General features: G+C 60.5%; 55 protein-coding genes and 1 pseudogene (1 of these 56 only partly in view). 34 read left to right on the top strand and 22 right to left on the bottom strand.

The annotated features are described in order from the left end of the window. Positions 1 to 582 precede the first annotated feature (582 nt). Complete coding sequence (locus tag ACIPSK_RS14855) at positions 583 to 1,347, top strand: LuxR C-terminal-related transcriptional regulator (protein WP_162117867.1); 765 nt, start codon at positions 583 to 585, stop codon at positions 1,345 to 1,347. 251 nt (positions 1,348 to 1,598) lie between these two features. Next, a complete protein-coding gene (locus ACIPSK_RS14850; RefSeq protein WP_210254199.1) occupies positions 1,599 to 1,856 on the top strand; it encodes a hypothetical protein in 258 nt (85 codons plus the stop codon). Between the two features lie 3 nt (positions 1,857 to 1,859). Here the strand turns inward: ACIPSK_RS14850 and ACIPSK_RS14845 are convergent, their stop codons facing one another. The 6 genes from ACIPSK_RS14845 to ACIPSK_RS14820 all read right to left on the bottom strand — a co-directional run bounded on the left by ACIPSK_RS14845 (position 1,860) and on the right by ACIPSK_RS14820 (position 7,191). Continuing rightward, positions 1,860 to 2,585 carry an SDR family oxidoreductase gene (locus ACIPSK_RS14845; RefSeq protein WP_162117866.1) on the bottom strand — a complete coding sequence of 242 codons (726 nt, stop codon included), beginning with the start codon at positions 2,583 to 2,585 and terminating at the stop codon, positions 1,860 to 1,862. A gap of 11 nt (positions 2,586 to 2,596) precedes the next feature. Beyond that, a complete protein-coding gene (locus ACIPSK_RS14840) occupies positions 2,597 to 3,658 on the bottom strand; it encodes an ABC transporter ATP-binding protein (protein ID WP_017966965.1) in 1,062 nt (353 codons plus the stop codon). A gap of 60 nt (positions 3,659 to 3,718) precedes the next feature. Beyond that, positions 3,719 to 3,925, bottom strand: a complete 207-nt coding sequence (locus ACIPSK_RS14835; protein ID WP_017966966.1) for a DUF2160 family membrane protein — start codon at positions 3,923 to 3,925, stop codon at positions 3,719 to 3,721. A 4-nt stretch (positions 3,926 to 3,929) separates the two neighbouring features. Further along, entirely contained in the window at positions 3,930 to 4,766 is an 837-nt protein-coding gene (locus ACIPSK_RS14830) for a carbohydrate ABC transporter permease (RefSeq protein ID WP_017966967.1), read from the bottom strand. Positions 4,767 to 4,770: 4 nt separating this feature from the next. Further along, positions 4,771 to 5,646 carry a carbohydrate ABC transporter permease gene (locus ACIPSK_RS14825; protein ID WP_017966968.1) on the bottom strand — a complete coding sequence of 292 codons (876 nt, stop codon included), beginning with the start codon at positions 5,644 to 5,646 and terminating at the stop codon, positions 4,771 to 4,773. Positions 5,647 to 5,742: 96 nt separating this feature from the next. After that, the gene (locus ACIPSK_RS14820) at positions 5,743 to 7,191 is read right to left on the bottom strand and encodes an extracellular solute-binding protein (RefSeq protein WP_210254198.1); all 1,449 of its coding nucleotides are present in this window, start codon (positions 7,189 to 7,191) and stop codon (positions 5,743 to 5,745) included. A gap of 282 nt (positions 7,192 to 7,473) precedes the next feature. Here ACIPSK_RS14820 and ACIPSK_RS14815 point away from each other — a divergent pair, with 282 nt between their 5' ends. From ACIPSK_RS14815 to ACIPSK_RS14760, 12 genes are all read left to right on the top strand, one after another. Then, positions 7,474 to 8,358 carry a sugar phosphate isomerase/epimerase family protein gene (locus ACIPSK_RS14815; RefSeq protein WP_162117864.1) on the top strand — a complete coding sequence of 295 codons (885 nt, stop codon included), beginning with the start codon at positions 7,474 to 7,476 and terminating at the stop codon, positions 8,356 to 8,358. Between the two features lie 62 nt (positions 8,359 to 8,420). Further along, the gene (locus ACIPSK_RS14810) at positions 8,421 to 9,647 is read left to right on the top strand and encodes an ROK family transcriptional regulator (RefSeq protein ID WP_162117863.1); all 1,227 of its coding nucleotides are present in this window, start codon (positions 8,421 to 8,423) and stop codon (positions 9,645 to 9,647) included. A gap of 30 nt (positions 9,648 to 9,677) precedes the next feature. After that, positions 9,678 to 10,655, top strand: a complete 978-nt coding sequence (locus ACIPSK_RS14805) for a tagatose kinase (protein ID WP_162117862.1) — start codon at positions 9,678 to 9,680, stop codon at positions 10,653 to 10,655. Next, positions 10,652 to 11,932: a D-tagatose-bisphosphate aldolase, class II, non-catalytic subunit gene (locus ACIPSK_RS14800; protein ID WP_210254197.1), complete on the top strand. Its 1,281-nt coding sequence runs from the start codon at positions 10,652 to 10,654 to the stop codon at positions 11,930 to 11,932. The genes ACIPSK_RS14805 and ACIPSK_RS14800 overlap by 4 nt, the downstream gene beginning before the upstream one ends. A 30-nt stretch (positions 11,933 to 11,962) precedes the next feature. Then, entirely contained in the window at positions 11,963 to 12,688 is a 726-nt protein-coding gene (locus ACIPSK_RS14795) for an SDR family oxidoreductase (RefSeq protein ID WP_162117861.1), read from the top strand. Positions 12,689 to 12,699: 11 nt separating this feature from the next. Next, positions 12,700 to 13,473 (top strand): SDR family NAD(P)-dependent oxidoreductase, encoded by a 774-nt coding sequence (locus tag ACIPSK_RS14790; protein WP_162117860.1) that lies wholly within the window; start codon positions 12,700 to 12,702, stop codon positions 13,471 to 13,473. 139 nt (positions 13,474 to 13,612) lie between these two features. Then, positions 13,613 to 14,437 carry a class I fructose-bisphosphate aldolase gene (locus ACIPSK_RS14785; protein WP_162117859.1) on the top strand — a complete coding sequence of 275 codons (825 nt, stop codon included), beginning with the start codon at positions 13,613 to 13,615 and terminating at the stop codon, positions 14,435 to 14,437. Positions 14,438 to 14,459: 22 nt separating this feature from the next. Then, on the top strand, positions 14,460 to 15,614 hold the full coding sequence (locus tag ACIPSK_RS14780) for a Gfo/Idh/MocA family protein (protein ID WP_162117858.1): 1,155 nt from the start codon (positions 14,460 to 14,462) through the stop codon (positions 15,612 to 15,614). Further along, positions 15,614 to 16,285 (top strand): D-lyxose/D-mannose family sugar isomerase, encoded by a 672-nt coding sequence (locus ACIPSK_RS14775; protein WP_162117857.1) that lies wholly within the window; start codon positions 15,614 to 15,616, stop codon positions 16,283 to 16,285. Before ACIPSK_RS14780 ends, ACIPSK_RS14775 begins: the two co-directional genes overlap by 1 nt. After that, positions 16,285 to 17,343: a carbohydrate kinase family protein gene (locus ACIPSK_RS14770; protein ID WP_162117856.1), complete on the top strand. Its 1,059-nt coding sequence runs from the start codon at positions 16,285 to 16,287 to the stop codon at positions 17,341 to 17,343. Before ACIPSK_RS14775 ends, ACIPSK_RS14770 begins: the two co-directional genes overlap by 1 nt. Before the next feature lie 108 nt (positions 17,344 to 17,451). Then, on the top strand, positions 17,452 to 18,240 hold the full coding sequence (locus ACIPSK_RS14765) for an L-iditol 2-dehydrogenase (RefSeq protein WP_162117855.1): 789 nt from the start codon (positions 17,452 to 17,454) through the stop codon (positions 18,238 to 18,240). Between the two features lie 93 nt (positions 18,241 to 18,333). Beyond that, positions 18,334 to 19,344: a zinc-dependent alcohol dehydrogenase family protein gene (locus ACIPSK_RS14760; protein WP_162117854.1), complete on the top strand. Its 1,011-nt coding sequence runs from the start codon at positions 18,334 to 18,336 to the stop codon at positions 19,342 to 19,344. On the opposite strand, the gene ACIPSK_RS14755 is transcribed toward ACIPSK_RS14760, so the two are convergent. Next, complete coding sequence (locus ACIPSK_RS14755) at positions 19,341 to 20,372, bottom strand: LacI family DNA-binding transcriptional regulator (protein WP_162117853.1); 1,032 nt, start codon at positions 20,370 to 20,372, stop codon at positions 19,341 to 19,343. The two genes, ACIPSK_RS14760 and ACIPSK_RS14755, sit on opposite strands and share 4 nt — an antisense overlap. A 249-nt stretch (positions 20,373 to 20,621) precedes the next feature. Between ACIPSK_RS14755 and ACIPSK_RS14750 the strand changes: the two genes are divergently transcribed. Continuing rightward, the gene (locus ACIPSK_RS14750) at positions 20,622 to 21,272 is read left to right on the top strand and encodes an esterase/lipase family protein (RefSeq protein WP_162117852.1); all 651 of its coding nucleotides are present in this window, start codon (positions 20,622 to 20,624) and stop codon (positions 21,270 to 21,272) included. Between the two features lie 74 nt (positions 21,273 to 21,346). Then, positions 21,347 to 22,492 carry a right-handed parallel beta-helix repeat-containing protein gene (locus ACIPSK_RS14745; RefSeq protein ID WP_162117851.1) on the top strand — a complete coding sequence of 382 codons (1,146 nt, stop codon included), beginning with the start codon at positions 21,347 to 21,349 and terminating at the stop codon, positions 22,490 to 22,492. Positions 22,493 to 22,525: 33 nt separating this feature from the next. Here the strand turns inward: ACIPSK_RS14745 and ACIPSK_RS14740 are convergent, their stop codons facing one another. Genes ACIPSK_RS14740 through ACIPSK_RS14730 form a run of 3 tightly spaced genes read right to left on the bottom strand, consistent with a single transcriptional unit; the run spans position 22,526 to position 25,752 of the window. Then, a complete protein-coding gene (locus tag ACIPSK_RS14740) occupies positions 22,526 to 23,632 on the bottom strand; it encodes an acyltransferase family protein (protein WP_162117850.1) in 1,107 nt (368 codons plus the stop codon). Next, positions 23,619 to 24,974 carry an O-antigen ligase family protein gene (locus ACIPSK_RS14735; protein WP_162117849.1) on the bottom strand — a complete coding sequence of 452 codons (1,356 nt, stop codon included), beginning with the start codon at positions 24,972 to 24,974 and terminating at the stop codon, positions 23,619 to 23,621. Before ACIPSK_RS14735 ends, ACIPSK_RS14740 begins: the two co-directional genes overlap by 14 nt. Positions 24,975 to 25,017: 43 nt before the next feature. Further along, positions 25,018 to 25,752, bottom strand: a complete 735-nt coding sequence (locus ACIPSK_RS14730; RefSeq protein ID WP_162117848.1) for a GDSL-type esterase/lipase family protein — start codon at positions 25,750 to 25,752, stop codon at positions 25,018 to 25,020. Positions 25,753 to 25,988: 236 nt separating this feature from the next. Between ACIPSK_RS14730 and ku (ACIPSK_RS14725) the strand changes: the two genes are divergently transcribed. Next, positions 25,989 to 26,795, top strand: a complete 807-nt coding sequence (gene ku, locus ACIPSK_RS14725) for a non-homologous end joining protein Ku (protein ID WP_162117847.1) — start codon at positions 25,989 to 25,991, stop codon at positions 26,793 to 26,795. A 165-nt stretch (positions 26,796 to 26,960) separates the two neighbouring features. On the opposite strand, the gene ku (ACIPSK_RS14720) is transcribed toward ku (ACIPSK_RS14725), so the two are convergent. The 3 genes from ku (ACIPSK_RS14720) to ACIPSK_RS14710 are packed head-to-tail and all read right to left on the bottom strand — an operon-like array spanning position 26,961 to position 28,370. Further along, on the bottom strand, positions 26,961 to 27,815 hold the full coding sequence (gene ku / locus ACIPSK_RS14720) for a non-homologous end joining protein Ku (RefSeq protein WP_162117846.1): 855 nt from the start codon (positions 27,813 to 27,815) through the stop codon (positions 26,961 to 26,963). An 18-nt stretch (positions 27,816 to 27,833) separates the two neighbouring features. Next, complete coding sequence (locus ACIPSK_RS14715; protein ID WP_162117845.1) at positions 27,834 to 28,064, bottom strand: DUF2188 domain-containing protein; 231 nt, start codon at positions 28,062 to 28,064, stop codon at positions 27,834 to 27,836. Between the two features lie 45 nt (positions 28,065 to 28,109). Continuing rightward, entirely contained in the window at positions 28,110 to 28,370 is a 261-nt protein-coding gene (locus ACIPSK_RS14710) for a hypothetical protein (RefSeq protein WP_162117844.1), read from the bottom strand. 145 nt (positions 28,371 to 28,515) lie between these two features. On the opposite strand from ACIPSK_RS14710, the gene ACIPSK_RS14705 reads away from it, so the two are divergent. The 3 genes from ACIPSK_RS14705 (at position 28,516) to ACIPSK_RS14695 (ending at position 31,493) form a co-directional block, all read left to right on the top strand. Then, entirely contained in the window at positions 28,516 to 28,944 is a 429-nt protein-coding gene (locus tag ACIPSK_RS14705) for an OsmC family protein (RefSeq protein WP_162117843.1), read from the top strand. Positions 28,945 to 29,024: 80 nt separating this feature from the next. Beyond that, on the top strand, positions 29,025 to 30,476 hold the full coding sequence (locus tag ACIPSK_RS14700; protein ID WP_210254196.1) for an FAD/NAD(P)-binding protein: 1,452 nt from the start codon (positions 29,025 to 29,027) through the stop codon (positions 30,474 to 30,476). 111 nt (positions 30,477 to 30,587) lie between these two features. After that, complete coding sequence (locus tag ACIPSK_RS14695) at positions 30,588 to 31,493, top strand: DMT family transporter (RefSeq protein ID WP_017966994.1); 906 nt, start codon at positions 30,588 to 30,590, stop codon at positions 31,491 to 31,493. A gap of 15 nt (positions 31,494 to 31,508) precedes the next feature. Here the strand turns inward: ACIPSK_RS14695 and ACIPSK_RS14690 are convergent, their stop codons facing one another. Genes ACIPSK_RS14690 through ACIPSK_RS14675 form a run of 4 tightly spaced genes read right to left on the bottom strand, consistent with a single transcriptional unit; the run spans position 31,509 to position 37,468 of the window. Further along, positions 31,509 to 33,128 carry a VOC family protein gene (locus ACIPSK_RS14690; protein WP_210254195.1) on the bottom strand — a complete coding sequence of 540 codons (1,620 nt, stop codon included), beginning with the start codon at positions 33,126 to 33,128 and terminating at the stop codon, positions 31,509 to 31,511. Positions 33,129 to 33,149: 21 nt separating this feature from the next. Next, the gene (locus ACIPSK_RS14685; protein WP_162117841.1) at positions 33,150 to 34,745 is read right to left on the bottom strand and encodes a response regulator; all 1,596 of its coding nucleotides are present in this window, start codon (positions 34,743 to 34,745) and stop codon (positions 33,150 to 33,152) included. A gap of 4 nt (positions 34,746 to 34,749) precedes the next feature. Further along, a complete protein-coding gene (locus ACIPSK_RS14680; protein ID WP_017966997.1) occupies positions 34,750 to 35,175 on the bottom strand; it encodes a response regulator in 426 nt (141 codons plus the stop codon). Further along, positions 35,162 to 37,468, bottom strand: a complete 2,307-nt coding sequence (locus tag ACIPSK_RS14675; RefSeq protein WP_210254194.1) for a sensor histidine kinase — start codon at positions 37,466 to 37,468, stop codon at positions 35,162 to 35,164. Before ACIPSK_RS14675 ends, ACIPSK_RS14680 begins: the two co-directional genes overlap by 14 nt. 28 nt (positions 37,469 to 37,496) lie before the next feature. Between ACIPSK_RS14675 and ACIPSK_RS14670 the strand changes: the two genes are divergently transcribed. From ACIPSK_RS14670 to ACIPSK_RS14660, 3 genes are all read left to right on the top strand, one after another. Next, complete coding sequence (locus tag ACIPSK_RS14670) at positions 37,497 to 37,874, top strand: response regulator (protein WP_162117839.1); 378 nt, start codon at positions 37,497 to 37,499, stop codon at positions 37,872 to 37,874. A gap of 481 nt (positions 37,875 to 38,355) precedes the next feature. Next, entirely contained in the window at positions 38,356 to 39,060 is a 705-nt protein-coding gene (locus tag ACIPSK_RS14665) for a helix-turn-helix transcriptional regulator (protein WP_162117838.1), read from the top strand. A 29-nt stretch (positions 39,061 to 39,089) separates the two neighbouring features. Beyond that, positions 39,090 to 39,527 carry a response regulator gene (locus ACIPSK_RS14660; protein WP_162117837.1) on the top strand — a complete coding sequence of 146 codons (438 nt, stop codon included), beginning with the start codon at positions 39,090 to 39,092 and terminating at the stop codon, positions 39,525 to 39,527. 3 nt (positions 39,528 to 39,530) lie between these two features. Here ACIPSK_RS14660 and ACIPSK_RS14655 read toward each other — a convergent pair whose 3' ends face one another. From ACIPSK_RS14655 to ACIPSK_RS14635, 5 genes and pseudogenes are all read right to left on the bottom strand, one after another. Then, complete coding sequence (locus ACIPSK_RS14655; protein ID WP_162117836.1) at positions 39,531 to 40,247, bottom strand: sensor histidine kinase; 717 nt, start codon at positions 40,245 to 40,247, stop codon at positions 39,531 to 39,533. Between the two features lie 262 nt (positions 40,248 to 40,509). Next, positions 40,510 to 43,056, bottom strand: coding sequence for a protein translocase subunit SecD (gene secD, locus ACIPSK_RS14650; RefSeq protein WP_017967003.1), 2,547 nt, complete (start codon positions 43,054 to 43,056; stop codon positions 40,510 to 40,512). 83 nt (positions 43,057 to 43,139) lie between these two features. Continuing rightward, positions 43,140 to 43,520, bottom strand: a complete 381-nt coding sequence (locus ACIPSK_RS14645; protein ID WP_446532942.1) for a hypothetical protein — start codon at positions 43,518 to 43,520, stop codon at positions 43,140 to 43,142. Between the two features lie 54 nt (positions 43,521 to 43,574). Further along, positions 43,575 to 43,787, bottom strand: a pseudogene (locus tag ACIPSK_RS14640) (sodium:proton antiporter); the annotation flags it as partial. Positions 43,788 to 43,906: 119 nt separating this feature from the next. Further along, positions 43,907 to 45,349 (bottom strand): ArnT family glycosyltransferase, encoded by a 1,443-nt coding sequence (locus ACIPSK_RS14635; RefSeq protein WP_162117834.1) that lies wholly within the window; start codon positions 45,347 to 45,349, stop codon positions 43,907 to 43,909. Between the two features lie 727 nt (positions 45,350 to 46,076). Here ACIPSK_RS14635 and ACIPSK_RS14630 point away from each other — a divergent pair. The 11 genes from ACIPSK_RS14630 to fliF all read left to right on the top strand — a co-directional run. Next, positions 46,077 to 47,711: a globin-coupled sensor protein gene (locus ACIPSK_RS14630; protein WP_162117833.1), complete on the top strand. Its 1,635-nt coding sequence runs from the start codon at positions 46,077 to 46,079 to the stop codon at positions 47,709 to 47,711. A gap of 63 nt (positions 47,712 to 47,774) precedes the next feature. Continuing rightward, a complete protein-coding gene (locus ACIPSK_RS14625; protein ID WP_017967009.1) occupies positions 47,775 to 48,071 on the top strand; it encodes an STAS domain-containing protein in 297 nt (98 codons plus the stop codon). Continuing rightward, complete coding sequence (gene cheY1 / locus ACIPSK_RS14620; RefSeq protein WP_017958972.1) at positions 48,068 to 48,433, top strand: chemotaxis response regulator CheY1; 366 nt, start codon at positions 48,068 to 48,070, stop codon at positions 48,431 to 48,433. Before ACIPSK_RS14625 ends, cheY1 begins: the two co-directional genes overlap by 4 nt. A 17-nt stretch (positions 48,434 to 48,450) precedes the next feature. Continuing rightward, positions 48,451 to 50,727, top strand: coding sequence for a chemotaxis protein CheA (locus tag ACIPSK_RS14615; RefSeq protein WP_162117832.1), 2,277 nt, complete (start codon positions 48,451 to 48,453; stop codon positions 50,725 to 50,727). 4 nt (positions 50,728 to 50,731) lie between these two features. Next, a complete protein-coding gene (locus tag ACIPSK_RS14610) occupies positions 50,732 to 51,199 on the top strand; it encodes a chemotaxis protein CheW (protein ID WP_162117831.1) in 468 nt (155 codons plus the stop codon). Then, positions 51,196 to 52,104, top strand: a complete 909-nt coding sequence (gene cheR / locus ACIPSK_RS14605) for a protein-glutamate O-methyltransferase CheR (protein WP_162117830.1) — start codon at positions 51,196 to 51,198, stop codon at positions 52,102 to 52,104. The genes ACIPSK_RS14610 and cheR overlap by 4 nt, the downstream gene beginning before the upstream one ends. Continuing rightward, positions 52,101 to 53,141, top strand: coding sequence for a protein-glutamate O-methylesterase CheB (cheB, locus tag ACIPSK_RS14600; protein WP_017967013.1), 1,041 nt, complete (start codon positions 52,101 to 52,103; stop codon positions 53,139 to 53,141). The genes cheR and cheB overlap by 4 nt, the downstream gene beginning before the upstream one ends. After that, entirely contained in the window at positions 53,142 to 53,531 is a 390-nt protein-coding gene (locus ACIPSK_RS14595) for a response regulator (RefSeq protein ID WP_003556488.1), read from the top strand. After that, positions 53,528 to 54,082: a chemoreceptor glutamine deamidase CheD gene (gene cheD / locus ACIPSK_RS14590; protein ID WP_017967014.1), complete on the top strand. Its 555-nt coding sequence runs from the start codon at positions 53,528 to 53,530 to the stop codon at positions 54,080 to 54,082. Before ACIPSK_RS14595 ends, cheD begins: the two co-directional genes overlap by 4 nt. 16 nt (positions 54,083 to 54,098) lie before the next feature. Next, positions 54,099 to 54,488, top strand: coding sequence for a chemotaxis protein CheT (gene cheT / locus ACIPSK_RS14585; protein WP_017958978.1), 390 nt, complete (start codon positions 54,099 to 54,101; stop codon positions 54,486 to 54,488). 111 nt (positions 54,489 to 54,599) lie between these two features. Further along, positions 54,600 to 55,814, top strand: the 5' portion of a protein-coding gene (gene fliF / locus ACIPSK_RS14580) for a flagellar basal-body MS-ring/collar protein FliF (protein ID WP_162117829.1). The gene runs 477 nt beyond the window's last position; the window shows 1,215 of its 1,692 coding nt (coding positions 1-1,215); its start codon is at positions 54,600 to 54,602; its stop codon lies off the right edge, out of view.

Raw genomic sequence — 55,814 nt, 5'->3', positions numbered from 1 at the left:
AATTCCACAATGACCTCATCCGTATTGTCGCCGATTTCGGCCGCCAGGGGCCGTGACCTCCGGCCGCTATCGGTCGGTGCCGGCGCAGTGCTGCCTGCGGGAGAACAATGCTAACTGGTATTAATGCGTCACTAGAGCACGATTTTACTAATCATAACGGGTAGTCAGCCATCTCAGGCTTTTGCTGCTTTTCGCGTTTGTCGTTTTGCTGACCGGTCTGCGACTGCTTTGGATTGAGACATGGAAACAAAGCCGAGCCGATCGGCAACTCGTTATATCCAATGGCGCTTTCCGAAATGGGTCTGTAGCAGATTAGTTGCCTTTTCAATGCCTTTGAAAGCTTTGTTGACCCGCTTGCCATACGTTAATTCGGCGAAGGCTGGAAAGTCTGCAGCGACAAGTCGAACCAGCAGGACGTCATGAAAAATCTCTTAGCTGTTCTCTGCAAGCCCAGTTATCTATCATTGATATCTTATAGACTATAAGAATTATCATGAGAGATCAGACTATTAATATCTGAAATACACTCACTTTTTATCATGACATGTAATGAGAACAGGAATAATATGAATAGCTGTTGCGTTGCAAATATTCGTGGGGAGCACGCAAGTGTCCGACATTACTGGAACTAGGCGCCGTATGGGGCGCAATGCACCAACTGTGCTCATCGTCGAGCATTCTACATTGGCGCGCACCACCGTGGTGAAGCTTCTTGAGCGTGAACTCGGCGGATGGAACGTTATAGATTTGATCTCGACCGAGAGTCTCGAAAGTGCTCTTGGAACTGAGGTGCGTTTGATTGTATTGGGTCTGGCCGGCAGAAGTGTTGAGAGCACCAGCCTGCGTGATGATCTCGCGGCGATTGCCGCACGTTTTCCTGAGGCTCCTGTCACGTTGCTCTCAGGTACGGATGACGCCATCATAGCCCGTCAAGCACTCAAGATGGGCATCCGCGGCTTTTTCTCGACCTCACTTCCCATTGACATTGCTCTTGCCGGTCTTCGTCTCGTTCTGGCAGGAGGAACATTTTTCCCGCAGCTATTGGGAGCTGTTACAGCAGGCTCAAGCGAGCATATTCCGGCCAGAAATGAGGCCGAAAAAAGCTTGGATGACAGGACGCAGTACTTGGCGATTGCTGGTTTCACTCCCCGGGAAGCGGATGTCCTCGCAGAGCTGCAATGCGGCTGTTCAAATAAGGTCATTGCAGGAAAACTCAATTTGTCGGGGCATACGGTGAAGATGCATTTGCAACACATCATGCGTAAGTTACAGGCGCAGAACCGCACTGAAGTGGTTGCCCGCTTGATTCAAAGAGCCGCCAGTGAGCCTGACGCCTCGCCGAGTTAGGCGGCGTCGCCAGTGCGGGGGAGCCGTCTCAACGTTTTAGTTGGGTTTTCGGAGCACGGTTTGCCCCACCAAAGGCACCGAAGATTGCTCCCTGACTCAGGCCGTTGCCAATTGACGAGGATTGGCACACCCGTGCTGTCATCGCGCGGGCCAGGCATCGGCGGGGCGTTCGTTTCAACGGGTCTCATATCGTGATGCCTTGATCGGAACCGCGAGTCCGGCCGTCCGTTACCGTTTGAGGAACGGAGGACATGGACATGCGCAAGAAAAAAGCCATCGTCGAGGCGGCGCTCGAGTCTGAGTATGAGCGCCAGGCGCTCGGGATCATGAATACGGAGCAAGCTCTGAAGCTTGAGGATGCTGATGGTCTTGTTTTCAGCCATCCGGATAAAGAGGCCGGCGTGACGGATCACTTTGTTGATCAGGATGAACTGCGCCGATTGGTGCGGCGGTCAACGTCGCCGCTTCCGGTGTTGCAATCGCCGGGCCGCACTGCACGTTCGTCCTGAGCTTCAAGCAATCATGTAGCCGCCGTCCACCGGCATCGATATGCCGTTCACCATGGCCGCCTGATCGGAGAGCAGGAAAAGAACAACCTCGGCAATGTCTGCCGGCTCGGCGAAGCGACCGACGGGAATTCGCTTCATCATCCCTGCGGCCTTCTCGGGATCGCTCCATGCCTTCACCGCCATTGGCGTCAATGTCACAGTTGGGTGGACGCCGTTGGCGCGGATGCCGTGAGGCGCAAGCTCCTTGGCCATGACACGCGTCAAGCCATCCAACCCACCCTTCGATGCACAATAGGCAGCGTGGTCGGGGATGCCGACGAAGGATGCGACCGACGAGACGTTGACGATGGCGCCTGGACGGCCCTCCTTGATCAGCGAGCGGGCATATTCCTGGGCGATGATCATCGGAGCACGCGTGTTGACGGCGACAAGACGATCGAATGCTTCGACGGTTGTCTCCAGGAACGGCTGAAGCTCGGTCGTGCCGGCGCAGTTGACAAGGAAATCTGCGGGAAGGGCAGCGATGACAGCCTCTCTGGTCGCATCGGCGTCTGCGAGATCGACCTGGATTGCCCGGCAGCCGAATTGCCCTCGCAGCGCTTCGACGTCAGCGCCGCTGCGGGTCAGAGCGACGACATGCGCACCCCGTTCGGCGAGCATCCTTACAATTTCGCGTCCGATGCCTTTGCCGGCGCCGGTCACGATCACCGTCTTTCCTTTGAACTCCATGGGTCGTCCTCCTACAGTCTCTGGCCTGTTTCCCGATCGAAGATATGCGCACGTCGGGGATCGATGTGGAAGTACATCGTCCGTCCGGGATCGACCTCGATACGCTCGCGGATCAGGGCGTCGATCGGCACGCCTCCCGTGCGGCCGAAGATCAATGTCTCCGAACCCGTCGGCTCGAATACCGATACCTCCACAGGAACGCCTTCTTCGCCGATTGTGATGTGTTCCGGTCGGATGCCGTAGGTAACGGCTCTTCCTTCATCCGCATTTGTGTCTGCCATCGGAAGGGCGATGCCCTGGTCGGTGACGACGATCTTCCTGCCGTCGCGGATGGCTATGCGGCCCTGGAGGAAGTTCATCGATGGGCTGCCGATGAAGCCGGCGACGAAGAGGTTGACCGGGAAGTCGTAAAGATCGAGAGGCTTGCCGATCTGCTCGACCCTGCCGTCGCGCATCACCACGATCTTGTTGGCCATCGTCATCGCTTCGATCTGATCGTGCGTGACGTAAACCGTGGTGGTCTTCAGTCGCTGGTGAAGCTCCTTGATTTCGACGCGCATGGTGACGCGGAGTTTGGCGTCGAGGTTCGACAACGGTTCGTCGAACAGGAAGACTTGCGGATCGCGAACGATGGCACGGCCCATTGCCACGCGTTGACGCTGTCCGCCCGATAGTTGCTTCGGATAGCGGTCAAGATAGGGCGTCAGGTCGAGGATCTCGGCTGCCCTGCCGACCTTCTCGTCGATCTCCGCTTTCGGTCGCTTGGCCATCTTCAGCGGAAAGCCCATATTCTCGGCGACCGTCTTGTGGGGATAGAGCGCGTAGCTCTGAAACACCATCGCGATGTCACGCTCCTTCGGGGGAGCGTTGGTGACGACACGGCTGCCGATTCGGATGTCTCCGCTGCTGACCGTCTCCAGCCCGGCGATCATCCGGAGCAGGGTGGATTTGCCGCAACCGGATGGACCGACCAGCACGACGAATTCGCCGTCCTCGATGTCGACGCTGACGCCGTGCATGACCTGAAGAGAGCCATATTTCTTGGTGACGTCGCTAACCTGTACGTTTGCCAATGTCGTTCCCCCTAGCGCAGCGCGGCTTGTGACTTGATGTCGTTGACAGAATTCATCGGCTCATCCCTTCCAGACGACGTAGGCGCCAAGGACTGCCGAGATCGCCGCAGCGAACCAAACCGAAAGCCCGAACGGTTCGATGAACCGCATCCAGAACAGCGAGAGCGCAACCCAGATCACGATCGAGATGAAGAGCCGGTCGAACCAGTTCGTTTCGATCGGCAGAAACCCCGGCTTGCGTTCGTTATTTCCTGATTGAGACGTCATCGTTTCATCCTTTCACGGCGCCGAAGGTCAGGCCGGCGACGATGTGACGCTGCACCACCGAAAAGACGATGAGCGCCGGAACCAATGTCAGCATGGAGATCGCGGCCATGATGCCCCAGGCCGTGCCCGTGGTCGTCACATATTCCGACAAGCCGGTGGTCAAGGTGCGCGCATGGAAGTTGGTGAGCGTCGCCGCCAGCAGGTATTCGTTCCACGCAAACACCCAGGTCAGGATCAGCGTCACCGCAAGTCCGGGCCGTGCCAAAGGAAAGATGATGTCATAGAGGACGGTCCATGGGCTCGCGCCGTCCATATAGGCCGCCTCGTCCAACTCCTTCGGAATGCCGTCCACGGTCGGGCGCAGCGTCCAGATGGCGAAGGGAAGGTTGAAGGAGCAATAGACCAGGATCATGCCCAGCTTGGAATCGGCGAGCGAGAAGTCGCCGATCCTGTAGACCTGCGTCAAAAGCAGGAAAAGCGGCAGCAGGAAGACCGCCGGCGGCGCCATGCGGTTGGTGATCGTCCAGAAGAAGATGCTTTCCTTGCCGGCGAGGTCGAAGCGCGTCAGGGCGTAGCAGGCAAGGAAGCCGAGCGTGGTGACGAGCAGCGCGTTGCCTGACGAAATGATCAGCGAGTTGAGCATGTAGCCGCGCAAGGTCGGATTGGTCAGCACGTCCTGATAATTCTTCCAGAAGAAGCTCCGGAGAATGACATCGGGCGTCGAGAACAGGTCGAAGGGCTGTTTCACCGATATGACGAAGAGCCAGTAGATCGGGAAAAGGGTGATGAAGCTTATCAAGGTCCACAGGAGGGCTGGAAGCCAGGGATTTTTGGTCTTCATCGCTTCAACCTCTCTTCACGCGGGGTGCAATCAGGCCGACGTAGAGCAGCCAGCAAACGACGATGGTGAGATAGAGGACGATGACGGAGATCGCCGAACCGTAGCCGTAATTCGTCTTGGGAAAGACTTCCCTGAATATATGGACACCGATGTAGCGCGTCGATGAACCCGGACCGCCTCCGGTCAGCATCAGGACTTCGTCGACGGTGCGCAGCGCGTCCATGAGCCTGATGAACACGGTGGCCAGCATGGCCGGCCGGATCAGGGGGAGCGTGATGTGCCAGAAGATCTGGCTCTTGCCGGCGCCGTCGATCTGCGCCTGCTCGAACGGGTCTGATGGAAGCGAGACGAGTGCGGCGATCAGCGAGAGGGTGACGAGCGGCGTCCAGTGCCAGATGTCCATGATGACAGTGACCGTGAAGGCCGCAACGGCGCTCTGGCCAATATTCAGATCGTAGCCGAACCAGCTTCTGAGAAGATAGGGAATGATGCCGATGGACGGGGTAGTCATCAGCTTCCAGACTGAGCCGACGATGATCGGCGCCATGATCAGCGGTAGAGTATGGATCGTGCGAAACACTGCCTTTCCGGGAAAGTCCTTGAGCAGCGCCTGGGCGAGGATGTAGCCGAGGACCAGTTCCGACACGACCGCGAAGAAGACGAATGCCAGGGTGATGCCGAGCGATGCCAGAAACTGCGGGTCGAAGACGAGCCGCCGATAGTTCTCAGCCCAGTTGAAAATCATGCCCGGATTGGCCGCGAACGGGTTCCATGAATGGAAAGACACCCAGAGGACGTAGATGAAAGGAAAGATCCCGAACAATCCGAGGATCACTATGGTCGGTGACAGCAACAGCCACCCGAGCTTCTGCGAATGCATCGCCTGTCCCCCATTGAACACTAAGTGGATGTCCGCTCCATCTGGAACGGAAGATGACGGGTCGCCGGAGCGACCCGTCAAGTTGGGGAGGATGTCTTATTTGCGATAGCCGAGCGAGGTGAGCTCCTCTTCGGCCTTGGCCGCCATCTGATCGAGGCCTGCATCGGGCCCGATCTTGCCGGTCAGGATGTCATAGAAGATAGGCGCGGTCGCTTCACGTACCTGCGCATGGAAGGGGTAGGGAGGAGCGCCGGCGAAGAGCTTGCCCTCGTCCTTCAGCATTGTGTAGAAGCCGCCGAGCTTGACGTCCATCTCCTTCACCTTCGGATCGTCGAACGTCGCCGTATTGGTGATGCGCGGTGCGGCGATCGCCCAATCGGGCTGCACGTCGTTTTGGCCGATGAATTCGAGGAAGAGCAGCGAGGCTTCCTTGTTCTTGGACGTGACCGGCACGCCGAAGGCGCCGCCGTCGTAGTAGCCGATATAGCCCTTTCCGGCTTTCGCGTCGTCCAGCACGCCCGGCTCGAGCGGCGGCAGAGCAAACCCGACCTGGCCGACCACCTTCGACTGCGCTGGATCGCTTGCGATCCAGGCGGCATTCTCACCGTAGATCAGCCCCTGGGCGACACGGCCGGCGGCGAAGGTCGTTGCTGTTTCCGTCCAGGTTGACTGCGTCGATTCCGGAGGAGCAATGTCGCGCAGGTGCAGCCAGTACTTCAACGCGGCCTTCGCCTTGTCGCTGTTCATCGCGCCGCCATGTTCGACCGTCGCCGCATAGTTGTTCTTGGCGTCGATGCCCCAATTGTAGACGCCGAAGGTCGGCACGATGGACTCGAAGAATTCATACCAGGACGCCGGATGGCCTGTATGTGCCTGGGCGGTCGTGCCCCAGAGCTCCATGCCGTTATCCTTGCCGTACTTCGTGAAGAATTCGGCGATCTGGGTGTATTCCGCGTGTGTGGTGGCCGGCTTCAAGTCCTTGCCGGTTTCCTTCTTGAAGGCTTCCTTGATCTTCGGATCTTCGAAGAGGTCCTTGCGATAGAGATAGGTCTTCAGGAAGGCTTCCATCGGAACGCCGAAGAGATCGCCGCTCGCGTCCTTGAAGTAGTTGGCAAAGCTGGTGAAGTTCGCATCGTCGTAGGTCGGCGCCTTCAGATCAGCCTGGTCTTTCAGCGTCTTGGTGATGTCGACGAGGAAATTCCTGGCGAGATAGGAATAGATGATGTCCTGCTCGATATAGACCATGTCATAGATGCCGGTCTTGGCTTCCATGTCCTTGATGGCCTTGTCATACATCTGATCCCATGACGTCGTCTCGATGTCGACCTTGATGCCGGTCTTCTTTTCGAATTCCGGAGCGAGCACGTTCTTGATGTAGTTCGATGGCGGGGTGCTTTCGGTGACGCCGTGCAGCGTCACGCCTTTGAATTTGGCGCCGGCGTCGGACCAGAAGTCAGCCCAGGCAGGCGAAGCAGTGGCGGCGAGGCTGAGCGTCAGCGCAAGCGCGCTAGCCTTCAAAGCATAATTCATTTTCAATCCTCCCATATTGCAGCGAGATCATTTCGCCGGTCCTTTGTGTAGGCCAAAAAAACTGGCAGCGCAATATTTGTTGTCTAAACATGCAAATCGCGGGTCTATCCCATTGATTTTTGCAGAAACTAATTTCGGGCAGAGGATGAAATGCAATGGGCAGAGATATAAAATATTGCGTTGCAAAGAGATTTTGCAAAGCAGCAAAAGATTTTCAGCCGAAATTATTTGTTGTCTCTCCAAACTAAATGGCATAGCACTGTGCGCAGCCAAAGGCATTTTTTGGAGGAAAAGGCTATGCGTCGATTGGGTATCCATTCATTTGTATGGACAGGCGGCCAAACGCAGGAAGGGCTGGAGATGGCCCTCAACAAGACGGCCGAACACGGATATCGCACCATCGAATTTGCCTATCTGCGCCCCGAGAAATTCAATCTGGATCGACTGGCAAAGCTTGCGCAGTCGCTTGATGTCGAGATTGGCGTGACGATGGGTCTGCCGCTCGACAAGGACGTATCGAGCGAGGATACCTCTGCGGTATCCGCTGGCAAGCAGACGCTGGCCGACGCCGTTCGTGCGGTCCGCGATATCGGCGGCAACAAACTCGGCGGGATTCTCTATTCCGCGCACACCAAATACAATCGCCAGCCGACGAAGAAGGGCTGGGATAACAGCGTCGCCGCGATCGCCGCGACCGCCGAAGTCGCGAGACAAGCGAACGTCGACCTGGTCCTGGAGGTTGTCAACCGGTTCGAGACGAACCTGCTGAACACGGCGGCGCAGGGGCTGAAGTTCATCGCCGAGACGGGATCGGAACATGTTCGTCTCCACCTCGACACGTTCCATATGAACATCGAGGAAGCCAATCCGGCGGCCGCGATCCGCCTGGCCGGCGACAAGATCGGCTACTTCCACATCGGCGAGAGCAATCGCGGCTATCTCGGCGACGGCGTCATCAACTTCGAACTGATCTTCGACGCTCTGCTCGACATCGACTACATCGGCGACATCGTATTCGAGAGCTTCTCGACGACGGTCGTCGACGAAGGCCTGTCGCTCGCCTGCGCGATCTGGCGCGACACCTGGGAGGATAATGATCCGCTTGCGGCGCACGCGAAGCGCTACATCGAGCTGAAATATGACGAGGCCAAGCGTCGCCGCGCCACAAACGCGCGGCCCTGATTATCCTTCTGACAGCCTGTTCCAGTCGTGTAAGGGTTGGGCGACTTGAAGGGAATTGAAATATGAACGACACCGTCTCCATCGGAAGTTCGCCGCGCAGGATCCGGCAGAACAATATCGTCGCCGCCTTGCAGACGATCTATGCTCACCGAAGCCTCAGCCGCGCGGATCTCGCCCGGAAGCTCGGGATGAATCGCTCATCCTCGGGAGAGATCGTCGCCGAACTGACGGAAGGCGGGTTCGTTCAGGAGTCGGACGAGAGCGGCAGGCAGCGCCTGGAACATTCCCGTGCCGGGCGCCCGGGCATCATGCTCGAACTGGTCCCCGATGCCGCATTCTTCGTCGGGATAGAGATTGGCGTCGAGCATATCTCGGCGGCAGTTATCGATCTCTCCGCCGACGTCCGGGCATGTCGGAAAATGGCGTTCGACAGCATGTCTTCGACGGTGGAGGAGGCCGTGGCGCAGGGCGTCGAGCTGATTGTCAGTGCGATGGAAAAGAGGATGATCGGGCGGTGCAAAGGTCTCGGCATATCGGCGCCGGCCCACATCCGGCCCGACGGAATTGTCACCCTCGCACCCATCATCGGCTGGCGAGAGGTGTCGTTGAAGGAGATTGGCCGATCCGCCTTCCTGGCCGCCTTCCCGGCCGCCGTTCCGATCGCGGTTGAAAACGATGCCAACGCCTTTGCGATCGGCGACAGCTATCGTCACGGCGCCGCAGGCGTGACCCTGTTCCTGCTCATGGAAACCGGCGTCGGCGGCGGCATCACGATCGATGGCAAGCTGTTCCGGGGCGGCCACGGCCTGGCGGGAGAAATCGGCCACACCCTGGTGCCGGGGAGCGGCGGTCAGAAGTTTGAACAACTGATCGGTCGCGAGGTGCTCATCAGGCAGTATCGTGAGGCTGTCGGCCGAGAGGACGCGGATCTGCAGGATTTCCTCAGCGGTGTTCGCGACCGTGTCCCGGCTGCCGTCAATATCGCCGAAACCTGGTCGCGCCATCTCGCATACGCATTGCTGCAGGCCTGTCGCCTGCTCGACCCCGACAGGATCGTGCTGGGTGGCTCCGTGGCATCCCTCTACCCGATGGTGGCCGCCCGCGTGGCGGTTCACATGTCGGAGGGGCAGAACATCCCTTTTCCCACGCCGGAGGTCGTCGTGGATGGTGATGCGGAGTTCGGTTCCGCCTTCGGGGCGGCATGCATGTTGCACCAGCGCTTTCTGTCATTGGAGAGCGAGGAGTTCGGCAGCGAGGACGGTGCGCCGGTCCAGGCACCGACGAGTTGACGACAAGAACGATCGAAAGCAGGATTGCAAATGGCTACAGTACTGGCTCCGGACGCGCTTGGTCCCACGGTTTGCGTAGGGGAGATCCTCGTCGAGATCGTCGCCACGACGGTCGGAGACGGGTTTCTCGAAGCGCAGCCGCTTGTCGGTCCGTTTGCGAGCGGAGCGCCGGCGATCTTCATCTCGCAGTGCGGCCGCCTCGGCGGCAAGGCCGCCATGGTGGGCGCCGTCGGCGATGACGATTTCGGTCGTGTCAATACGGATCGCCTCAAACGCGACGGCGTCGATATTTCGACGATCTCGATCGATCCGGATTATCCCACAGGAAGCGCCTTTGTCCGCTACCGCAAGGATGGCTCCCGGGATTTCGTCTACAACATCGCCACATCTGCAGCCGCGCGCTTCGGCTGGTCTGAAACGGTCGGAGACCTGATCCGCCGGAGCGGGCATCTTCACGTGATGGGTTCGGCCCTGTCGGTCCCCAGTGCGCGCGAGGTCATCGACAAGGCGGTCGACATCGTCAAGGCGCGCGGGGGAACGCTCTCGGTGGATCCGAATATTCGCAAGGAATTGAAGCTGGATGAGGACACCGAGCGCCGCTTTTCCAAGCTTGTTGCAGCCGCCGATCTGCTTCTGCCGTCCGGAGAGGAGCTTGAGCGTGCCGCCGGCGTCGAAGGCGAGGCAGACGCGATTCGCCGCTTGTTCGAGATGGGCGTCAAGGAGATCGTGCTGAAGCGCGGGGCCGAAGGCGCGACCTATTTCGGCAGGCAAGGAGACCGCATCGACGCGCCGGCATTCGTCGTTCAGGAGGTCGACCCCACGGGCGCCGGCGACTGCTTCGGCGGTGCCTATCTCACCTGCCGGCGGCTCGGAATGTCTCCGCAGCAAGCTCTGACCTATGGCTCGGCTGCCGGCGCCCGCAACGTGACGGTCCTCGGTCCGATGGAGGGCGCCGGCACCCGTCAGGAACTCGATGCATTTATCGCTTCAACGGAAAGGCGCCCATGATGCAGGTGCATCTCAACGACCTGGCCAGGCTGAGGATGGAGGGCCGCCCCAAAGGCGTGACCTCCGTATGCTCCGCCCACCCAATCGTGCTTCGGGCCGCACTCCGACACGGGCGGCAACATGAGAGCACCGTCCTGATCGAAGCGACCTGCAACCAGGTCAACCACCTCGGCGGCTACACCGGGATGACGCCAAGCGACTTCGCGTCCCTCGTCGGCAAAATAGCCGCCGAGGAGGGATGCCCCGAAAATCTGATCGTTCTCGGCGGCGATCATCTCGGCCCCAATCCTTGGTGCGACCGCCCGGCGGAAGAGGCCATGGCCGAGGCGGAGAAGATGGTTGCCGCCTATGTCGAGGCCGGATTCCGCAAGGTTCACCTCGACGCCTCGATGGGCTGCAAGGGCGAGCCGGTGGCGCTCGACGACCAAACCACCGCCCATCGCGCCGCCCGGATTGCGGCGGTCGCCGAGGCCTCGGCGAAGAGGGCTGGCGGCGCAATGCCGGTTTATGTCATCGGCACGGAAGTGCCGCCGCCAGGCGGGGCCGATCATGCCCTGACAACCATCGATCCGACGGCGGCCGCAGCGGCGCTGAAGACGATCGAAGTCCACCGCCGGATCTTTGCGGAGGCCGGACTCGGCCAGGCGTTTGAAAGGGCCATCGGGCTGGTCGTGCAGCCGGGCGTCGAGTTCGGCAATCAGAATGTCGTCCTTTACGACCGGAGCAAGATAGACGCGCTGAAATCGGTGCTCACCGATGAGCCGCAGTTCGTCTTCGAGGCGCATTCGACGGACTATCAGGGAACCCGGCCGTTGACCGCGCTGGTGGAGGACGGATTTCCCATTCTGAAGGTCGGTCCCGAGCTGACCTTCGTCCTGCGCGAAGCGCTCTATGCGCTGGATGCGATCGCTTCGGACCTTTTGCCCGATTACGGCCAGCGTCCGCTCTATCAGGCGATGGAAGCGCTGATGGTCGATCAGCCAGGCAACTGGAGCCGCCACTACCACGGGACAAACGCCGAGATGCGCTGGCTGCGGCACTATTCGCTGTCTGACCGCATCCGCTATTATTGGGCGTCGGCTGAAGCACAAGAAGCCGTCCGGCAGCTGTGTGAGGCCCTTCGAGGGCAATCCGTACCGCTGCCCTTGCTTTGGCAACACATGCCGGCGGCGCAGGATTTCGCAGATGCACCGCTCGATCCGGAACAGGTTTTGATCTGGAGAGTGACGAAGAGTCTCTCGGACTATCACGCCGCCTGCGGCGTCGGGAAGAATTGACAATCAGGATCAAGACAGGAGGAAAAATCGATGAACGAATTGAATGGGAAGATCGCGGCGGTCACGGGTGCGGCGTCCGGCATAGGATTGGCTTCGACGGAGGCAATGCTTGCCGCTGGCGCGACGGTCGTGCTGGTCGACCGCGATGAGAAGGCCCTTGAGACGGTTTGTGCCCGGCTTGGCGAACGCGCTATTCCGTTGGTGGTCAACTTGCTGGATCCGCACCAGTGCGCGGGTCTGCTCGAGGGCATCCTGTCGAAGATCGGCAAGCTCGACATCCTGCATGCCAATGCAGGCACCTATATCGGCGGCGACCTGATGGAAACCGATCTCGATACCATCGATCGAATGCTCAATCTCAACGTCAATGTCGTCATCAAGAACGTTCGAAATGTCATTCCGCACATGATCGAACGCGGCACCGGCGACATTGTCGTCACCAGTTCCGTTGCCGGACATTCGGCGATTCCATGGGAACCGGTCTATTCGTCGTCGAAGTGGGCGATGACTTGTTTTGTCCAGACGATGCGGCGCCAGCTTCTGAAAAACGGCATCCGCGTGGGGTCGGTTTCACCAGGGCCGGTGATCAGCGCTTTGCTTGCGGATTGGCCGGAGGAAAACCTTCGCAAGGCCAAGGAGGCCGGAGCCTTGATCGAGCCCAAGGAAGTCGCCGACGCCATCATCTTCATGCTGACCCGGCCGCGCAACGTTACCATCCGCGATATCGTCGTGCTTCCCAGCGCCTTTGACATTTGAGGAGAGGTGAGATGAGCTACCAGCAGAAATTTCGCGTCGATGGCGAACGGGCAGTGGTCACGGGCGGAGGGCGAGCGATCGGGCTCTGCTGCGCCGAGGCGCTGGCCGAAGCGGGCGCCGCCGTCGTTGTCATCGAACGCAGTGAGAGCGACGCTGAGCAAGCACTTGCTCTCCGGGATAGAGGCTACGACGTCGAAGTCCGGGTCGGCGACGTCACCGACGCGGCCCGAATGGAGGCGATTGCAGCCGAGCTTGCCGATGGCGGGCGGCCGGCGACGATCCTGGTGAACAATGCCGGAATTGGCCAGAACGGCATCTCGGCCGAGGATCTCACCGACGCCGATTGGCTGCGCATGATGGACGTCAATCTCAATGGCGTCTTCTGGTGCTCGCGCGCCTTCGGTCGTCCGATGATTTCGATGAAACGCGGCGCCATCGTCAACCTCGGCTCGATGTCGGGGCACATCTGCAACCGGCCCCAGCCTCAGACCGCCTATAACGTTTCCAAGGCGGCGGTCCATCACCTCACGCGCTCGTTGGCCGCCGAGTGGGCGCATCACGGCATCAGGGTAAACGCCGTCGCACCCACCTACATCGAGACGCCGATGGTGGTGGCCGTCGAAGCCAATCGCGAGCGTATCCCGCTTTGGCTCGCCGACACGCCGATGGGAAGAATGGGAACGCCGGAGGAGGTTGCCAGCGCGGTCCTCTTCCTTGCGTCAGGCGCCGCCAGCCTCATGACCGGGGCGATCGTCAACGTCGATGCAGGATTCACCTGCTGGTAGTCCTTCCGGGACGAGGCGCGAGCGGCGCCTCGTCCCGCGCCGGAAGAGGCGGCATGGAAACGTTTCCACATTATCTTGACTCGCCATCTTGCTCCGTTTATTCGAATGTGGAAACGTTACCATATCTGGGAGGAATTCGATGAAATCCGCGCGATTGAACCGACTTTTCGGCGTGTCTGGAAATTGTTTTGACGTTGCCATCGATCACGGCATGTTCAATGAACGAACCTTCCTCGCCGGCATCGAGAACATGAAGACGGCCATCGAGGTGATCGCGGACGCGGCGCCGGATGCCATTCAGCTGCCGCCGGGTACGGCACCTCTTCTGCAGGCGATCCCCGGCAAGCATCGCCCGGCACTGGTGCTGCGCACCGACATCGCCAACATCTATGGCAATCCCCTGCCGTCTCAGCTGTTTTCCGAAATGATCGACAGGGCGGTGGAGCAGGGCATTGCATTGGATGCTGCTTGTGTCGTCGTCAATCTTTTGATGCTTCCGGACCAGCCGGAAGTCTATCGCGCCTGCGTGCGCAATGTGAACAGCCTGAAACGTGAATGCGAGATCTACGGCATGCCGCTGATGGTCGAGCCGCTCGTCATGCAGGACAATTCCAAGGGCGCCTACATGGTCGATGGCGCGATTGACAAGATCTTGCCGCTGGTGCGCCAGGCGGCTGAACTTGGCGCCGATATCATCAAGGCCGACCCCTGCGACAATGTCGAGGAATATCACCGCGTGGTCGAGATCGCCCAATGCCTGCCGGTGCTCGTGCGCGGCGGCGGCCGCGTTTCGGATCAGGAAATCCTGATCCGCACCAGAGAGTTGATGGAGCAGGGCGCCCGTGGCATCGTCTATGGCCGCAACGTTATCCAGCATCACAATCCCGCCGGCATGACGCGGGCCTTGATGGCCATCGTCCATGACAAGGCTTCCGTCGAGCAAGCTTCGCTACATATTGGCTGATGCGCGTCTGGGAGGAGATGTCATGACGAAAATATTCCGCTTCGGCGTCATCGGCTGCGGTCTGATGGGACGCGAGTTTGCGAGCGCTGCGGCGCGCTGGCTGCATCTGGCCGATGTGAAAGCGCGACCGGAAATCGTCGCCGTCTGTGATACCAACGCGACGCTGCTCGACTGGTTCAGGGATCATGTGCCGACTGTTCGCCAGTTCACCGCTGACTATAAGGAGCTTCTGGCCAATCCCGAGGTCGATGCGGTCTATTGCGCCGTCCCGCATGTGCTGCACCAGCAATTCTACATCGACATCCTGAAGGCCGGAAAACATCTTCTCGGTGAAAAGCCCTTCGGCATGGACGCCGCGCAGAACCGGGAGATGATGGCGGTTCTCGCCGAGCATCCGGAACTTCTGGTCCGCTGCTCGTCGGAAATGCCTTTCTTCCCCGGCGCGCAGAAGGTCATCGCGCTCGCAAAAAGCGGCGAGATGGGGGATATAATCGAAGTCGAGGCGGGTTTCCTGCACTCTTCGGATATCGACCGGCAGAAGCCGATCAACTGGAAGCGCATGGCCGATATCAATGGCGACTATGGCTGCATGGGTGATCTCGGCATGCATGTGCTGCACGTGCCGCTGCGTCTCGGCTGGCGCCCGACGACCCTGCATGCACAATTGGTCAAAAAGGTCACCGAACGTCCTGACGGCAAGGGCGGCATGTTGCCCTGCACCACCTGGGACAATGCCACGATCAGCAGCCGCGTGCGCACCGGGGATCAGGATTTCCCGATGGTGCTGAAAACCTGGCGCATCGCGCCCGGCGAATCCAACACCTGGTACCTAAGAGTTCTCGGCATGAAGAAAAGCGCGTTCTTCAGCACGAAGTCGCCGCGCCAATGGCAGTGGATGGACTATAATGGCGGAGCGCAGGCTTGGAGTACCGAGGATCTGGGTTATGGCTCGCTATTTCCGGCCATAACAGGCAAGATCTTCGAATTCGGTTTTGCCGACGCCATACAGCAGATGTGGGCGGCCTTCGTCGATGAGCTTGCCGGCGGCAATGCCAACGGTTTCGGCTGCGCGACGCCGGCCGAGGCGCAGGCGCATCACGCAGTCCTGACGGCAGCTCTCAAATCCGGTCGCGAGGACGTCGTGGTGCCGGTCGAGTATGACGGGGCGTCAGCCTGATGCAGCGCTCCGAGATCAACGCCGCGTTGCTGCGGGCAACCGAGAGCCTCGAGCGCTGGCACTGGTCCCTGCCGGCATGGGGTTCCTGGACGGCGGCGGATTTTGCCGCTCATCCCGAGGCATCAGCCTATTTGCGCGCCCATCAGCTGGGTTGGGATGTCACCGATTTCGGCTCGAACCGGTTTGCCGAATGCGGTCTCGTGCTGTTTAGCCTGCGCAATGGCATCGTCGATGTCTTGGGTGAACGGACCTATGCCGAAAAGCTGCTCTTCGTTGGCGAAGGGCAGGTCACGCCGACCCACCGTCATGCGGCGAAGATGGAAGACATCATCAATCGCGCCGGCGGCGATCTCGTCATCGAATTCGCCGCAACCGATGCCGATGGCAATGTGCTGGCGGAGGATCTAACGGTGCCGGTAGACGGGCTGGCGCACCGGCTCGCTGCATGGGAACCGCTGGTTCTCCAGCCTGGGCAGAGCGTGACGATCCGCACCGGGCTCTACCACCGCTTCTACGGCAGGAAAGAGGGCGGACCTGTGCTTGTCGGCGAGGTCAGTCAGGTCAACGACGACAACAGCGACAATTTCTTTCTGGAGCCGATCGCACGCTTCGCCGCGATCGAGGAAGACGAGCCGCCGCTGAGACCCTTGTGGAACGAAGGAGTCAACTGATGCGAGCCGGGGAGGAGGTTTGCGATCGCGACGGTCAGAAGCATGGCGGCATCGTCTGCGCGGGAAACTTCATTGTCGATCGCGTCCACACCCTGTCCTATTGGCCCGAACAGGGCAATCTCGCGCATATCCTGCACCAGGATCTGGGCGTGGGGGGCGGGGCGGCCAATGTCGTCACCGATCTGGCCTCGCTTGGGTTTCCCGGAAAGCTGGCGGCGGCGGGATGCATCGGCGCTGATCAGGACGGCGAAATCGTCAAGGCCCGCCTGGCAGTTGCCGGCGTCGATGTCGGTGGGCTGATCGCGCTTGCCGACCGGGTGACGGCGCATACGCATGTCATGAATGTGCCCGGTCAGAACCGGACCTTCTTCTATCATGGCGGCGCCAACGATGCCGTCACGGACGAGCTTGTCTCACCCGCAGCCTTCGCCAAGGCCGGCTATCGGCTGTTCTATCTCGGTTATCTCATGCTGTTGCCGGGTCTCGACGGCATTGGTCCCGACGGTCGTTCGGGAGCGTCGCGCCTGCTGGAAGCGGCGCGCCGCGCCGGGCTTACGACCTGTGTGGATTTCGTATCGAGCGAAGACCCGGAATTTGCGAAGAAGGTCGGTGTCGCTCTGCCCTTCTGCGATTATCTGATCATCAACGAGATGGAGGCGGGGCGGGCAACCGGCGTTATCGTTCGCGATGCGAGGGGAGATTTGATCGAAGCGGGGCTTTTGGAAGCGGGCGAGCGCCTGCTTGCGGCTGGTGTCGCCAAGGGCGCGATCATCCATGCACCGGAAACCTGCTTCTGGTTTGCATCAGGCGCTTCCACGATCATCACGCGTTCACGACCTGTCGATCCCGATGACATCGTCAGTACCGTCGGCGCAGGAGACGCCTTCTGCGCCGCCGTGCTCTACGGCCTGCATGAGAACTGGCCGGTCGAGCATATCTGCGCCGTCGCCCATGCCGCAGCTGCGCGTTGCCTCATGGGGGCGACGGCCACCGATGGCATCCCCGACATGTCCGTCCTTTTTCGCGAGGCGAAGGAGACGAACCCGCAATCCGCTTAGCCCATTGGCGTCGCCTCAGGAGGGCGGCTCCGATTATCGTTCAGTCAAAAAGGGAGGAGCAAACATGAAGCTATTCGTTACGGCAGCCGCGGCCGGGGAGGCAGTGCGATGACCCATACGGAAACGGCGCGGCTCTCCGGCAAGGTGGCATTGGTCACGGGAGGAGCGAGCGGCATCGGCAAGGCGGTCTGCGAACGTTTTGCCGCCGAAGGCGCGAGGGTTGTCGTGGCGGACCTCGACGGTGAACGATGCGCACGGGTGGCGGAAGCGATCGGCCCGCAGGCCTGGGATGTGGCGCTTGACGTGACCAGCCAAGACAGCATCGAAGAAGCTGTACGCTTCACCATATCAACCGCTGGTCAGATCGACATCCTGGTCAATGCTGCAGGCATTTACGACGTCGAGTCCATTCTGGAAATATCCCGAGAGCGCACCGCAAGGGTATTTCAGGTCAATATCGAAGGGCTGATCTTCATGACGCAGGCCGTTGCCCGGCACATGGTGGAGAGAGGGAAAGGTGGACGCATCATCAACTTCTCGTCCCAGGCTGGGCGCCGGGGCGAAGGACCGGCGGTGGCTTACTGCGCTTCCAAGGCGGCCGTCATCAGCATCACCCAAAGCTGCGCTTTGGAGCTGATCCGTTACGGGATCAACGTCAACGCCATCGCTCCCGGCGTCGTCGATACGCCGATGTGGGACGTCGTCGATGCAAAACTCGGCAGCCGGGAAGGTTTGAAACCCGGTGACGTCAAGCGCCGCGTGGCCGCCACCGTCCCCGCCGGACGATTCGGCGCGCCCCACGAACAAGCTGCCATGGCGGCCTTCCTGGCCGGGCCAGATGCAGCATACATCGTGGCGCAGTGCTACAATGTCGACGGCGGAAATGTCATGAGCTGAGCGCTTGAGCCGTGCCCGGGATGGTCGATGCCGCGTCGCGAGAAGCGGCTTCATCAGCACGAAGCAATCGAACTTGATGTCTGGAGGAGTGGAATGAGAGCTGTACGTTTAGAGTCGATCGGGTCTTTGACCATGCGCAACGTCGAGAAGCCAGTTGCCGGGCCGGGCGAGCTGCTTGTCCGGGTTGCGGTGGCCGGCATCTGCGGTTCCGATCGCCACATGTACAAGGGCGAGTATCCGACAGCGATCCCCGTGACGCTGGGGCACGAATTCTGCGGCATCGTCGAAGAGATCGGCGATACCGTTACCCGCTTTACCGGCGGTGAGCTCGTGACGGTCGACCCGAATATTGCCTGCGGCACCTGTCGGGCCTGCAGGCAGGCGCGGCCGAACTTGTGCGAGAGCTTGACCGCCATCGGCGTGACACGGGATGGCGGCTTTGCCGAATATGTGGCGGTGCCGCAGGCCCAGGCCTTCGTCCTGCCGGCCGACCTCGACCCCGTTCACGGCGCCTTCAGTGAGCCGCTGGCCTGCTGCATCCACGCCATCGACAAGGCAAAGATCCGTCCGGGCGACAGCGTTGCTATCCTCGGCGGGGGCGTAATCGGCCTGCTGATGGTGCAACTGGCCCGCCTGGCTGGGGCAGGCGAGATCATTTTGATCACGCGACAGCAATCGAGACGCCAAACCGCTTTGCGCCTGGGAGCCACGCACGCCTTCGATCCGGCCGCTTCGGATACAATCGCTTCTGTTCGGGAGGTCACCAAAGGCGGCGCGGACGTGGTCATCGAGTGCGCCGGCGTCAGCGAGACGCTGCAAAGCGGTCTGAAAATGGCGCGGCGCGGTGGCACCTTCGTGCTTTTCGGGGTGACGCCGGCAGGTGTCGAGGTGCCGGTTCTGCCCTTCGATCTGCTGGTAAACGAAGTCGATATCAGGCCGGCCTACCTCAATCCTTTCACCCATTCGCGTGCTGCGGCAATGGTCGCGAGCGGGGCGTTGGAACTGGATGCATTGGTCACCAAAACCATAAGTCTCGAGGAGGTCGCCGACGTGGTGGGCAACGCGCCATTGCCAGGCGAGATCAAGGTCATCGTCCGGCCCTAGCTTGGCCGCGTCCTGCGAACAGTGCCGGTGGAATCGCGCTCGATCAGCGTGACCGGCACTTTTACGATCGCGCCTTGCCGAGATTCGTACCCTGTTTGGTGCTCTTCGATCAGCGCTTCCAGCAGCTGTGCTGCCTGCCGTCCGACATCGCGGATCGGCTGCGCGACCGTTGTCAGCCGTGGAAAGACGTAGGCAGCCTCCGGCAGATCGTCGAAGCCCACGACCGAATAGTCGCCCGGAACGGAAAACCCGCGATCCTGGATGGCATGGATTGCGGCAATCGCCGAAACGTCGGTCGTGCCGATGATCGCGGTGACCTCAGGTCGAGAGGCCAGCAGCTCCCGCGCCAGCCGGTAGGTCTCTGCAAAGCTGTGCTCTTCCGCCATCGCCACGGTGGCAGGCGCGATCGCATTTTTCGCCATCTCCGCCGTGATGCCCTGAAGGCGAAGCTGGATCGGCTGACTGTGGGCCGGCGCGCCGACGATGGCGATTGCCCGGTGGCCGAGGCCCATCAGATGGCGCGCCATCAGCCGTCCACCTTCCTCGTGATCGGCCATGACAGCGTCGTCAGCGATGCCGTTCAGCTCGCGGTCAATGGCGATGATCGGAATGCCAGCGTCCCGCAGCACCCCGAAATGCTCGATGCTGCCGAAGGCGCTTGCCACGATGACGCCGTCGATGCGCTGGGCGAGCAGCATGGAGATGTAGCGCACCTCATGGTCCATGTTTTCCGCCGTGCTGCAGATCAGCGTCTGATAGCCGTGCTGGAACAGTTCCTGTTCGATCGCATGGGCGAGGATGCCGAAGAAAGGCACCTCGATCGACGGCAGCATCAGTCCGATCATCCGGCTTGGTGCACCGCGCAGCATACGGGCACCCTTGCTGGGCGTGTAGTTCAGCGTTCGGATGGCCGCCTCGACCCGCTCCCTGAGCTCAGGCGAGGCATAACCGCTGTTGTTGAGCACGCGCGAGACCGAAGAGACCGATGTTCCTGCAAGTTTAGCGATATGTCTGATGCTGGTCGTCACGTGCTCGCATTTCTTTCTCTACAGCGCCGGCGTCTTTAAGACGCGCATAGGAGGCTAGCACAGGAGCGGTCGAACATTCATCAGAAGGATTGCTGAAGTTCACCTTCATTTCAGCACCCACTAGATCACTAGCGGGACGCCGCATCAAGCGCGCCGCTATTCGAGAACGCCGGCTGTCGTGACAAGCTTCACCGTGAGAGCTAGAAGGATAGGCCGCCTGATCGATAGCAGCCCGTTGAGCGGATACTGATGAACGATACAGTTCTCCTGTTTCACGGAATTGCCCGGACGAAGAAAAGCATGGCGAAGCTCGCCGGCTTCCTGTCGGCCCACGGGTATCGGGTTGTGAACGTCGGTTACCCCTCCACCAAGTTTTCGATCAGCGACCTCGTCGACATCATCCGACCTGAGATCGACGGCGCTGCGAAGGAGGCAGGCGACGGCCGGGTCCATTTCGTCGGTTATTCGATGGGCGGGCTGATTGTCCGCGCTTTTCTCAGGAACTATCGCCCAGCCAACCTGGGGAGAGTTGTGATGGTCGGAACGCCGAACAGCGGCAGTCAGATTGCCGATTTCCTCAAGAACTGGCCCTTGTTCAGGAAGGTCTATGGACCGGCAGGACAGCAGCTGATCACCGATCAAACCGCGATGACGGAGCTGTTTGGCACTGTGGATTATGAACTTGGCATCATCGCCGGGAATCGGACCATCGACCCGGTCTCCTCCCTTATCATCGGCCTCAGGGTTCCGAATGATGGAAAGGTTTCGGTGGAGAGCACCCGTCTCGACGGCGCGTCGGCGCATATCGTCATTCCGGCAAACCACACTTTCTTACCCGTCAACAAGACGATGTGGAGCCAGACACTGTCGTTTTTGCAAGATGGGCGGTTTACAAGCTGAATATCCACATATTCAAACATCCGCCACATGCCCTCTGCTTAATTCCCCGCGGCACCGGTATCGAAGGAAATGCAATGACCGCCATCCTGCGAAAGAAAGTTCACGGCGCGTCTACACGCGGACAGGTCATCGATGGTGCGCCCGATGTCGGCGTCGCCTATCAGGTGTTTTCCGATACGGTGATCGAAGACGTTATCGTCAAGAATTCTCCTCGAGGCTTCAAATTTCACAATGGCAAGAATCTCACCGTCAGGCGCTGTGAAACGGAGAATGTAAACGGCGACGGCATCTACCTGACAAAGACGACGCACGTGTTGCTGGAGAATAATCGCATCGGCGCGGCGCCGGGCGAGGGAGCAGACTGCTGCCAGTTCGCCTATCAAAACAGCGACGACAATATCAGCTCCGATATCGTGATCCGCGGCAATCTCTTCCTGCAGTCGCCCGCGAGCGCATCGAACAAGGGCGCGCTGGTCTGCGACAGAACTCGCAAATACCTGGTCGAATACAATTTCATCGGCGGCAAGAATTTCTCCTTTTCGTCGATTGGGGATGACGCCGTGGTGCGCAGCAACATCATGCGCGATGGCAGGATGAATGATTATTCCTTCGGCTACGGCATCGCCGACAAGGCCGACCACGCCGCGCATCACGTTTATGACAACTGGATCGAGAACACCAATCGTGGCGTCAGCCTGAGCGGCTTTTCGGATCAGGAACTGGCATTTCGCAAAGACATCGATATCCACGACAACGTCATCAGCCAATGCGACATCGCGTTCTTCGCCAATCGACCGTGGTCCGGGAGCTTTCGGCGCAACATATTCCTGCGGTGCGAACAGGACATGGTTCTCAAGGGAAACGGCAAGGCGACTGCGGGTGATATCGATGGCAACTATCGCAACGATGGCAGCTTTCTGAATATCACCCCGCCGCCGCTTCGCTTGAAGCCTGACGGCAAGGCTTCCGTTGCCTCCGGCGAATGGACATCCGAGCCCGACGAAATCCGCATCCAGTGGCGTGACAAGGGGATCGACATCCCAGGTGCCAATCGGCCTTCCATTACGGTTGAGCCTGGCATGGAATTGTCATGCGTCTTGCTTGCCCGCAAGGCGCAGAACTGGATGCTGGCGATCGCTGAGACTGCCTATGACGACTTCACGCCGCGCGCATGGCAAGAACATAGGCTGCTTTGGCAGAAGCGCTATCTCTCGATTTAAGCGGTGCGACCGAGAACCCGGATCGCGCCAAAATCAGGATCGACGCCAGCGAAGTCTCATGGCCTTTCCGGCGCTGAGCGCTTTGCGCACCGGTTCATCGTAGAGGCGGGTGACGGTGATGGCCAATAGGACGATCAATGGAAGAACGATGGCAAAGATCGCCCAAGCCGGCGGTTGCCCCAGGCCAGCGGCTTTCAATGCTCCCAATAGCAAGCCGAGCAGCGGAACATGAATTGCATAGAGCGCGTAAGACGCCTCTCCCGCAATAAGAAGCGGCTGTCGCAGCACGCCATCGAAGTTGGCTGTGTAAAGGACAAGCACGGCGATCGGAAATAGAGCAGTGATGACAATCAGGTCCTTAATGCCAACCAAGGCGGCGGGCGCCTGGAAAACGAGAAGTGCAGTCGCGACGACGATGACAGCCACTGCTGCTGCTTTTCCGATGCCTGAAGGGGAAAGCCGCTCACGGTAGCGGTACATCAAGATGCCGAGGGTGAAGGAAAAGAGAACGCGGGGAAAACCGGAGAGCAAAGCGCCGTCGAGCGGGATCAGGTCGGCGCTTCCATGGGCCAGCGTTTGCGCCGCCAGCCAAACCCATGACGCCAGCAGGATGAGTGCGAGCACGCCGCTGGACAGCATTCTCGCCGCATAGCCGTAGGCGAGGTTGATCACGATCTCCAGGAACAGGGACCATGACGGACCGTTGAAGGGGAACAAGTTCGGCGCCTTCAGCGATGTTCCACCGATCGCCGGCAGGAAGAACATCGAGGCAAGCAACGAGGTGGCAAACAGCATGGGATCCATTTGCTGATTTCTGCTGAGCGACATACCTGCATATGCGAGTACGCCGAGCAACAAACCGAGCAGATAGAGGGGATACAAGCGGATGAGACGCTTGATGGCGAAATCATTGGCAGAGAGCGTAGACTCCTGAATGAGTTTCCTCTCATAGGCGTGGCCGATCACGAAGCCGCTGAGACAAAAAAACAGGTCGACGGCGAGGTATGCAGCAGGTGCTGCATCAAATCCGACAAACCCTTCGGTATGATGCACTGCCACACAAATAGCCGCCAGGCCGCGAATCCCATCGAGGCCAACCAGTCTACGATTATTTGAACTCATCTTTTTAGCCTGATTCATGTTGCGCGCCTGCCTGGGTCGGTTTGCGGAAGCGGGACAGGAACTCCGGGCCGAGGCTCGTCAGTGCGATCACGGTATGGGGCCATAGGATGAAGGGGGCCAGCATCATTCCGGCTTCGGTGAACGCGCCGATCAGGATCAGGAGGATAATGACAACCTCCTTCCTCTTGGTGATGGCGAGCGCTTGATTGAGGGGTGACGAGGTCATCTTCCCCACGAGCCGCACCACCACGAACGACGTCCAGATGATGGTCGCGGGGATGCCTATGTTCAGCGCAAGTTCGATATAGGTGTTGTGGGTGGATTGAGCGTCCCAGGTAAGACGAACATATTGCTCCATGATTTCGGGCTGTCGGAACAAGGCAAATCCCCAGCCGGTAAGGGGCCGCTCGAAGATCAACGGCAGCAACTGTTCCCAGACATTCGTACGTCCGCTGAGCGTAAGGTCTTTCCCGAATGACTCGGCAATCGCCTGTGCCACACCCATCAACGCGACGGAGACGACAAAGCCCAGCAGGGCGAATGCAAGAAGCACGACGAAGGATCTGAAGATCCGGCCTGGAAAGCGCTGAATCCAGCTCATTCCGTAGTATACGGCTATTCCGATCGAAAGCAGGATGATCGCCGTCGATGATTTCGCCAGCACGATGAGCACGAGGTAGAGCAGCATTGCCGCCCATCGCAGGAGATCATAGTAGCGCAGACGCCACATCGGCAGGGCCGGCAGCAGCAAGATGAAGTTTGTTGCCGAGAACTGGCCGAGCATGTTTTTGTGGTAAAATGCCCCTTTCACCATCCCGGCATAACTGCCTCTCATCACCGCGAACCGCGGAAAGGCTGCTGTGTAAAGAATATTGATGAAAGCCGTTGCAATCGCAAACTTCGCCAGGCTTTCAAATGTGTCAACGGCTCCGTAACGGGCCCGGTAAAGAATGGGTCCAGCTGTCAGCAATGCGACGGCGACGAGGGCTCGGAGCGAGGCTCCGACGCTGACGGAAAAAGCAATCGAGAGAAAGACGCATAAGCAGACTATGCCGACCAGCGGCGAGGCGCTGCGAATCAATTCGAAGATGCGCCTGGGCTCCAGGATGCAGTAGAGGCCAATGAGTGGAACGAGCGACATCAGCAACAGTCGCATCGGCATGGGGTCTTTGCCGACGCCCTCCTGGAAGTCGGCCGGCAGCCCATACCACATGCCGGTCGCTCTCCAGAGGGAAATATAAAATATTGCCGAGAGGACGATCCGCACGAAGGTTTCACGCCGAATGCGATATTGCGCGCGAGCTCTGGGTCTATGTCTTTGCAGGCCAATCGGTTGGTAGCTGTCAAATGAGGTGCTCATGACATTCCGCCTTGCGTTTTGGTAACCACCTGAGCGGCAAAAATCAAAGCTGTAGACCCGCTGCGGCGAGGAAGCTCGTGATCAGCTTGTATGCCCCTTCATTAAAATGAAGATGGTCAGGCTTGTAGTTGGAACATTCTTTATCGCTTGGCTTACCGCACCGCAACATATCATCGTTCATTTGAACAAACGTGACACCCGGCATTGCAGCCAATGACGATGCGACAAGCTGGTTGGCCGGAATTCGCACATCCTCGTAGAAGGCATAGCGCTTGCCCCGAGGCGGTATGGATAACGCATAAATATGGGCGCCTGGCCAAAGAGCGCGAACCTTGCTGACAACAGCCACGACACCAGCTGCCACGGCGCATGGCGCAGTTTTCGCACCCAGGTTGTTCGTGCCGATAAGCACGACGACATCGGCGGGATGGAAATCCGGAAGGTTTAGACCATCGAGGCGGTACAGTGCATTTTGCGTGGTATCCCCAGCGACCCCGAGGTTCATCACCGGGCGCGTGGGAAAGCTGTCCTTGATCCAAGGCTGCCAGAGCTCGATGAGTGAATCGCCGACAAGAGCCAGATTGTATCGGGCCGATTTGTCGCGGTAGCTGGGAAGAGCGCGATCATATCTCTTGTTTGCCGGCTTTTGTTGAGCCAGCGCATTCGACACCTTTGCAGGGTCGGGGCATTCCTGTGCGAAGGATGGGCCAGCATTGCTGACAATGAAAAGGAAATTCAATGCGAGGACGATGACAAGGTTGGCGAAGGGTCGCAACATTCAGATTACCGATATCCTGACGTCTTGGGGCTTTCATTATTGAAGAGGAAAATGGCGGTGGCAAGGAAAGAGTGGCTGTGTCTCTCCGCCCACAGTGCTCGGCCCCGTTGGCAGCCGATCCATGAAATGGAAATCACTGACCGTAGCTGATCAACGAAGTCTTCAATTGCCGGAACCAAAGACCGAACCCGCCCGTTGATTGCCATGCCCAACCGTGTCCGGGAGACAGGACAGACATGGCACGTCAGACATTCTGGAAAGGTTATCTCAAGCTCTCGCTCGTCACTGCCGCCGTCTCGCTGACGCCGGCGACGACCGAATGCAACAAGGTCCGTTTCCATGTCCTCAATCGCCAGACGAAGAACCGCGTCGAAAGCCGATATGTCGACAGCGTCACGCATAAACCGGTGGCCGAGCGGGACCAGGTGAAGGCCTATCCGCGCGGCGAGGATGACTATGTTCTTCTCGAAGACGAGGAGATCGAGGAAGTCGGGCTCGAAAGCACCCGCACCATCGAGATCGACAGTTTCGTGCCGCGCGGATCGATCGATTGGATCTGGTACGACAAACCGCATTTTCTGGTGCCCGAGGACAAGGTCGGGTTGGAAGCCTTCTGCGTCATCCGCGAGGCGATGAAGGCGAATGACGTGGTCGGCATCGCCCGGCTTGTCCTTTACCGTCGTGAGCGTGCCGTGCTGCTGGAGCCGCTGGGCAAAGGCATCATTCTCTGGACCCTGCGCTATGGCGACGAGGTGCGTGAACCCGTCGCCGAACTCGACGAGAAGACCGAGATCGACAGCAAGCTGCTGACGCTGATGACGCAACTTGTGAAGGAAGAGACGAAGGATTGGAGCCCCACCATGGTGCAGGACCCAATCCAGAAACGCCTGAAGTCGATGCTCCGCGGCAAGCAGAAGAGCCTGAAAAAGGCCGCGCCCGCGAAAAAACCTGCACCCGTGAAATCGACGGGCAATGTCATCAATATCATGGATGCGCTGAAAAAGAGCCTGGCCGCGGAAGGCGGCCAGAAGTCGCGCCAATGAAAAAGCGGCCAGCAATATATAAATCAAAGACTTAAAACGCACCGCGGGAATCCACTTTGACGCGCTTCAGGTCCAGCGGCTTCGCCGACACGACAAGCTGATGCATTCGCGACGAGGTCGGGTGCGCCTGAGATTGCCTATCGCCCGCCAAGGGGCGAGGCCATCTCAGCTTGCCTTCTTGCTGCGGCCGTCGCTGCGCGCCGGCGCCTTCTTCTTCGCCAGGGCCTTCTTTGCTGGCGCTTTGCCGCTCATCTTGGCACTCTGGCGCAGCGCTTCCATCAGGTCGACGACCTTGCGTTCCGGCGGCTGTTTCTTCTTCGGTGGTGCCCGGCCCTCGATTTTCGCCTTTACCAGTTCGACGAGGGCAGCCTCGTAGCGATCTTCGTAATCGCTTGGTTCGAAGCTGCCACGCTTGGTCTCCAGGATATGGCCTGCGAGTTCGAGCATCTCCTTATCGAACTTGACGTCTGGAATGTCTTTGAAGACGGTATCGGCCGAGCGCACCTCGTAGTCGAAATTCAGCATCGTCGCGACGATGTAGTCGTCATGCGGACGGATCAGCAGCGTCCGGTTGCGCCGGAAAAGCACGGCTTCGGCCAGCGCCGCGACCTTGCCGTCACGCATGCCCCTAGCGATCAGCGACAGTGCCTCCTCGTCGTGTTCGTCGACGGGCGCGAGATAGTAAGGGCGGTCGAAATAAAGCTTGTCGATATCGTCATAGGCGATGAAAGCCTTGATATTGAGGACCTTGTCGCTTTCCGGCATGATTTCGGCGATCTCGTCGCCCTCGATGACGATGTAATCGCCATTCTCCATCTGATAGCCCTTGACCTGGTCGCCCCGCTCGACCGGTTTGCCGGTCTCGCTGTCGACGAATTGCCGTTCTACCCGGTGGCCGGTCCTGCGGTTGATGATATTGAAAGAGACACGGTCGGAGGAGGAAACAGCGGTATAGAGCCCGACGGCGCAGGCAAGGTCGCCCACCTTGAGATGACCTTTCCAGCTTGCCCGAGCGGCCATTCCATCCTCCGCAGCCAATCAGAGCCGGCTGCCGCTCTTGTCGGTGTCGATTGGCAGGACTTCCCAGCCGCCATCAGGCGCGGGATAGGCGAGCAGCGCATCGCCATCGCCGATCTTCTGCCTCGATGCAGCGTCCTTGGCATGGACAATTGCTTCATCCGCTGTCGCATAGGTTTCCGAAAGTGTGTCGCCGAGCTTATAGGCCCAACCATTGTCATGCGGCACGACCTGATAGGTGATATCGGCCATCTCGGATCTCCTCTTCTCAACTAATCGGGTGCATGATGTCGTCGGCTAGTTCCGATTTGGTTTGCGCCGTTCATCGAGCGCAATGATCTTCTCCAGCGATGCGATATCCTCGCTGGTGACGACGGGAACCGGATCGGCAGCGATGGCTTCCAGCACCTCCCGCGAGATCGCGCCATTTCGGATCGCCCACTCCAGCGTTTCGCGCGTTGCCCGCTCGGCCTTCAGCTGCGCATAGAGCGCAACGATCAGACGATCGCGAGCATCCATCCGCCGGCTCTGGTTATCCACGCTGCGGACATCAGGCATCGCAATCCACCTTTGTCACTGATTTCGTTCAGGTGTATTCAACTGATGAGGGATGGAAAGGTTCCGAACCCGATGGGCGGGCCATTGCCATTGCCGCGCTGGGCGGAAATCACCATCTGCAGGATATTCGCAAGAGGATTTCAACATGGCCGATCTCAAGGCTCGTCCCCGCCCGACCGGCGCTACCGCCGTTCTCGGCCGTACCGGTTTCCCGCACGTCACTTCCGCCACCAAGGGCGAAATCGATATCGTCACCGCTCCGTCGCAGCCGGGTTTCAATCCGCTCGATCTGCTCTATTCCTCGCTCTCGGCCTGCCTGGTGCTCAGCGCCCGCATCGCCGCCAGCCAGATGGGCATTCTCGACAAGATCAGCGAGATCACTGCCGAGGTCACCGGCGAGAAGGCGACGGAAGGCCTTTCGCGCGTTGCCAAGTTCAACATCGCCTTCTCCATCAAGGGCGATATCGATGAGGACACCCGGCAGAAAATCGCCCATGCCGCCGAAGACGAGATCTGCACGGTGAGCAACACCATCCGCGGCGATCCCGAGTTCTCGACGACGATATCGGGCTAAATCTACATAATAATTATAGACAACTGGGGAGGAGGATTGCGTGACCATTGCCCCGCTTCTATGCTCGGGCATCGAAAGCAATGATCCCGGCCACCATGCAGCCCAAGCCTCTCCCGACGTCTGAACAGCCCGTCGTCGCCATCATCGGCGGCGGTGTCTCTGGCGCCGGCGTCGCCTATCATCTCGCGAGAGCCAACTGCGGCGAGCGCCCTGCCATCGTGGTCTTCGAGCCGCGCGCCGAGCTCGGCCACGGCCTTGCCTATGACACCGCCGATCCGGCCCACCGCATCAATGTTCCTGCCGCCAAGATGAGCCTGCAGCCCGACGACCTGGAGGAATTCCAGGCCTGGATCGAAGCCCGCAACGCCGTCGCCGACGACCCTGAGGCCAAGCAGCCCGAGGGCCTGCTCTTCCCCCGGCGCCGGCTGTTCGGCGATTATGTCGCCTCGCTGCTGAAGCCGCTGCTGGAAGACGGTGCCGTGCGTCATTGCCGCGCCGCAGTGACTGGGGTCGAGCGCGGTGCCGGCCGCTGGTCGATCCTCGACGACAGAGGCGGCGTGACGGAGGCCGATATTGTCGCGATCGCCACCAGCCATCCGCCGCCCGTAGCCCCCGGCCGGCTTGCAAGCCGGCTTGCGGCCCATCCCCGTTTCATCGCCGATACCACCAAGCCCGGCGCGCTCGAGGTGATCCGTCCGCATGATCGGGTGCTGGTCATCGGCAACGGCCTGACGGCTGCCGATGTCATTGCCTCGCTTGCTGGGCGCGGGCATGACGGTCCGGTAACCGCGATCTCGCGCCGCGGTCTGCGGTCTCGCGGGCATGCGCCGGTGCCGCAGCAGCTCTTCGGCGATTTCGTCTCCGATGCGACCCATTCCGCCGTGTCGCTGCTGAGAGGGATCCGCGCCGCCATAAAAGCCGCGAAGGAAGAGGGCATAAGCTGGCATGGCGTGATCGACCAGGTGCGGGCGCAGGGATACGATCTCTGGCAGGTGCTGCCGGTTGCCGAACGACGCCGCCTCGTGCGCCATCTGCGTCCCTATTGGGACGTGCACCGTTTCCGTATCGCCCCGCAGGTCGAGGCCGTGCTCGACGCGGCGATTGCCTCGGGCCGCCTCGATATCCTGGCCGGCTCGGTCGCCGATGCCCGCATCGAAGGCGAGTTCATTCTTTGCATCCTGCAGCCGCGTCATCAGCGCCAGCCGTTGGAGCGGCGCTATGACGCCGTCGTCGTCACCACCGGCCCGGCGCATGGCGGCATTCTCGAAACCCAGCCCTGGCTCGCCGCACTCGCGGCAAGCGGTCACCTGTCGCTTGATCCCACCGGCCTCGGGCTTGCCTGCACCGAGCGTTCTGAGGCGATCGGCCCGTCGGGAACGACAGACCCTTCGCTGCTGATCTCCGGCCCGCTGGCGCGCGGCACCTTCGGCGAGCTGATGGGACTGCCGCAGGTGACCGAGCATGCCTTCTTCGTCGCCGGCGAGATCGCCGAAAAGCTACGGACGAGCGCGACGAATAGGCATCCCGCCTGATTCTCCACCAATATGTCGCTCTTCGACTGTCCGCGGTGATCGACTTCTGATAGTCACTCGGCCAACAACTTTCGCCGGCCCGGCATTCGGGCGACCACAAATATCGAGATCATGTCGCAGGCTGCCTCCACCCTTTCCGAAGCCCCGCCTTCCAATCGTTTCGCCCTTGCGTCGCTTCTTCTCGGCGGGGCGGCGATCGGCGGCTCGCCGATCTTCGTCCGGCTGTCCGAGGTCGGCCCGATGGCGACGGCCTTCTGGCGCGTGGCGCTGGCGCTGATCCCGATCGTCATCGTCTCGCTCATGAAGAAGGATGCGGGACCGAAGCCGCATAGCCTTTCCGACCATGGCATGCTGGTTCTGCCAGGTGTGATGTTGGCGCTCGACCTCGGCGCCTGGCACCTTTCGCTCACCATGACGTCGGTCGCCAACGCAACGCTGCTTGCCAACCTCGCACCGGTTTTCGTCACGCTGATCGCTTTCCTCTTTTTCAGCGCGAGGATCAGCCGCATCTTCCTGTTCGGGCTTGTCCTGGCGCTGTCAGGCGTCGTCATTCTGAAGGGTGGACCGGCAGCCGTCGGCAATGGCGACCTTCGCGGCGATGGCATCGCGATGATCGCCGCTTTCTTCTATGCCTGCTACATCCTCGCAATCGGCAGGCTGCGCAGCCGCTTCGATACGATCCGCATCATGTTGTGGAGCACGGCATCGGCTGCCGCCTTCATCTTTCCGGTCGGCTTCTTCTACGAAGGTCACATGCTGCCCGCGACCGTCTATGGCTGGTCAATCGTCTTCGGCCTCGCCTTTATCAGCCATGCCGGCGGGCAGGTGGCGATCACCTATGCGCTCGCCTATCTGCCGCCAGCCTTCTCCTCGCTGACACTGCTGCTGCAGCCGGTGGTCGCGGCCATCCTTGCCTGGGCGCTGCTCAACGAGGCGATCGGGACGATGCAGGCGCTCGGCGGCGCCGTGGTGCTTGCCGGCATCATGGTTGCCCGGACATCCCGCGTTCAGGTGTGAAGCCGAGGTCGATCGTCAGCGATTTTCCTGCAGCAGCCATTTCTGGATGATCGGCACATCGGCATCACCGAGATCGTGGCCGCCGGGGATGACGTCGGAATCGACGGTGGCGCCCGAACTCTTCAGCCTCTCCTCCAACTCGCTCGCATATTTGCCATAGGCATCCGTCTTGCCGCTGATGACGAGCAGGTCCGTGCCCTTCAGATCGGCATGCGGATAATCGCTAAGCACGGGCATGGAGCGCAGCAGCACCGCCTTATGAACCAGGTTCGGATGCAGGTAGAGCAGCGAGTTCAAAAGATTGGCGCCATTGGAGTAGCCGACATAAACGACCTTATCAGGATCGAGCCCGTAGGATTTGACGGCCCCCTCGATGAAGGCCGCAAAGGCCTCGGCCTCGGTCTTGATGTCGTTCTGGTCGAAGGAAAAGGGGGTAATGCGCTTGTACCAGCGCGGAAAACCTTCCTCCGTCGCCCGGCCGCGCACGCCGAGCAGCGTTGCCCGCGGCGCCACCTTGTTCAAGAGCGGCATCAGCGTCGTCTCATTGCCGCCGGATCCGTGCAGGAGCACGAAGACGCTGCCGTCTGGGTCGGGGGGCGTATAGAAGCGATGGACGAATGGCAGCTCGCGATAATTGATGCGCGGCTGGCCGGGCATTGAAAATTGCGGCAGCATCACCTTCAGGTCATGGAGATTGGTGATGGCTTCGGGTGGCGCGAACAGCTTGCCCCCGAGGGCGGCGTGCTCTTCGTCCACGGTCATGCCGGGTTTGTCGGTCGCAAGCTCCACCAGCGTGCCGCCAGGCTCGCGGGCATAAAGCGAGCGGAAATATTTGCGGTCGTGCATGTTGGTCGGTGACGCGTCGGTCGCCTCGAGCGCCTTGCGCACCGAAAGCAGCGTCTCCTCGTCGGCGGCGCGGAAGGCGACGTGATCGACCGTGCCGGTGCCCGGCGCGCCGGACCAGAAGCCGCGAGCATCGCGCACGTCGATGATGTCGCCGGACTGCGACACCAGCCTGTCGATCGTGCCGCGGTTGGCCTGGAAACCGTAACCGAAATGGCTCTCGATGAAGCTGCGGCTTTCGGCGGGCTTCTCCGTCAGCATGGTCGCGCCACGAACGCGCTGGATGGCATGCTCGACCGGGATCGAGGCGCCATCCCAGGCGGCCGGCGATACCAGGTTCTTTGCGCCTGCGAGCTTGAGGATGATGTTGTCGGGGTCCTTCAGCCGCAGCACAGGTTCGCCGAATTCGTCAGCCGGTCCTTCAGAACGCAGGCCGAAGCTCATGGCGCGCGTCAGCCAGTAGCCGATGCTGGCGGGGTTTATCGACAGCGATATTTCACTGATCTGGCCATAGCCGGCCCGGCCGGGCGCGCCATCTTCCCAGGCGAGGAAGGTCAAGAGAGAACCTGGTGTCCCTGCAGCATCGCCATAGAAAAGATGAAGTTGCGTCGCGTCCTCGTAACCGGCCGTCTGCTTGACGAGCCGCATGCCGAGAAATCCAGCGTAGAAGTCCACGTTCGCCTGCACCTTGCGGGTGACGGCCGTGACGTGATGTATGCCTGATACCATCGAGAGCAGTCCTGATTGAAGCGGCGCCGTCAGGAGCGCAAGTATGAGAGCTGCGAAGGTCATACCGTTGCCAATGACGATCGCTTAGTTTTGTTCCGCACAAAGCGCAAGCGAATCGCCGCGCTGCAACAACTCCAAATGTTCGACATCTTCGAGCGCCTCTTCCAGTTGCTGCAGGGTCGGCGGCTTGACCATATAGGCGCGCGCGCCGAGATTTCTGGCCCGCCGCATGTCGCTCTCGTCGCTTGATGTGCTGAGAATGCAGACGGGAATTTGCTTGAGGCGGACATCGGCTGAAAGCGCATGCAGCACCTCGAAGCCGTCCATGATCGGCATGTTGATGTCGAGCAGCATCAGGTCGATCTGCGGCACATCGGCGATGGCGGCGCGTTCTTCGAGCAGCCGCATTGCCTCGCGTCCATTGGTGGCGACATGCAGGTTGAAATTCACCTTCTCCCGCCGCATCAGCTTGATCTTCAGAATCTGGATGTCGGCCGGGCTGTCTTCCACCAGCAGCACTTCGGCCAGCCTGCCCGAACCTTCGCCTGGCTGCTCCGCCGGCCTGGCGCTGTGCGGGATGGCCGATGCGGCAGGCGGCGTGGACCTCGCCTCGGCGAGCGGCACTTCGAGAATGAAGGTGGCACCCGGCCCGTTTTCTGCCTCGCACCAGATAGAGCCGCCATGCATCTGTGCGATGCGGCGGCAGATGGCAAGGCCGAGCCCGGTGCCTTCGATGCCGCGGCCGACGAGGCGCTTGAACGGCTGGAAGATCAGCTCGCGATGCTCAGGATCGATGCCGGGCCCGTTGTCATGCACGGTGAGGCGGCAGATATCGCCCTGCGCTTCGCCTGCGATGCTGATCTCCGGAACTTTCTGCTCGCAATAGCGGATGGCATTCGACACCAGGTTCTGCAGAAGCTGGGTCAGCAGCGTCGCATCGCCCATCACCTCCGGCAGTGCCCCGCGGATGATGATGGCGCCACGGCTTTCGGTCTGCTGACGCAGATTGTCCTCCACTTGGTCGAGCACATCGGATAGCGAGACCGGCCTGAGCTCCAGCCCGCCGTAGGCCTCGAGCTTGGTGAAACCCGAGACCTTGACGATCAGGTCTTCCATATGGTCGGCGGCGCTGAGCACGTAATCGAGCAATTCCCGGTCTTCGGCCGGAAGCGCTGCAGAACCGTGCAGGATGCGGCTGAAGGATTTGATCGTCCGGAGCGGCTCCTTCAGATCGTGGGCCATGGCGCGGGTGAAGATCTCTAGCGATTGCCGCTTCTGCTCCAGCTTTGCTTCCAGCATGCCGTGCATGATGGCGTTCTGGATGCAGCGATGCAGAGTCTCGGGCGACAGCGAATCCTTAGTCAGATAGTCGCGCGCTCCGCTCTTCATCACCTCGACGGCCACGGTTTCGTTGCCCTGGCCGGTCAGCATGATGACGTTGGCGGCAGGATCATCCTCCAGGATATCGGCGAGTACGCCGAGCCCGTCGCGACCCGGCAGCGAATAGTCGAGCAGGATGCAGTCCGGCCGTTTCCGGCCGTTCAGTGAAAGGCCTTCTTCGCCCGTCTCCGCCTCCACGACGGTATAGGCAGTGCTGGAAACGCGGCCCAATATGCGGCGATAGACCTCCCGATCGTCGATGTTGTCGTCGATGATGAGAATGGAGCAGTGTTCCGCCAATCTGTCAGTCCTCGAGCGGCAGGATCGCGATTTCGAACCAGTATTCCTTCAGCCGCTGGATCGCGGCGAAGAGCCCGTCGAGATCGACCGGCTTCTGCACATAGGTATTGGCGCCGAGCGCATAGCAGCCGTCGATGTCGCGCTCGTCGTCGGAGGTCGTGAGGATCACCACCGGGATCTTGCGCCAGCCGGCGTTCGACTTGATCGCCTCCAGCGTCTTGCGGCCGTCAAGACCCGGCATGTTGAGATCGAGCAGGATCAGTCCAGGTTTCGGCACCATCGAGGCGAGCATGTCGAGCGCTTCTTGACCGGAGGCCGCCCAGCGGATCGAGTTGCGCAGGTTGGTGCGTTTGAAGGCGCGCATCGTCGCTTCGAAATCGTCCTCGCTATCCTCGACGATCAGGATCGGTTGCGTGTCACGCTGCTGCATTCTGCCCCTCGCGCTTTTTTCCCAGGGTGAAATAAAATGTCGTGCCGGTGCCGACCTCGGATTCCAGCCAGATATCGCCATTGTGCCGCGCGATGATCTTGCGGACGAAGGTAAGGCCTGCTCCGGTGCCGTCGTCGGAATCCTGCGACTTTTCCAGCCGCTTGAAAATGCGGAAAATATCCTCGTGGAATTCCTGCGGAATGCCCTTGCCGTTATCCTTAACGAAAAACACGTTGCGGGCAACCGTGCCGTCCTTGCCGACGAACCGATCGAGGTAACCGATCGAGACGAGCGGCGCCGGCTTGTCATTGTATTTGATCGCATTGGTGATGAGATTGCGGAAGACTTCAGTCAGCCGCGGCGCGTCGCAGACCACCTCCGGCAGCCGGCCGTCGATGATGACCTTGGCATGCCGCTCCTCCAGCAACAGCTCCATCGTCGCGACGACATCCTTGACGATCAGGCCGATATCGGTGCGTTTGACCGCCAGTTGCTGCCGCCCGAGCCGGGAGAAATAAAGAAGGTCGTTGACGAGTTTCTCCATGCGCTGGCTGAGGCGCACGAGCCGGTTCAGCCGGCGCACGCCGTCTTGGTCGAGCTTGTCTTCATAGTCCTCCAGGAGGAAGCGGGAATGGTTGTGCAGGCCGCGTAGCGGTTCCTTGAGATCATGCGAGGCGATATAGGCGAATTCATCGAGGTCGTGGTTGCTGCGCTCGAGCTCGGCCGTATAGGCCTCGAGCTGGGAAAGCGTCGTTTTCATCCGTTCTTCCTGGCGGACGCGTTCGCTGATGTCGCGCACGATACCGACAAAGGTCTTCGTTTGGCCGGTGACGACTGCGCTGATGGAAACGTCGATCGGAAAGACGATGCCGTTCTTGCGTCGTCCGGAAACCGTGCGGGTCGTGCCGATGATGCGCTCCTCGCCGGTCTGCCGGTAATGGGCGAGGTAGCCGTCGTGCTCGGAATGGTAGGGTTCGGGCATCAGCATCTTGATGTTTTTGCCGATCGTCTCCTGCGGGGAGTAACCGAACATGCTTTCAGCCGCCGGATTGAAATTCTTGACCGTTCCACGCTCGTCGATGACGACGACGGCATCAGGAGTACCGCGCACCAGCGCGCCGAAGCGGACGCGCTCGCTTTCCAGGTTATAGTTGTTGCGCATGAAATAGAAGACGAGGATCGCGATCAGCCAAAGCGTGGCAGCCGTGATGGCACGGTTGGCGATTTCCTGCCAGAACGCCGTCTCGTTGTGCTTGACGGCGAAGAAGCCGAGCATCAGGAGCACGGTGCAGGCAAAGGCGAAGAAAAGCGGCGCATTTCTGTTTCCGAACCAGAGGGCCGTCAACACCAGTGGCACGTAGAGAATGCCGTTGGCAACACCCAGCGGCGTATAAAGATCGACAAGAATGCCAGTGAAGCAGACCGCAGCCGGGATCCACAGCGGGATCTGCGCCCGGTTTGTCGGCTGCATCCACCAGGAGCGGGCGAGAAGCCCCGAGCCGAAGATCACTATGCCGATCGCCGTATGCAGCGCCATCGCCGCATAGGGTCCCCAGCGGTAACCCTGTTCGGCATCGGTGACATAGCCGGCCAGCGCGATCATGCCGAGCGTGATGACGACATAGCTCGTCAGTTCCTGCATCACTTGGCTTATCGACTTCTCCATGTGGAGCGAGAGCAGCAGCGAAAGATTGGCGATCAGGAAGACCAAAGCGGTGTTCGGCCCCATGCCGCCGCCGATCTTGGCGATGAAATCGGGCGGAACCAGGAAGCGCGTGATCGACATGTCGACATTGTGAAAGGCCCGCCCGATGGTGACGATTTCCACGAGCCGGGCCGCAGCGATCGCTGCCGCAAGCCCCGCCAGGATCGTTGCCGTTACGCGAAAACGGCTGGCCGCCAGTGTCGAGGCGGCAAGCCCCACGCCGGAAAGCACGAAGCAGAGAGCGGTGTTGAAGGCCATCGACGGAAAGCCGGGAACCAGCGAAATGACAATCTCGACCCGCAGCAGCCAGCCGGCAAGGGCAATCACGCCGAGAAGGAACATCAGGCAGCCGACCGCAATCGCAAAGGCACGGTAGTGCCGCCTTGGCTGGTCCTGCAGGTCCACGTTGCCCTGATCCTGCACCCGTGTCTCCTCCTTCGGTTCGCGCGGCCATTTTTTCCGAAATCGAGGAATACTCAATAGCCAAGGCAGGGCGGTGCCACGCTTTTTGCGAAATGATCTGCGATAAGGTATATCGAATTTCAGTGGAACCGCGATATGGTGATGTCGAAGGACAGCGAGGTTCATTCGAACAATATCCAAATTACGGTGCTAGATGACCACCCTATTTTATGTCGACGACAGCAAGGATGATCTCTTCTATGTCGACTATATCTGCAGAAGGCAGCAGATAGACGTCGATCTATTCTGTTTTCCCACGGCCGAAATGGCGCTGGAAGCGCTGGAGATGCGCGCGGTGGAAGGCAAGGCCTCGCCTGACCTGCTCGTCGCCGATCTCTACATGCCACTTGATAGCGGCATCGGCCTGATCACTCGGTTGCGCCTGGATGATCGTTTCAAGGCGATGCGGCTTGCTATCTGCAGCGGATCGGATGCTGCCGAGGATCGCGCGCGTTCGCTCGAGGCCGGCGCCGATGCCTATATGGAAAAGCCACTTGACCTTGCCGCGATCATTCACAATCTTGAGATGTAGAAAACGGCGAAAGCCGGATGACCTGTTCCCTCTCATTCGTCCAAGCCATATGACAAACCGCAATTGACAAGGTCGAGGACGCATCACAAGATGCAACCGGAGCGAAGAATATGGAACGCAAAAAAAGCGCTGAGAGAACCAATCAACCCGCGTTCGCCGCCACGAACATCAGCCAACCCCTTAGCTGAATGGGTCTATCGGCTCTCTCGCGCTTACGTCTGGCACTGCCTTCTCGCATTCATGGATGTTGAATGCAGGAAGAATACGATACCCAGGTAAGAACTACTGCCCCTCAGTAAAATCTGCCCGTGCATCACCTCAAGTTGAGATAATTGATGATTTCCGCCTTGCATACCGAAAGTCCCCGTTTTCGATATCTCTCATCAACCTGTCTCGCAATTTTTGTAGCTCTTCGCCTTTAAGACGTATATCCCAAGATTTAGGGATCGGATGCATTGGCGGGAGGAGAGGAAGAGTGGGAATGAACAATGCCCCGGCAATTCCCTTTCATGCCGGACCGGAGTTGAGCCGGGCGATCAACCGCACCGATTTTTTCCGCCTGCTGAAGTCGGCGGCGCAGCATTACAACTTCGACAATTTCGCGCTTGCCCGCATTTCCGAGGCTTCGGCCCCTTTCGGTGAACGCGATATCGTCATCACCAATGTCGCTGAGCGGCGTGTCGGCCTTTTCATCACGACGTTGAAGGAAGCGCTGGGAACGGTCCGGGCAAAGACCGCCCATTTCCTGGCAACGCCGGTCCATGGCAGGAGCGCACAGCCGGAAGTTTATCCGTCCGATCTTGTTTTCAACGAATTCCTCGCTGGCGTCTTTCTCTTCATCCCGCTGTTTACGCCGGAAGGGCGGCGATACTGCCTCGTGTTCAGCGGCGAGCGTCAGGAGCCGGATCAGAGTGAGATCGCCGACATGCTTCTCGACGCCATGCGCATTTTCGACAAGCTGTACGAGGAAATCCTGGCGCCGGAAATGTCCGGACGGCTGACGCAGCGCGAATCGGAAATCGTCAAATGGACGAGCGAAGGCAAGACGTCGGCGGAAATCGCCATCATTCTCGGTCTCTCCGAACATACGGTCAATTCGCACATCACCGCGGCCGCGCGCAAACTTGACGCTGTCAACCGCGTCCATATGGTGGCGATCGCCTTGAGGAATGGTTTGGTTTCGTGAAATTGGTTTCGGATTGGGGAAATGAGACGATGATCACCGAAACGGGCCGGAGGAACACTGTCAAAGTTCTCTTTGTCGATGACGAATTCATCGAATTCCGCGCGCTCAAGAAGAAGATAGCCGATCTCTCCGAGCCGGCCGTCGAGGTTGAATATTCGCAATCGATCGGTGACGCGCTGGAAAAGATCCGCCTGGCGCGCTTCGATCTCATCCTGCTCGACAACCGCCTGCTGCCCAATGCCGATTTCCGCGAAACGGTGCCGGAACTGCGCGGCATCGGTTACACCGGCCCGATCGGCGTCGTCTCCACCGATATATCGGGTGGCTATTTCCAGGAATTCCCGGATTACGGCGTCGACTTCCGCATCGGCAAGGACGAAATCGACGCCCAGGCGCTGCAGCACATCATCCGCGAATATGTCACCTATGACGTCCCGGATTTCTGGAAGGACGATTACAGCATCTAACCATCAGGCAATCGGAAGGCGGATGATGAAACAGCTGCCGCTCGCATCCGAATGTTCGAGGCTGATATCGCCGCCAAGCGCCGTTAGAAACTCCCGCGCCGTCGTCAATCCGAGACCGGCGCCCTGAACCGCTCCCGCCTTCGGCAATTTCCAGAACGGCTCGAATATTCGCTGCCGATAAGCCGGATCGATGCCCGTCCCATTGTCGGAAATCCGGATGAACCAGTCCGTCCCCGCTCGCTCCGCGGCAATGGCGACATGCGGCGGCGCTTCCCCGCGATAGGTGAGGGCATTGGTCAAAAGATGCCGCAGCACCAGACCGAAGAGGGCAGGGTCGGTACGGATGGAGGGCAGGCCGTTGCTTTCAAGCGTCGCCTCGCGGTCCGCCGTCTCGTCGGCCAGTTCGCCCCAGACATTTTCGGCCAGCGCTTGCAGATCGACCTCTTCGAGCGTCACCTGAGGTGTGCCGCCAGCAAGGCTCATCAACGCTTTGGTGAGCCGCTGCGCCGTCTGCGCCTTTTCCAGGATCATCCGGAGGCTCTGAAGCTGTTCGCCATCGAGCGTCTCCTCGAGATCGTCGAGCAGCAGCTCGGCATACATGGCGATATGGCGGAGCGGCGATTGCAGGTCGTGCGAAGCGGTCGCGAGAAAACGCTTGATGCGCTCCTCGCTGTCACCGGCACTGTTGGTTTCCGGCGGTCTTGTCGGGTTGGATGACATCTGGCGGTTTCCCCGATCTCAATTGCAGCGCCGCGCGTCCTTTCAGACGCGCAAAGGGCGCTGTAACACTTTGAATTGGCACATAATGCAGCAGCCGACAATAGAAAGAGGGCGCCGGCTCTGCAACCGGCGCCCTCTTCAAGGATGCGTTAAAGACGAAATAGAGCGCCGCGCGTCTTTTCAGACGCGCAAAGGACGCTCTATCACTTTGAATTGCGCATGATCCTTTCTGAAAATCGATTCCGATTTTCGGGGTTATGCGCTAGCTCGCGGACTTGCGCGGGCGACCCTGTTCAGGGGGGATGATCTCCACTGCCGTATCGGTTGCCGCTGCCTTGGCATGGCGGCGGCGCCAGTCGCCGAGGAAGAGCAGGATGGGTGCCGCGATGAAGATCGACGAGGCGCCGGCCACGAGAATGCCGAAGACCATCGGGATTGCGAAGCTCGAGACGGCACTACCGCCCCAGATCGCCATCGGCACCAGTGCGAGGAAGGCCGTCGCATTGGTGTAAAGGCTTCGCGCCAGCGTCTCGTTGATCGACTTGTCGATGATCTCGCGCAACGGCATCGACTTGTAGAGCCGCATGTTTTCGCGCATGCGGTCATAGACGACGACCTTGTCGTTCACCGAATAACCGACAAGCGTCAGGATGGCGGCGATCGCCGTCAGGTTGAAGTCGAGGCCGGTGATCGCGAAGAAGCCAATCGCCTTGGTGACATCGAGCACCAGCGTGACGATGGCACCCACGGCAAATGGCCATTCGAACCGCACCCAGATGTAGATGAGCATCGCCAAGCTTGCGATCACCACCGACAGGATACCGGCCCAGGCAAGCTCGCCGCTGACCTTCGGACCGATGACGTCGGTACCTTCGACGGTGGCGGTCGGATCGATCTTGGCGACCTCGGCCTTCAGCTTGGTCACCGCTGCCGTCTGCGCCTCTTCGCCGCCTTCCTGCCGCTGGGCACGAACGAGAATGCTGTTCTTGTCGCCGAAGGACTGCAGCGAGATTTCGCCGAGACCAAGCGTGTTCAAGCCTTCACGGAACGTCCCGAGATCGGCCGGGCCGGTGGTCTTGACGGCCATCTGGATGCCGCCGCGGAAATCGACGCCGTAGTTGAGGCCCGGATGAATGAAAAGCACGACGGAGGCGATCGAAAGCAGCGCTGAAACGGTGAGGCCGAAGAAGCGCGCCTTCATGAACTGGATGTGCTTGTCATAGGGGCTGAACGGGATCAACGGCCGGATGTTCAGCACCTTGATCTTGCTGCGGCGGGTGATCTCGATCATCGCGACACGCACGAAGGCGACCGATGTGAACATCGAGATGATCAGGCCGAGCGCCATGGTCACGGCAAAGCCGCGAACCGGTCCGGAGCCGAAAAAGAACAGGATGGCCGCAGCGATCAGGGCCGTCATGTTGCCGTCGATAATGGTCGAATAGGCGCGGCGGAAGCCGGTGTCTATCGCGGCGAAGGCGCTCTTGCCCTTGCGCGTTTCTTCGCGGATGCGCTCGTTGATGAGAACGTTGGCGTCGACCGCAAGGCCGATGCCGAGAACGACACCGGCAATGCCCGGCAGCGTCAGCGTCGCACCGACCAGCGTCAGCGCCGAAAAGGTCAGGATCGTGTGGATCAACAGCGCGATATTCGCCAGGAAGCCCCAGGTGCCATAGAGAACGAAGATGAAGGCTGCGACGAGCACAAAGCCGACGATGCCGGAATAAATGCCCATCTTGATGGCATCGGCTCCGAGGTCGGCGCCGACGGTGCGCTCTTCGATGACCGTCAGCTTGGCGGGCAGGGCGCCGGCGCGCAACATGGCGGCCAGCGTCGTGGCGCTATCGGCCGAGAAACTGCCGGAGATCTGGCCGGAACCGCCGGTGATCGGCTCGCGGATAACAGGCGCGCTCAGCACCTTGTCGTCGAGGACGATGGCGAAGGGATTGCCGACGTTCTGGCGGGTGATCTCGGCAAAGCGGCTGGCGCCGGCGCTGTCGAAGCGGAAGCTGACGATCGGCTCATGCGTGTTCGGGTCGAAGCTGACGCGGGCATCCGAAAGGCGGTCGCCGGAGATTTCGACGCGGTCGAGGACCGGATAGGACCTGCCTTCATCGTCCTTCAGCATGGTCACGCCGGGTCCGGGCGCATTGTTCGGCGACAGCATGTGGAACGACATCTTGGCGGTGGAGCCGAGCAGTTCGCGCAGGCGTGACGGATCCTGCGCGCCCGGAAGCTGGACGAGCACGCGATTGGCGCCGATGCGCTGGATGGTGGGCTCGGAGACGCCGACCTGGTCGACGCGCTGGCGGATGACTTCAAGGCTTTGCTGGACGGCGTTGTCGACATTGGCGGAGATGCCGGCCGGCGAGAAGCCGACCGTGATGGTGGCGCCGTTCGCAGTGACGGCCAGATCCGACTGGCCGGCGCTGAGGCCGGTGCTGATCGGGTTGGCAAGCGTCTTGAGCTCGGTGACGGCAGCATCGCTCTGCGCGGCATCGGCGAGCGTCACGACGATCTGGTTCTGGCTGCGGACCACGGCTTTCGGCTGGATGCCCTTTTCGCGCAGCACGCGCCGGGCGTCCTGAAGCAGCGACTGCAGCCGCTCCTTGGTCAAGTCGGCTTCGTCGACTTCCAGAACGAGGTGCGAACCACCGCGAAGGTCGAGGCCGAGCGACACCTGCTGATGCGGCAGCCAGGCCGGCACGCGCTGGAGGACGGATTGCGGCAGGGCGTTCGGCAGGGCGATCAATAGGCCGAGTAGGATGATCACCGTATAGGTGACCACCAGCCATCGTGAAGTACGCATGTTGTATTCCTTGATATCGAGGGCCGGCGCTCGGGCGCTGGCGGCATGTCGTCAATGGTCGGAAGCGCCGATCGGCGCGAGCGTCAGGTAGCGACCGGCGGTGCGCGCGGCTGATGGGTCCTGGAGACTGCGGCATGAAGCGAAGCTTCAAATGCCGGAAAAGGCGCGGCCGTGGTCCAGCCGGAAAAATCGACAACCGGGGCGGCGGCAAGGGCAAGCGGTCCGGCGTCATGCGCCGCCTGCTTCGGTGCAAGCTTGCGTTCAGTGGCAAGCAGCCCGCGCACGGTATCGCGCGCAGTCAGTTGCGGCGGCTGCAAATCCCGATCGGAAGAGGAAAGCGTAATGGCGGCGGCGGCCGGCGAGATCACCAGATTGCCGCCGAAAAGCAGGCCGAGATAGGCAAGGACAGCGACGAGAAGGGAAGCGGCGATACGGCTCGTCAGACGGCGCTGGTCCAGCTCCATCCTCTCCGTCCCGGCGATGTCACTCCCGTATCGGCTCAAAAGCGCGCCAATCTCTCATTCTCTTCCCGGCGGAGGGTCATCCGTCGGCATAATTGTATCAGGCCCATGCCCGTCTTCATAGGGCACACTCTCATGATGCACTTGGGCGAGCCGGTCAACCATGCCCAGCGCGATTTCACGCTCGCCCATGATGACGGTATCGGCGCCATAGTGCGTCATCTCGTCGACGTCGGCGGCGGAATGGGCGCGGGCGACGAGGAGGCTTGAAATCATGGGTCAAGGCGCAAGGGAAACAATTCTCACTCCTGCTCTCTGCCGCGCGGCGCGTGCATAATTCAAAGGGCTACAGTGCCCGCTGCGCCTCTCGAAAAGACGTGGCAGCTCTGTCATCGGGCAGGCTGAACCGGCTCGGACGCCAGGCAGGCGGCAGAGACCTTGTAGGCGGAAAGCGCCTTGCCCTTATAGTTGCCTTCCGTCGGCTGCCAGTTCTTCAGCACCTCGGGCGTCTCGGTGGCGCAGGAGAAGGGTCCGTCCGTCAGGAAAAGCACCTTGCCGGTGGTGTCGGCCGGCAGAGCGAATTCCTGCTCGTAATAGCTCTCCGGAAGGCCTGCGGGCGCCCGCGCATAGATCCGGTAGGATTGATCTCGGAGCGTATAAAAGAGGTCGGCGACCATGTCGCGATTGTCGGTGACGATGATGTCGGTGCCGGCCTGAGCTGCGAGAGCGGCCGCCTCGCGGCTGACTTCGGCACGGCCGAGATAGCGCTTCATCAGCGCGTCGCCGTTCGGTAGCAGCAACTGATGCGGAAAGATCGTCGCCAGCGGAAAGAGCAGGCTGGCGATGCCGTTGATGGCCAGCGACAGCCTGAGCCCCTTCGGCCACATCCGGTAAAGCAGCCAGACGGCAAGGATGGTCCCTGCGACATAGGCAGTCACGGCCCAGTTGGCATAGGCCTTGGCGACCGTTGCCTGCAGCGTGATCAGCACCACCACCGGTATCGACAGCCAGACCAGTATCTTCTCGCGATCGTCGCTCCTACCCTTGATCATGCGATAGACCGCCCAGAGCGTCGCAAAGAAGATGATCGGCCCAACGACGCCGAATTGGGCGGAGAAAAATTCAAGCCCGCGACGCAAGTTGATGCCGAGTTCGCTCCAATGGGCGATGTCCTGCGTATGCCGCACCGTAGTATTGTCGTGCTGCAGGTTCCACCAGAGGTTCGGCAAGGCGACGACCGCCGCGACCGCGACCGCGATGATGAAATCCCGGATGGCGATGCGCGCCGCCGGAATGAGGAGGAGGGCAAGCGCGCCGCCCGGAACGACGAACAGCACGGCATATTTGGTCAGGAAGGCGAGGCCGACGCTAAGGCCCATGACGAGCGCCAGCCCGACTGAGCGTCGCTGCGTTAAGCCGAAATAGGCAAGCAAAGCGATCGCGATAAAAAACAGCAGGATCACGTCGGTCGAGAAGAACACCGAAGAAAGCGCCACGCCCGGAAGCGTGATGTAGGTGGCGCCCGTCCAGCCTTCGATCTCCGGCCCGACGAAACGTTTTGCCGTCTTCATCAGCACCAGTGCGGCCGCCATGTGGATCAGCGGTCCGAGCAGCCTGATCCAATAGATGGCGTTGGAGCCGGAAAGCTCGGTCATCGCCCGGATCACCCAGGCAATCATCGGCGGCTTGGAATAGTAGCCGAGATCGAGATTCTGCGACCAGAACCAGTACTGCGCCTCGTCGACGAAAAGGTCCGTCGCATCGAAATTGAGCGTGACCACGCGCCAGAGCGTGAAGCCAAGAACGATGAGGAGACCAGATCTGGGGGACATGAACCGATAGTTCCGCTGACATGAAAGGCGCGAGTGCGATACACCAAAGGTGCCGGACTGCCAACGGGGAAGGGCGGAGATCAGTTTAAAGCATGGCGCGCAAAACTGTGCAGCTGCGGTAGCGACATGCGTAAAAGTAAAAATCCAACGCGCGAAGAGCGTATCTGAAAGATCGCGACGCGCTTCAGAACACCCGAAGTGCGCGGAGATCGCGATTTGCAGCGAGAAAATCGAGACGGGCGACGGCGGCAAGCAGCGTCATTGCAATCAAGCAGGAACCCAATCCGAGAACAATCATTGCTCAGTCCTTGTCGACGTCATGTCTTGGTTATCGACCGGCATATAACACGGAGCTTGCGTGTGCCTTGTAGCAGCCGTGCAACTCCGCAGCAGTATTTGCTGTGAACGGCGTTGAATTGCTTCAAAAGCCCGCACCGCGAAAGGCTTATTAACCTTCAGGCAAGGAATTAACCATAAACATTGGTTTACACGTCGGAATGGGAAGATGCACTCGTTCCCACCAGGCATGACGCCGTCCCGCCGTACCGGTTGATCCGGTATCCATCTCTTCAGACAGCTCCGAAACATAGCTGATCAGGGGGTTCGATCCGCCGGTTGTAACCGGTGGTGAGGACCGTCTCCACGCTTCGCGTTCAACGGATGCTGCGCAAGTTTTTGGCCGGGCCTTCGCCCGGAAAGTGGTTGGGGACAGGCGTTGAGGCAGGACATGCCATCAGATCAGGCTCGTGGCGCGCAGGCAGGCAGCTTGCGCGACCGCCTGCGCTTTGCCGGTCTCGATGCCGAACAGTGCGAGTTGGTGCGCCGCAACCGGCCAGCCCTCGAAGCGCATCTGAAGGCAGGCCTCAGGGATCTCTTCCACAGGTTCCAGTCATTCCCCGACGCCTCGCGCAATTTCGAGAGCGATCGCCAGGTCGAGCGGCTGCACGATCTGCAGTCATCGCATTGGGACGTGCTGACGGATGCACGGTTCGACAGCCTCTATGCCGAGCGCGTCAAGGTTCTCTCCGATACCGAAAGCAAGATGAGTCTTGACCCGCGCTGGCACGTGGCCGGCCATGGCGTCATGCTGGAGCATGTCGTTTCCGGCCTCGCCGAGCAGATTGCCGGCCGTCCACTGCTGCCGTCGGCCAAACGCCGCACCCGTGAGATCTCCGATCTGATGACAGCGATCATCCGTATCGTCATGGTCGATGTGGAAATTGCCGTCTCGCTTCGCTTCAATGCGCTGCGTGCCGGGGAGCAGCGCGCGCTCGCCGATCAGCGCGCCGACAACGAAGCCGAGATCGCCCGGATATTCGGCGACGTCATCGAAGGCCTGTCCGCACGCGACCTGACGCGACGCGCGCCTGTCGACGGCGATGGCGCCTATGGCGGGATCGCCGCCGCGCTGAACGGCGCGTTGGACGGCCTCCAGGCCGAGTTCACCGCCATTACCGAGCGCACGGTCAAGGCCGAAGCGGCGACGGGCGCGCTTGCCGGTCTGTCACGGCAGTTTGCCGGCACGGCTTCCGGCCAGGCCGAGCGGCTGCAGCTTTCCGCCGCGGCCCTTGCCGGCATCGCCGGTAGCGTCCGCGATGGCGCCGCCGACAGCCGCGCTGCCCAACAAGCGGCCGCCACGACGCGCGCTGTCGTCGAGGAAAGCGGCGAGGTCGTCGGCCGCGCGATCAGCGCCATGGCCGATATCGAGCAGTCGGCCGAAAAGATCGGCCAGATCATCGGTGCGATCGACGAGATCGCCTTCCAGACCAATCTCCTGGCGCTGAATGCCGGCATCGAAGCTGCTCGCGCCGGCGATTCCGGCCGCGGTTTTGCCGTCGTCGCCCAGGAAGTCCGCGCCCTTGCCCAGCGCTCGGCCGAAGCCGCCCGCGAGATCAAGACGCTGGTGACGACGACCAAGGCGCAGGTCGATGCCGGCGTGCAGATGGTCGGCCGCACACAGGATTCGATCGGCAGCATCGTACGTCAAGTCACCGACATCAACGCCGCCATATCAGGCATCGCCACCCGAACCGGCGAACATGCCGCAAGCCTCGACAGCGTAACAGCCGACGTCAAGGGCCTGGGTGGCGAGGTGGCCGATAGTGCCGGCCTTGCGGAGCGCTCGGCTGAAGGCGCCGACCACCTCCACGCCGTCATTCTCGAACTCGGCCAGACGATTCGCGAATTCCGCATCGCCCGGGAAAACGCCGCTGTCGGGCGCCCTGCGCCGGTTCGCGTCACGCCGCCGCGGGCCATCGAGGTCGCCGCTCGTCCGGCACTGGCCGAGGACGGATACGAAAATGACGATTTTAGCCTTCCGCAGCCCTTCGCAAGCGTCGGACGTGGGCGGAATGTTTACTAACCTATCGGATGATCGCCTCAGCTCGTCTTCTCGGGCCGGGGATAAGGGGACAAGGAAAAGCTGATGGCAGCAAAGAAGAGTGGCAAGACGCTGGATTTGACAGCGGTGCTCGACCTCAACGAGGCTTCCGCCTTGCGCGATAAGCTCCTCTCTCTCAGGGGTAGCGGTCTTTCGATAGACGCTTCCGGCGTTGAACGGATCGGTGCTCTTTGCGCCCAGGTTCTGATGTCCGCCGAGAAGACCTGGGAACAGGACAAGCAGCCGTTCACCTTCACCAAGGTGTCCGACGCATTTCAGAAAACCATGCAGTTGGTGGGCGTCAATATTGACCACCTGCTTGCCAAGGAGATTCGGCAATGAAGAAAAAAGTGCTGACCGTGGATGATTCCCGCACCATCCGAAACATGCTTCTCGTGACGCTGAACAATGCCGGCTTCGAGACCATCCAGGCAGAAGACGGCATCGAGGGCCTCGAGATCCTCGAAGAGTCCAACCCTGACGTCATCGTGACCGACATCAACATGCCGCGCCTCGACGGTTTCGGCTTCATCGAAGGTGTCCGCCGCAACGAGAAATATCGGGCGATCCCGATCCTGGTTCTGACCACCGAAAGCGACGCGGAAAAGAAGAACCGCGCCCGCCAGGCCGGTGCCACCGGCTGGATCGTCAAGCCTTTCGACCCGGCCAAGCTGATCGATGCCATTGAGCGTGTAACCGCTTAAACCCAGGATTTGCTCCTATGGATATGAACGAAATCAAAGAGATCTTTTTCCAGGAGTGCGAGGAACAGCTCGCCGAGTTGGAATCCGGTCTTCTGAAAATGAATGATGGCGATCGCGATCCGGAAACCGTCAATGCGGTGTTCCGTGCCGTGCATTCGATCAAGGGCGGCGCCGGCGCCTTCGGCCTTGACGATCTGGTAGCCTTCGCCCATGTCTTCGAGACCACTCTCGATTGCGTTCGATCCAACAAGCTTGAGCCGAACCAGGATGTCCTGAAGGTGATGCTGAAGTCGGCCGACGTGCTCGCCGACCTGACGAACGTCGCGCGCGACGGCGGCAGCGTCGATGAAAGCCGCAGCCGCGGCCTCGTCAGGGAGCTCGAGGCATTGGCCAACGGTGAAATCCCGTCTCCCTCGGCCTCAGCCGAGGCGCCTGCGCCGAAGGCCGCCGCAAAGGCCTCTCCGGCGCCGACCCCCAAGCCGACGGACGACAGCGGCTTCCAGCCAGTCCCCTTTTCCTTCGACGATTTTGGCGGCGAGGGTGATGCGGGCGGCATGCCGGCCTATGAAGTCATCTTCAAGCCGCGCTACGAACTCTATTCCAAGGGCAATGACGCCACCCTGCTGCTGCGCGATCTCTCGCGCCTCGGTGAAATGACGATCTATTGCAATACGGATGACCTGCCGGGGCTCGAAGAACTCGATCCGGAAGGCGCTTATTTCTTCTGGAACGTCACGATCAAGACGGACAAGGGCGAGGACGCCATTCGCACCGTCTTCGAATTCGCCGAGTGGGATTGCGAACTGACCGTGAAGCCGGTCGCAGAAGCAAGGGCCGACGCGACCAGCAACGACGAACTGCCGATGGTGCCGGTTCCCTTCGATCTGTCGATCCTGGATGAAACGGGCGCAATGGAAGAGGTTTCCCCCTCAGACCCGCGGGCCGAGGAAACGGCTGCAGCAGTTGCCGCCGCCGAGACTGCCTCCAACGTCACGCAGATGGTCGCCGCCCGCGTCGAGAAGAAGGAATCGGCAGCCGCCGCAGCGGCCGCTGCAAGTGCTGCCGCCCAGAACAATGCCGCCGGTGCCGGCCAGACGATCCGCGTCGATCTCGACCGTGTCGACCGCCTGATCAACCTCGTCGGCGAATTGGTCATCAACCAGGCGATGCTGTCGCAGAGCGTCATCGAGAACGACACGACCGGCACCTCCTCGATCAATATGGGCCTCGAGGAGCTGCAGCAGCTCACCCGCGAGATCCAGGACTCGGTCATGGCGATCCGCGCGCAGCCGGTAAAGCCGGTCTTCCAGCGCATGTCGCGTATCGTCCGCGAAATCGCCGACATGACCGGCAAGTCGATCCGCCTGATCACCGAAGGTGAAAACACCGAAGTCGACAAGACGGTCATCGACAAGCTGGCCGAGCCGCTGACCCACATGATCCGCAACGCCGTCGACCACGGCATCGAAACGCCTGAAAAGCGTGCAGCCGCCGGCAAAAACACGGAAGGCACGGTCCGCCTCACCGCCAAGCATCGTTCGGGACGCATCCTGATCGAGCTTGCCGACGACGGCGCCGGCATCAACCGCGAGAAGGTCCGCCAGAAGGCAATCGACAACGACCTCATCCCGGCCGATTCCAATCTGTCCGACGAGGAAATCGACAACCTGATCTTCCTGCCGGGCTTCTCGACGGCCGACAAGATCTCCGACATTTCCGGCCGCGGCGTCGGCATGGACGTCGTCAAGCGTTCGATCCAGGCGCTCGGCGGCCGCATCAACATCACCTCGAAACCGGGTCACGGCTCGGTCTTCACCATGAGCCTGCCGCTGACGCTCGCCGTCCTCGACGGCATGGTGGTCACCGTCGCCGGCCAGACGCTGGTCGTGCCGCTGACGGCAATCGTCGAAACCCTGCAGCCGGAAGCTGCCGCGATCCACTCCTTCGGTGCGAACCACCGGCTGATCTCGATCCGCAACAGCTTTTGCCCGCTGGTCGATGTCGGCCGCATCTTGAATTTCCGCGCCACCCAGGCCAATCCAGTCGAGGGCGTGGCGCTTCTGGTGGAATCCGAAGGCGGCGGCCAGCGGGCTCTGATGGTCGATGCCATTCAGGGTCAGCGCCAGGTGGTCATCAAGAGCCTGGAAGCGAACTACACCCATGTGCCGGGCATTGCCGCCGCCACCATTCTCGGTGACGGTCGCGTCGCTCTCATCCTCGATGTCGACGCGGTTGTCGGCGCCTCGCGCGGCCAGTCGCTCAAAGCGGAAATGTCGCTAGCAGCGGTGGGATAAGCGAATGTCGTACACGGTAAAAAATCTGAACGAGGGGGATCGCGAGCTGATCGCGTTCCGCATCGGGGATCAGGAATTTTGCGTGAACATCATGTCGGTTCGCGAAATCCGCGGCTGGACCCCGGCGACCGCGATGCCGCATTCGCCTGGCTATATGCTGGGTGTCATCAACCTGCGCGGCGCGGTGCTGCCGATCATCGATCTTGCGGCCCGGCTCGGCATGAAGCCGGCTGATCCCACAGCCCGTCATGTCATCATCGTCGCCCAGGTCTGGCGTAAGGTCGTCGGCCTGCTGGTCGACGCCGTTTCCGATATCCTGACGGTGACCGACGAAACCATCCAGCCGACGCCCGAAATCTCCTCCGAGCTCGAGCGTCAATTTGCCCGCGGCGTTCTCGCGATCGAGAAGCGCATGATTTGCCTGATCGAACTCGAAACCCTCTTTTCAGAGACCGAAAGCGAAGCCGCATGAGTGTAATGGGCGCAAAAGATCAGAGACAGGGATCCGACGAGGTCCTGGCGAGCGGAGAATATCCGCTGACGCGCCGCGACCTCACCGAGATCGCCGCAATGATCTATTCGGATGCCGGCATCTTCCTCAATGAGACGAAGGCGTCGCTCGTCTATTCGCGCCTGTCGAAGCATATCCGCAATCTCGGTCTGTCCGGCTTCCGGGAATATTGCGACCTCGTCGCTTCGCCGGCCGGCGCCGCACCGCGCCGCGAGATGCTTTCGCACCTGACCACCAATTTTACCCGCTTCTTCCGCGAGAACCACCATTTCGACCACCTGCGCGACCATGTCCTGCCGGAACTTCTGCAGCGGGCGAGATCGGGCGGCAGAGTGCGCATCTGGTCGGCCGCCTCCTCCGATGGGCAGGAGCCCTATTCGATCGCGCTGACGGTGCTGTCGCTGATGCCGAATGTCGCGGACTACGACTTCAAGATCCTGGCAACCGACATCGACCCGAAGATCCTCGCGATCGCCCGGGCCGGCGCCTATGACGAGAGCGCGCTCGAAACCGTTTCGCCGGCCATGCGCAAGCAATGGTTCAGCGAAGTCGAGGTTCAGGGCCGCAGGAAGTTTCAGGTCGACGACCGCGTAAAGCGGCTGATCACCTACAACGAGTTGAACCTGATGGCGCAATGGCCGTTCAAGGGCAAGTTCGACGTCATCTTCTGCCGCAACGTCGTCATCTATTTCGACGAGCCGACGCAGACGAAGATCTGGCAGCGTTTCGCCGGCCTGCTGCCGGAAGGCGGCCACCTCTATATCGGCCATTCGGAGCGTGTTTCGGGTGAGGCAAAACACGTCTTCGACAATATCGGCATCACGACCTATCGCTATACGGCCAAAGGTCTCGGGAGGAAGGCATGAGCGCTCCGGCAAGGGTTCTCGTTGTTGACGACTCCCCGACGATGCGGGGACTGATCACCGCTGTGCTGAGTTCCGACCCTGAGGTCAACGTCATCGGCCAGGCCGGCGACGCGTTGGAGGCGCGCGAGGCAATCAAGCGGCTGAACCCCGACGTCCTGACGCTCGACATCGAGATGCCGAACATGAACGGTCTCGATTTTCTCGAAAAGATCATGACGCTGCGTCCGATGCCGGTGATCATGGTATCCACAATGACCCATCGCGGCGCCGAGGCGACGCTTGCGGCGCTGGAGATCGGCGCGTTCGACTGCGTCGGCAAGCCGGCTCCGGGCGAAACCAGGCCCTTCGGCGACCTCGCCGAGAAGGTCAAAGCCGCCGCGCGCACGCAACGCCAGTATTCCCAGCCTGTTGCCGCTGTGCCACCGCCCTCGGTCGCCGATTTCCGCGTCGGCCGCAAGATCGTCGCGATCGGCTCGTCGACCGGCGGCGTCGAGGCGCTGATTGCCGTGCTGCAGAAATTCCCGGCGAATTGCCCGCCGACCGTCATCACCCAGCATATGCCGCCGACCTTCACCAAAAGCTTCGCCGAACGGCTGAACCGCCTCTGTGCGCCGGTGGTGCAGGAAGCGACCGATGGTGCCCGTCTCGAAATCGGCAAGATCTATCTGGCACCCGGTGGAGAGCGTCATCTGCAGGTCAGCGGTGCCTCGGCGCCGTGCTGCCGTCTCATCGACCGTGCGCCGGTCAACGGTCACCGCCCCTCGGTGGACGTACTTTTCGATTCGGTCGCGGAACTGGCGGGCCGCAACGCCGTCGGCGTGATCTTGACCGGCATGGGCCGCGATGGCGCCGCCGGATTGTTGAAAATGCGCCACGCAGGCGCCAGAACGCTCGGCCAGAACGAAAAAACCTGTGTCGTTTACGGAATGCCAAGGGTTGCTCACGAACTTGGCGCCGTTGAGCAGCAGCTTCCGCTGTCTGCCATCGGTGAAGAAATATTGAAAATGACAGCCGCCCGAAAGGAAGGGACCGAATAAATGTCGATCGCGGAGAAAATCAAAGTTCTGATCGTCGATGATCAGGTAACGAGCCGGTTGCTGCTCAGCGATGCGCTGACCCAGCTCGGTTTCAAGCAGATCACGTCGGCCGGCGACGGCGAGCAGGGCATGAAGATCATGGCCGAGCAGCCGCACCACCTGGTGATCTCGGACTTCAACATGCCGAAGATGGATGGCATCGGCTTCCTTCAGGCCGTGCGCACCAACCCGAACACCAAGAAGGCGGCCTTCATCATCCTCACCGCCCAGGGCGACCGCGCACTGGTGCAGAAGGCGGCCCAGCTCGGCGCCAACAACGTGCTCGCCAAGCCGTTCACGATCGAGAAGATGAAAGCGGCCATCGAAGCCGTGTTTGGAGCCCTGAAATGATCACTGAGGGGGCAGCCCGCCGCGTGCACATCATTCAGGGCGAGTACAAGGTCCTGAACGATCCGAATGCGGTCCTCTCGACCATTCTCGGTTCGTGCGTGGCTGCGTGCCTCAGAGATCCTGTCGCCGGTGTCGGCGGCATGAACCACTTTTTGCTGCCCGGTTCGGCGACGTCGCCGACAACAGGTGGCGATGCCACGCGGTACGGCGTGCATCTGATGGAACTGCTGATTAACGGTCTCCTGAAGCAGGGCGCCCGGCGTGATCGACTGGAGGCAAAGATCTTCGGCGGCGCGAAGACGATCTCGACATTCTCCAATGTCGGTGAGCAGAACGCGGCCTTCGCCGTGCAGTTCCTGAGGGATGAAGGCATTCCGGTGGTCGGCTCCTCCACAGGCGGAGAGCATGGACGCAAGCTTGAATATTGGCCGGTCTCCGGTCGTGCCCGGCAATACCCCCTGACCGGTGCCGAAACGCAGAGAACCGTCGCTCTCGAGCAGCGCCCCGCCGCTCCGCAGAAGCCCGTCGAAACCAGTATCGAATTTTTTTGATGGCGAGGATTTTCATATGACATTTACCCAGATGATGGAGCCGCCTGCGCCTGTCGAAGCGCTGAGCGACATCCTGATGCGCATCGTGTCCGAACTGCACGATGTCGCCTATCTCATCGAGCGTATCGAGCCGCAGCTTCTCGACCTCGGCGGCGCCGAAATCCTAAACTCGCCGGATGCCATGAAGGTCATGCAGGGCATCGATCTGGCCGTGCAGAAATCGCGCGGCCTTGCCGAATTCATCGACACCATCACCGGCGAAATCCCGCACGGCTGGGCAGTCGACGTCGCGACCGCGCTCAGCCTCGTCAAGCTGGCCGAGATGCAGAAGGCATTGGGCGGCGCTACGCGCCACGGCCACTCCCAGCCATTAAGCAAGGCAGCCGGCGACTTCGATTTCTTCTAGGGTCTTTTCGGACCGCACCCGCTTCACGAAACGCTCGCACAAGTTTCGCCGACTATTCGTCAGATGAGGCAATAAGCCTGCTTTGTCTTTGACGGATTGTGCGAGAACAGAATGAATCTGTTAAATCAATTAGTTCAGATCTTTAAGAACTTCGGTTCCCTTGGCCGAACACGCCTGATGATTCTCGGAGGCGTCGGTGCCGTCTCCATCGCAATCGTCCTTGCGGCCGCCCTTTTCGTCAACAAGCCGGCACAGGAAACGCTCTACGTCGGTCTGGACTCGCCGGATCTCAACCAGATCAGCATGGCGCTTGCCGAAGCCAACGTCGATTTCCAGGTCGGCACGGACGGCTCCAGCATCAGCGTCCCCGCGGGGATGACGGGCAAGGCCCGCCTGATGCTTGCCGAGCGCGGCCTGCCGAACAGCGCCAACGCCGGTTACGAACTCTTCGACAATGTCGGCTCCCTCGGCCTGACGTCCTTCATGCAGGAGGTGACGCGGGTTCGCGCTCTGGAAGGCGAAATCGCCCGCACCATCCAGTCGATCTCGGGTATAACGGCTGCACGCGTCCATATCGTCATGCCGGAGGTCGGAAACTTTCGGAAGGCGGAGCAGAAACCGACTGCCTCCGTCATGATTCGCGCCACCGCCACAACTGGACGCAGCGCAGCGACCTCGATCCGCCACCTCGTCGCCTCGGCCGTGCCGGGGCTTGACGTCGATGACGTGACCATTCTCGATTCCGCCGGCCAGCTGCTCGCTTCCGGCGACGAGGCGAGCAACAGCTCGCTGAATCGCTCGCTCAACATCGTTCAGAACGTTCAGCAGGAAGTCGAATCCAACATCGACAAGGCGCTGGCACCCTTCCTCGGCATGGACAACTTCCGCTCCAGCGTCACCGCCGATCTCAACACCGACGCCCAGCAGATCCAGGAAACGACCTACGATCCCGAATCCAAGGTCGAACGCTCGGTTCGCTCGACGAAGGAAGCCCAGCAGTCGCAGCAGAAGCAGTCCGATAGCGCGACGACGGTCGAGCAGAACATTCCGCAGGCGGCCCCTGCGGCGGGCGGTTCCGCCGGGCCCGAATCGCAGGACAAATCCGACAAGCGCGAAGAGCAGACCAACTACGAAATCAACAGCAGGACAACGGCGACGACCCGCAACAGCTATAAGGTCGAGAAGCTTTCGATCGCTGTCGTGGTCAACAAGGGCCGCATCGCCAAGATGGTCGGAGAACCCGCCGACCAGACCAAGGTCGACGCCTATCTTGCCGAAATGCAGAAGATCGTCGCCTCGGCGGCCGGCATCGACGCCAAGCGCGGC

The organism is Rhizobium sp. LARHSG275, assembly GCF_052871115.1.
This window is presented reverse-complemented; position numbering and strand designations above follow the sequence as displayed.

Excerpts from the sequence above, each read along its gene's own strand:
- ACIPSK_RS14630 (WP_162117833.1), top strand. The coding sequence starts at position 46,077 with ATGCCATCAGATCAGGCTCGTGGCGCGCAGGCAGGCAGCTTGCGCGAC.
- ACIPSK_RS14835 (WP_017966966.1), bottom strand. The coding sequence starts at position 3,925 with ATGACGTCTCAATCAGGAAATAACGAACGCAAGCCGGGGTTTCTGCCG.
- ACIPSK_RS14690 (WP_210254195.1), bottom strand. The coding sequence starts at position 33,128 with ATGACCTTCGCAGCTCTCATACTTGCGCTCCTGACGGCGCCGCTTCAA.
- ACIPSK_RS14610 (WP_162117831.1), top strand. The coding sequence starts at position 50,732 with ATGTCGTACACGGTAAAAAATCTGAACGAGGGGGATCGCGAGCTGATC.
- ACIPSK_RS14710 (WP_162117844.1), bottom strand. The coding sequence starts at position 28,370 with ATGCCTGATGTCCGCAGCGTGGATAACCAGAGCCGGCGGATGGATGCT.
- ACIPSK_RS14705 (WP_162117843.1), top strand. The coding sequence starts at position 28,516 with ATGGCCGATCTCAAGGCTCGTCCCCGCCCGACCGGCGCTACCGCCGTT.
- ACIPSK_RS14790 (WP_162117860.1), top strand. The coding sequence starts at position 12,700 with ATGAGCTACCAGCAGAAATTTCGCGTCGATGGCGAACGGGCAGTGGTC.
- ACIPSK_RS14770 (WP_162117856.1), top strand. The coding sequence starts at position 16,285 with ATGCGAGCCGGGGAGGAGGTTTGCGATCGCGACGGTCAGAAGCATGGC.
- cheB (WP_017967013.1), top strand. The coding sequence starts at position 52,101 with ATGAGCGCTCCGGCAAGGGTTCTCGTTGTTGACGACTCCCCGACGATG.
- ACIPSK_RS14660 (WP_162117837.1), top strand. The coding sequence starts at position 39,090 with ATGATCACCGAAACGGGCCGGAGGAACACTGTCAAAGTTCTCTTTGTC.
- ACIPSK_RS14745 (WP_162117851.1), top strand. The coding sequence starts at position 21,347 with ATGACCGCCATCCTGCGAAAGAAAGTTCACGGCGCGTCTACACGCGGA.
- ku (WP_162117846.1), bottom strand. The coding sequence starts at position 27,815 with ATGGCCGCTCGGGCAAGCTGGAAAGGTCATCTCAAGGTGGGCGACCTT.
- ACIPSK_RS14730 (WP_162117848.1), bottom strand. The coding sequence starts at position 25,752 with ATGTTGCGACCCTTCGCCAACCTTGTCATCGTCCTCGCATTGAATTTC.
- ACIPSK_RS14595 (WP_003556488.1), top strand. The coding sequence starts at position 53,142 with ATGTCGATCGCGGAGAAAATCAAAGTTCTGATCGTCGATGATCAGGTA.
- ACIPSK_RS14775 (WP_162117857.1), top strand. The coding sequence starts at position 15,614 with ATGCAGCGCTCCGAGATCAACGCCGCGTTGCTGCGGGCAACCGAGAGC.
- ku (WP_162117847.1), top strand. The coding sequence starts at position 25,989 with ATGGCACGTCAGACATTCTGGAAAGGTTATCTCAAGCTCTCGCTCGTC.
- ACIPSK_RS14615 (WP_162117832.1), top strand. The coding sequence starts at position 48,451 with ATGGATATGAACGAAATCAAAGAGATCTTTTTCCAGGAGTGCGAGGAA.
- ACIPSK_RS14830 (WP_017966967.1), bottom strand. The coding sequence starts at position 4,766 with ATGAAGACCAAAAATCCCTGGCTTCCAGCCCTCCTGTGGACCTTGATA.
- ACIPSK_RS14625 (WP_017967009.1), top strand. The coding sequence starts at position 47,775 with ATGGCAGCAAAGAAGAGTGGCAAGACGCTGGATTTGACAGCGGTGCTC.
- ACIPSK_RS14760 (WP_162117854.1), top strand. The coding sequence starts at position 18,334 with ATGAGAGCTGTACGTTTAGAGTCGATCGGGTCTTTGACCATGCGCAAC.
- cheY1 (WP_017958972.1), top strand. The coding sequence starts at position 48,068 with ATGAAGAAAAAAGTGCTGACCGTGGATGATTCCCGCACCATCCGAAAC.
- ACIPSK_RS14810 (WP_162117863.1), top strand. The coding sequence starts at position 8,421 with ATGAACGACACCGTCTCCATCGGAAGTTCGCCGCGCAGGATCCGGCAG.
- ACIPSK_RS14750 (WP_162117852.1), top strand. The coding sequence starts at position 20,622 with ATGAACGATACAGTTCTCCTGTTTCACGGAATTGCCCGGACGAAGAAA.
- ACIPSK_RS14670 (WP_162117839.1), top strand. The coding sequence starts at position 37,497 with ATGACCACCCTATTTTATGTCGACGACAGCAAGGATGATCTCTTCTAT.
- ACIPSK_RS14850 (WP_210254199.1), top strand. The coding sequence starts at position 1,599 with ATGGACATGCGCAAGAAAAAAGCCATCGTCGAGGCGGCGCTCGAGTCT.
- cheR (WP_162117830.1), top strand. The coding sequence starts at position 51,196 with ATGAGTGTAATGGGCGCAAAAGATCAGAGACAGGGATCCGACGAGGTC.
- ACIPSK_RS14795 (WP_162117861.1), top strand. The coding sequence starts at position 11,963 with ATGAACGAATTGAATGGGAAGATCGCGGCGGTCACGGGTGCGGCGTCC.
- ACIPSK_RS14800 (WP_210254197.1), top strand. The coding sequence starts at position 10,652 with ATGATGCAGGTGCATCTCAACGACCTGGCCAGGCTGAGGATGGAGGGC.
- ACIPSK_RS14700 (WP_210254196.1), top strand. The coding sequence starts at position 29,025 with ATGATCCCGGCCACCATGCAGCCCAAGCCTCTCCCGACGTCTGAACAG.
- cheT (WP_017958978.1), top strand. The coding sequence starts at position 54,099 with ATGACATTTACCCAGATGATGGAGCCGCCTGCGCCTGTCGAAGCGCTG.
- secD (WP_017967003.1), bottom strand. The coding sequence starts at position 43,056 with ATGCGTACTTCACGATGGCTGGTGGTCACCTATACGGTGATCATCCTA.
- ACIPSK_RS14785 (WP_162117859.1), top strand. The coding sequence starts at position 13,613 with ATGAAATCCGCGCGATTGAACCGACTTTTCGGCGTGTCTGGAAATTGT.
- ACIPSK_RS14695 (WP_017966994.1), top strand. The coding sequence starts at position 30,588 with ATGTCGCAGGCTGCCTCCACCCTTTCCGAAGCCCCGCCTTCCAATCGT.
- ACIPSK_RS14780 (WP_162117858.1), top strand. The coding sequence starts at position 14,460 with ATGACGAAAATATTCCGCTTCGGCGTCATCGGCTGCGGTCTGATGGGA.
- ACIPSK_RS14825 (WP_017966968.1), bottom strand. The coding sequence starts at position 5,646 with ATGCATTCGCAGAAGCTCGGGTGGCTGTTGCTGTCACCGACCATAGTG.
- ACIPSK_RS14665 (WP_162117838.1), top strand. The coding sequence starts at position 38,356 with ATGAACAATGCCCCGGCAATTCCCTTTCATGCCGGACCGGAGTTGAGC.
- ACIPSK_RS14655 (WP_162117836.1), bottom strand. The coding sequence starts at position 40,247 with ATGTCATCCAACCCGACAAGACCGCCGGAAACCAACAGTGCCGGTGAC.
- ACIPSK_RS14815 (WP_162117864.1), top strand. The coding sequence starts at position 7,474 with ATGCGTCGATTGGGTATCCATTCATTTGTATGGACAGGCGGCCAAACG.
- ACIPSK_RS14740 (WP_162117850.1), bottom strand. The coding sequence starts at position 23,632 with ATGAATCAGGCTAAAAAGATGAGTTCAAATAATCGTAGACTGGTTGGC.
- ACIPSK_RS14675 (WP_210254194.1), bottom strand. The coding sequence starts at position 37,468 with ATGAACCTCGCTGTCCTTCGACATCACCATATCGCGGTTCCACTGAAA.
- ACIPSK_RS14845 (WP_162117866.1), bottom strand. The coding sequence starts at position 2,585 with ATGGAGTTCAAAGGAAAGACGGTGATCGTGACCGGCGCCGGCAAAGGC.
- cheD (WP_017967014.1), top strand. The coding sequence starts at position 53,528 with ATGATCACTGAGGGGGCAGCCCGCCGCGTGCACATCATTCAGGGCGAG.
- ACIPSK_RS14715 (WP_162117845.1), bottom strand. The coding sequence starts at position 28,064 with ATGGCCGATATCACCTATCAGGTCGTGCCGCATGACAATGGTTGGGCC.
- ACIPSK_RS14680 (WP_017966997.1), bottom strand. The coding sequence starts at position 35,175 with ATGCAGCAGCGTGACACGCAACCGATCCTGATCGTCGAGGATAGCGAG.
- ACIPSK_RS14820 (WP_210254198.1), bottom strand. The coding sequence starts at position 7,191 with ATGGGAGGATTGAAAATGAATTATGCTTTGAAGGCTAGCGCGCTTGCG.
- ACIPSK_RS14735 (WP_162117849.1), bottom strand. The coding sequence starts at position 24,974 with ATGAGCACCTCATTTGACAGCTACCAACCGATTGGCCTGCAAAGACAT.
- ACIPSK_RS14645 (WP_446532942.1), bottom strand. The coding sequence starts at position 43,520 with ATGGAGCTGGACCAGCGCCGTCTGACGAGCCGTATCGCCGCTTCCCTT.
- ACIPSK_RS14765 (WP_162117855.1), top strand. The coding sequence starts at position 17,452 with ATGACCCATACGGAAACGGCGCGGCTCTCCGGCAAGGTGGCATTGGTC.
- ACIPSK_RS14805 (WP_162117862.1), top strand. The coding sequence starts at position 9,678 with ATGGCTACAGTACTGGCTCCGGACGCGCTTGGTCCCACGGTTTGCGTA.
- ACIPSK_RS14635 (WP_162117834.1), bottom strand. The coding sequence starts at position 45,349 with ATGTCCCCCAGATCTGGTCTCCTCATCGTTCTTGGCTTCACGCTCTGG.